The organism is Lentzea albida (assembly GCF_900111005.1).
GTDB classification, from domain to species: domain Bacteria; phylum Actinomycetota; class Actinomycetes; order Mycobacteriales; family Pseudonocardiaceae; genus Lentzea; species Lentzea albida.
This window is the reverse complement of sequence record NZ_FOFV01000011.1, coordinates 54,943-110,412: the sequence shown is the minus strand read 5'-3', so window position 1 is coordinate 110,412 and position 55,470 is coordinate 54,943. Positions and strand designations below refer to the sequence as shown.

The following is a 55,470-nucleotide window of genomic DNA, read 5'->3' as shown; positions in this document are numbered from 1 at the left end:
CGGCGGCGACAGCAGCGGCCACGCGGTCGGCGGCCTGCCGCCGCGCGGCCGTCTCCGCCGCCTCCAGGCCCCGGCCCGTTCCCCACAGCGCGCCGCCGGTGAGCACGACCACCGACGACAGCGCGACGACGAGGAACGCCGCGAGCAGGCGCGTGCTCAACGGGCCGAAGCGGTCACGGATCACGGCTCAGACCCAGCCGGTAGCCGACGCCGATCACCGTTCGCACCACGTCCGGCCCACCGGGGCCGAGCTTGTGGCGCAGGTTCTTCACGTGGGAGTCGATCGTGCGCTCGTACCCCTCGAACTCGTAACCGCGCACGCGGTTGATCAGCTCGTAGCGCGAGTACACCCGGCCGGGAACCGACGCGACCGCGGCGAGGATCCCCCACTCCGTGGGAGTCAGCTCCAGCAGCTCACCGTCCCAGCGCGCTTCGCGTCTCTCCTCGTCGAGCAGGAGGCGCCCCTGTCCGAAGGACACCGGTCCGGGCGGTGCGGCGGAGTTCACGCGGTGCAGCACCGCCTGCACCCGCAGCACGAGTTCGGTGGGGCTGAACGGTTTGGTCACGTAGTCGTCGGCGCCGAGCCCCAGACCGCGGATGCGGTCCTCCACCTCGCCTCGCGCGGTCAGCACGACCACCGGCGTGCGCCGCGACTCCCGTGCCGCGCGCAGCACCTCGATCCCGTCGACGTCGGGCAGGCCGAGGTCCAGCACCACCAGCGCGGCCGTGCCGTCGGCCACCACCGAGAGCGCGTGCGCGCCGGAACCCGTCGTCAGCACGGTGAACCCCGCGCGTTCGAGGTACCGGCGCAGCAGCTCGCGGATCTCCTTCTCGTCCTCCACGACGAGCACGGTCTCTGCCACAGGTCCTGTCTACGCGGACGGATCTCACCGTTCGAGGGACGAAGTACCTGCCGGGCAAGGGCTCCACGTCATCTCCACACGATCTGCGCACCGTCTTCGCGGGCGAGGCCGACGATGGGACCGTCACGAGGAAAGGAGGAGCCATGAAGACCCGGACCCGGATCGCCGCGATCACGGCGGCCGGAATCGTCGCGGCGGGTGCGTTCGCCGGGACGGTCGCACTGGCGACCGCCTCACCGCCGATGAGCGGCCCCGGCCCCGGCCACGGCCCGGTCACCACGCCGCGCGGCGGGCCGCGCGACGGAGGGTGCCTCGCCGTTCCCGGCATCACCGACCCGAGCGGCACGCTCACCGAGGTGCAGCGCACCGCGCTCGCGGCCAACGCCGAGGAGGAGAAGCTGGCCCACGACCTGTACACCGAGTTCGCCCGCCGCTACGACACGCCGGTCTTCGACCACATCGCCGCTTCGGAGACCACGCACCTCGAAGCGGTCCGGACGCTGCTGAGCCGCTACGGGATCACCGATCCCACCGCGAACCAGGCACCCGGAAAGTTCGCGACACCGGCTGTGCAGGCGACCTACGACCGGTTGCTGGCGCAGGGAGCCGCGAACCAGGACGCCGCGCTCGAGGCCGGACGCGCCGTGGAGACGGCGGACATCGCACTGCTGCGCGAGTCGCTCGGCGGACTCACCGCACCCGATGTCCAGCGCGTCTACGGCAGCCTGCTGACCGCGTCGCAACGCCACCTCGCGGCGTTCGACCGCTGGCTGAGCCGGTGAGACGAGGGTGGCGGCCCCTACTCGGGGCCGCCACCTCTGTCCGCCTTCTGCCGCCCGCGTCCGACCAGCCACGCACCGCCCGCGCCCCCCAGGAGCAGGACCGGGACCACCCAGACCGCCACTGGGAGCTCCTGCGCGAGGACGAAGCCACCCATCACGAGCACGAACCAGCCGAACCCCTTGCGCAGCGCGGTGTCCGGGATCAGCCCGGTCAGGCGCCCGCCGGCCAGGCTGCCCACCACCGCCGCGGCGGCGACCAGCAGGGTGAGCGTCCAGTCGACGTGGACGGTCGCGAGGTAGCCCGCGAGCCCCGCGAAGGACTTCATCGCGATCACCACGAGCGACGTGCCCACGGCGACCGCCATGGGCAGACCGCCCAGCAACGCCAGCGCGGGGACCACGAGAAACCCGCCCCCGGCACCGATCAGGCCGGTGACCGCGCCGACCACGAGCCCTTCGGCGACGACCCGCGGCACGGGGAGCTCCCCGTGCGGCTTCACCGGGGCGCCCTCCCGCCGGCCGCGGATCATCGCCACCGCCGTCGCGATCATCATCACGGCGAAGCCCACCAGCAGCCACGTGCCGGGCACCAGTTCCGCGAGGCGGCCACCGCCGTAGGCGCCGGCCATGCCCGCCGCTCCGAACACCAGTCCCGTCCGCCACCGCACCCGACCGGCCCGTGCGTGCGACACGGCACCGAACGCGCTGGTGACACCGACGACGAACAACGACATCGCGATGGCCTGCTTGGGTTCCTGACCTGCCAGGTAGACCAGCACCGGCACGGTCAGGATCGACCCGCCACCGCCGAGCACCCCCAGCGCGAGGCCGACGAGCACCGCGGCGAGCAGCGTGAGCACCATCATCCCGCTCACCTGCTCCGATCACCCAGCGCCGCCACCACGGACGCGAACGTCGTGCGCGGGCCCTGGTTGTAGGGCAGCCGCGAGAGCGCCGTGCCCGGCACACAGGTGTCGGTGAGGGCCGCCGTGGCCAGCCCGGCGCCGACCAGGCCCGCGAGCCAGGTCACCGGCGGCACCAGGAGACCGACCAGGACCGAGAGGAGCACCACCGCCCCCGCCACCAGCCGGACCTGGCGTTCCAGGTCCCAGCGCGGTGTCCCGTGCCGCACCGGTCCGCCCGCCGCCTGCCACGCGGTGATGCCGCCGTCGAGCAGGCGCAGGTTGGGCAGTCCCGCGGCCGCCAGCGCCCGTTCGGCCTCCACGGCCCGCCGCCCCGTCCGGCAGATCAGCACGACCTGCTCGTCCAGGTGCGCGCGCAGCTCGTCGCGGTGCTCGCGCAGCAGGTCCAGCGGCACGTTGTAGGAACCGGGGACGTGCGCGGCCTCGAACTCGCCGGGCGTGCGCACGTCGATGAGCCGCGGGCCGGCTCCGGACTCCAGCTGCCGGCGGAGCCCGGCCGCGTCCAGGGTCACCGGTGAGCTCATGCCCGCTCCCCCGCGACGGTCGCGCCGGCGTTGCCGAAGTCGTCGTCTACGTGCACCACCGGACGTCCCGCCGCGGCCAGCACGCTCGCCGCGATGGACGCCCGGTACCCGGACCGGCAGTGCACCCACACGGTTCCGGCGGGCAGTTCCGCCACCCTCCGCGGCAACTCGGGCAACGGCACGTGGACGGCGCCTTCGAGGTGTCCCTGCCGCCACTCGCCGGCCAGCCGCACGTCCAGGACTACGTCGGCGGGCGGCAGGCCGTGCGGCGGGTCGCCGGCTCGCGCGGCGGCCAGGTCGGCGAACGTGGCCACGGCCAGCTCCCCGAGACCGCTCTCGTCCCGCGCCCACTGCTCTGGTGTGCCGGTCGCGGCGGCAGCGGGACGGTCGATGCCGATCCGCGCCAGCTCCCGCTGCGCCTGCGCCACCTCCTCGGCGGACTCGCCGAGCAGCGTGATCGGAGCACCCCACGGCACCATCCAGCCGAGCCAGGTGGACATCGGCCCGTCCAGCCCGAAGCTCAGCGTGCCGATCAGGTGCTGGTGCGCGAAGGCCTTGCGCGAACGCAGGTCCACGACCCACTCCCGCGCCTCGATGCGGCCGCGCAGCTCGGCGGCGTCCGCGATCCGCACCGGCGTCAGGTCGATCAGGTCGGCGCCTTCGGCGTTCCGCACGCCCATGTGCGCGTAGTAGGCGGGATAGGCGTCGAGTCCGGCGAGCACCTGGCCGACGAAGTCGTCCGCCTCCAGGCACAGCGCGGGGTTGCTCGCCCTCTCCCTGCCGATCGTCGACGACGGCGCGTCGGCCTGCGTGGCGGAGCAGAAGCTGCCGAACCCGTGCGTGGGCCAGATCTCCGCCCCGTCCGGCAACAGGTCCGCGAGGCGGCGCACCGACGAGTGCTGGTGGTGCGCAAGGGTGTCCGCGTGCTGCTTGCCCAGCAGGTCGGTGCGACCCGTGGTGCCGAACAGCAACGAACCGCCGGTGAACACACCTTGTGGTCCTTGTGGTCCTTCTGGCCCGTACAGGACGTACGAGACGTGGTGGAACGTGTGCCCCGGTGTGGCCAGCACGGTCAGCCGCATCCGTTCGGACAGCACGATCTCGTCGCCGTCCACCACGGGCAACCGGTCGAACGCCACGTCGTCGGCACCGGCCACGACGTACACCGCCCCCGTCAGCCTCGCCAGCGCCAGACCTCCGGACACGTAGTCGTTGTGCAGGTGCGTCTCGACGACGTGGGTGATCCTGACCCCGCGCCGGCCCGCCAGCTCCACGATCCGGTCGACGTCGCGCTGCGGGTCCACCACGACCGCCACGCGTCCGTCGTGCGCCAGGTAGCTGCGGTCTCCCAGTGACGAGGTCGCCACGACCTCGACTTCCAACGACATGGTCATTTCCCTCTTCCGCACAAGGCTTTCGGCTGGTCGCTCACACTTCGCGTAGATACCCCCGGGGGTACCTGTGACACCACCGTACGCGGCATGGCGACACGCCTGCAACTACCCCCGGGGGTATCCGAACGGGGCCACTGTGCCCCGGCCGGGCGATCCGTTCGGCACTGGAGTGCCGCGAGAAGCCGGTGCTGCCATGGAAGCGGGAGGTGGAACCGGTGCAGAACTACGTCTTCTTCATCGCCCTGTGGCTCGTGTGCGCCGTGGCGACCATCGGCGGAGCACTGCTCGCTCTCCGCTGGGAGGTCGGGCTCCACGTGGGCAGGATCGCGGTGGGTGTGCTGTTCGTCGTCGGCGGCGCACTGCTCCACGTGATCAACCTGGCGCGCGGGGACGACTACGCGGGCTTCGCCGATCCCGCCCACTTCGACTGGGTGACGCGGGCGTGGCGGGCCGTCGTGCCGCCGAACCACGTCCTGCTGATCGGCCTGCTCATCGCTTTCGAGGCCGCGGCGGGGATCCTCGTGGTGGCCGGCGGGCGGTGGACCCGCCTCGGCTACCTGGCCGTGGTCGCGTTCCACGTCCCGCTGTGGCTCTTCGGGTGGTACGAGACCGTCTACGTGCTGATCATGCTGCCGCCGCTCGTGTTCCTGCTGCGGCAGGAGGTCCGGCGCGGTCACGCCGGTCACCGCGCGGACGGCGCGCACCCACTCCGGTCAGGTGCACATCGGCCGCAACGGTGACAAGGTCGTTCCCCAGCTCGGCGGGATGCCGAGCGGCTGAAGGGAACCGTTGCAGGAAAAGCACATCCCGAACAGCGGGTCCGCTGATACGCCCCCACCGGGGACTTGCACGACCGGCCTCCGGCACGGTTGCAGCCCTCGGCTCACGGAAGAGGTGCGTTGTGAACACCGTTCGAACCATTCTCCGCGGCAGCGCCGCGGCCGTCCTGGCCTTCGGATCGAGCGGCGGGGTTCTCCCCACTCCCGCCGGCGCGGTCACGACGACGTCCACGCCCGTGGTCGTGCTCGAATCCCTCGGAGGTTCCACATATCCGAACGCGCTCAACGAGCACGATCTCGTCGCCGGCATCGCCTACCTCGGGGACGGCTCGGCACGCGCTGTGCGGTGGGACCGCACGGGAAGGATCACCAGGCTCGACAGACTTTCCGGTGAGACGAGCAGCGCGGCGGTGGATCTGAACGACGCCGGAACCGCCGTGGGCACGTCAGCCGGCGAGAACGGGCACACGCGGGCCGTCCGCTGGGCGCGGGACGGGACGGTCACGGATCTGGGCACACTTCCAGGCGAGGTGGATTCCACCGCGCGTGTGATCAACAACCGTGGGACCGTCATCGGAGAAGCCGGGAACGGCCTGTCGCCGGGCCCAGGGGTGCTGTGGGACGCGACCGGTGCGATCACTGAGATCTCGCCGCACGCGACGCTCAGCGGCCTCAACAACCTCGACGTGGTCGTGGGAAACGAAGGTGCCGTCGCGAGGAAGTGGGACCGGCACGGCAACCGGCTGCCCTTGGACAGGCTGCCGGACGAGGCGTGGAGCGTCGCCCGAGGCATCAACGACCGGGGAACGGCGTTCGGGTACGCGGGCACGGCGGACGGCCGCCAGCACACCGTGCGCTGGGATTCCGAGGGCAGGGTCACGGTCCTGCGTGCTCTACGCGACAGCACCAGGTCCACACCGGTCGAGATCGACCCGCACGACGAGATCGCCGGCTTCGCGGTGGTCTCCGGTCCGGAGGGCTTCTCGCACGCGGTGAGGTGGGACGAGAACGGACGGGCGAGAGACCTGGGCACGTTGGGTGGCCGGCAGAGCATGTCGAACGACATCAACGACGAAGGCACGGTGGTCGGCCGGGCGGACGTGAGTCCGCGGAGCTTCGAGTCACACGCCGTGCGGTGGAGCCGCACCGGCCGGGCTTCCGACCTCGGCACGCTGCCCGGAGCCACCTCGAGCACAGCCACGCAGATCAACAACAGAGGCACGATCACGGGCTGGGCCGCGATGGCCGATCACAGCCGTGCCGTCCTGTGGCCCGCCGTCCGTCCGCGCTCGGAAACGACCCCGTGAGCGTGGAAGTCCGCGCGTGGCCGGTAAAGGGCGACCTGCACACCCCTGCATTCCCCCGGTCACCGCTCGGCTGTCACCGCGTCTCCCCGGTCCGCTCGGGGTCACCGGCTCCGTCCAGCGCCCGCCCGGTGAACCCGACGCGGGCTTCGCGGTGGCTGCGTTCGATCATGTGCGGGTAGTGCAGGTCGAACGCCGGCCGGTGCGACCGGATCCGGGGCAGCTCCGTGAAGTTGTGCCGCGGCGGCGGACACGACGTGGCCCACTCGAGCGAGCCGCCGAACCCCCACGGGTCGTCGACGGTCACGACCTCGCCGAACCGATAGCTCCTGACCACGTTCCAGATGAACGGCAACGTCGAGGCGCCCAGCACGTACGCGCCGACCGTGGACAGGGTGTTCAGGCCGGTGAAGCCGTCCGTGGCGAGGTAGTCGGCGTAACGGCGGGGCATGCCCTGGTTCCCGAGCCAGTGCTGCACCAGGAAGGTGAGGTGGAAGCCGACGAACGTCGTCCAGAAGTGCACCGCCGCCAGGCGTTCGTCCAGCATCCTGCCGGTGATCTTCGGGAACCAGAAGTAGATCCCGGCGAACGTGGCGAACACGATCGTGCCGTAGAGGACGTAGTGGAAGTGGGCCACCACGAAGTAGGTGTCGGACACGTGGAAGTCCAGTGGCGGTGCGGCGAGCAGGACACCGCTCAGCCCGCCGAAGAGGAACGTCACCAGGAAGCCGATCGAGAACAGCATCGGCGACTCGAAGGTCAGCCGGCCCTTCCACATCGTGCCGATCCAGTTGAAGAACTTGATGCCCGTCGGAATGGCCACCAGGAACGTCAGCAGCGCGAAGAACGGCAGCAGCACCGCGCCCGTGGCGTACATGTGGTGCGCCCACACCGCGAGGGACAGCGCGGCGATCGACAGCGTCGCCCACACCAGGCCCTTGTAGCCGAAGATCGGCTTGCGCGAGAACACCGGGACGATCTCCGAGATCACCCCGAAGAACGGCAGCGCCAGGATGTACACCTCGGGATGGCCGAAGAACCAGAACATGTGCTGCCACAACACGACTCCGCCGTTGGCCGGGTCGAAGACGTGCGCCCCGAGCAGCCGGTCGGCGAGCAGGCCGAACCCCGCCGCGGTGAGGATCGGGAACACGATCAGCACCAGAATGCTGGTGACCAGGACGTTCCAGGTGAAGATCGGCATCCGCCACATCGTCATCCCGGGGCCGCGCAGGCACACCACCGTCGTCACCATGTTGACCGCGCCGAGGATGGTGCCGAGCCCGCCCACCGCGACCCCGACGATCCAGAGGTTGGCGCCGACCCCCGGCGAGTGGGCCGCGCCGGACAGCGGGACGTAGGCGAACCAGCCGAAGTCGGCGGCGCCGCCCGGCGTCACGAAGCCGCCCAGCATGATCAGGCCGCCGAACAGGAAGAGCCAGAACGACAACGCGTTCAACCGCGGGAACGCGACGTCCGGCGAGCCGATCTGGAGCGGCAGCACGAAGTTGGCGAAGCCGAAGACGCTCGGCGTCGCGTAGAGCAGCAGCATCACCGTGCCGTGCATGGTGAACAGCTGGTTGTACTGCTCCGCGGAGAGGAACTGCAGTCCCGGCCGGGCCAGCTCGCCGCGAATGAGCATCGCCATGGCCCCGCCCACCATGAAGAAGGCGAAGGTGGTGACGAGGTACATGACGCCGATCTGCTTGTGGTCGGTGGTGCGGAGCAGGCCGAGCAGTGTCGCCCCCTTGCCCTTGCGGTGGGCGGATCCGGGGTGGATCTCGATCGGGGCCGGGACCAGTGCCGTCACAGATCTCTCCAGTGTCGTTCGCGGACGCGCCCCTCCAGGCTCGTCCGCGTGGCGGCGGGCCTGGAGGGCCCGAAGTCATCCCGCGCGGGGACCTTCGCCGCTGCCGCACCGGCCGCGGCGCAGCCCTGGTCGCCCGGCGGCACGACGTCCTCCAGGAGCAACGGTGCTCGACCAGCGGCCGGCCGGTCCGGCCCTGCGTGCGCGTGGACGCCCCTCCGGCGGCTCGCTCGCCGACGTCCGGCCTCGGACGGGTCCGGCCCTCTTCCAGGCGATCCCGGTGGCCTGGTCCAGCGTCCAGCAGCCGGGCCCGTGCGGGAACGGGTGCACGGACTCCTCCTACCGGCCCTGGCAGATCGGGACCTTGTGCTCTGACTTCGCTGCTCCGACGGCAGCAAGGTGTGTGAGTTCACACGGCCCCAAAGGAGGTTCGCGGTGCACCACACCCGCGAGAGACGCACGCCCATCGCGATCGCCCAGTACTTCGACAACGTCGTCGACTACCTCGCCCGCGAGGGCATCGACGTGACCCAGGTGGTCCTGGACCTCGAACCGGCGCGTCCGATGCGCGGCCAGGTGGTGACCGGGCGCGGGCCGGTGCTGCGCTGGCGCGAGGACCTCGGCTGGAGCAACGGGATCAGGACGACCAGCCCCGGTGCGCAGCCCGATGACGTCGCGGGGCTGCTCGACCGGATGTGACCGGTGCTGCCCGGCGACCTGGCCCGTGAGGCCCGGCTCTCCCCCGACGCCCCTGGTCCGTGAAGCTCTTGCTCGCCCTGCCCGGACCGCGGTTGGCCACGCCCACGCCGACCCGAACGGACCGCCCTGCCCGGTCCGAGGTCGACCGCCCTGACCGGCCCGAGCCACCCGGCAAGCCCGCGGTGCGCCGCGGTCCGCCCAAGGCGAACCACCCACGCCGACCCGGCCGTCCCGCCATCATGCAGGCCGTCGTCCCCGGCCCTAGCGTTCTGTGCGCAGGGCTCGTTGGGTGTCGAAAGGTGATCTCATGCGTTTCACGGCGGTGGCGGCGGCCCTCGCACTCGGTCTGTGTCTGGTCCCCGTCCCGGCGACCGCCGGCACGCCCGACGCCGAGGTGCGGCCGGTCCGCTCGCTCGACCTCGAGCGCTACCAGGGTCGCTGGGTGCAGGTGGCGGCGATCCCCCAGCCGTTCCAGGCGCAGTGCGTCCGCAACGACGGCGCGGTGTACACCCTGTTGCCGGAAGGCCAGGTCAAGGTCGTGAACTCGTGCACGCGCGAGGGTGGCGTGACGACGTCGTTGGAGGGCAGGGCCCGCCTGACCGACCCCGCCTCCACCTCGAAGCTGCAGGTGTCGTTCGTCCGGACGGCCGACGGCTGGAGCTTCGACAGGCCGGGCACCTACTGGGTGATCGGGCTCGACCGCGACTACCGCTGGGCGGTGGTCGGCGCGCCGGACCGCCGGACCGGCTTCGTGCTGGCGCGCACGCCCACTCCGTCCCGCCAGGACGTGCTCGGCATGACCAGGGCACTGCTCCGCAACGGGTACGACCTCTGCGCATTCAGGATCACCGCACAGGACGGCGGCGCTCCCGAGCCCGCTCCCGTGTGCCCCGGGCAGCGATGAGGACGGCCTGCGCCGGCGAGCTCATGACCGCCGTCGCACGGGGTGACCAGGACGCGTTCGGCCGGCTGTACGACCTCCTCGCGGGCTCGGTCTTCGGTCTCGTCACGGACGCTTTGAGGGCGGAGACCGGTCACGCCGATCCCGCCGCGGCCGAAGACGCCGCCCTCGACGCGTGGACGCACATCTGGCGCAACGCGCCAGCGCTGCTGCACCGGTCGTCCCGGCCGCTGAGCTCGGCGGAGGCGGTCACGTGGATCCTCCACGAGGTGCGCACGAGGTGCTCTGCCCCGGTGGCGGCCTGAAGCCCTCTGGGGGTATCACCGCACAGCGGTGCCCGCCGAACCCTCCAGGACGCGTGCGGCGTCGGGGAGGGCGCCGATGGCCGCCTCGGAGCCGGTCGCCAGGACGAACCGGCGGCACGCTTCGACCTTCGGTCCCATGGAACCCGCGGGGAACTCCAGCTGGTCGATCTCGCCGACGTCGAGGTGGTCCAGCGGCTCGGCACTCGGCAGCCCGAAGTCGGACATGACCGCGGACACGTCGGTCAGCAGGAGCAGTCGGTCGGCCTTGAGCGCGATCGCGAGTTCGGCGGCCGTGAGATCCTTGTCCACCACAGCTTCCACACCCTCCAGCTTCCCGTCGTCGACGACCGGTGCGCCTCCCCCGCCGGCGCAGACGACGACCGTTCCCGACCCGACCAGGTGCTCGATCGACTCCTGCTCGACCAGGCGGACCGGTTCCGGTGACGGCACGACCCGGCGCCAGTGCGGCCCGTCGGCGGCCATGGTCCAGCCGTTCCGCTCGGCCAGGCGTTCGGCGTGCTCGCGTTCGTAGACCGGGCCGATGAACTTCGTCGGCGACGCGAACGCGGGGTCCGCCGCGTCGACGACGGTCTGGGTCAGCACCGCGAGGACCGGCTTGCGCACACCCGCGTTGCGCAGGGACCGGGCCAGCCAGTAGCCGATCATGCCCTGGGTCTCGGCGCCGAGCGTGTCGAGCGGGTACGGACGCGTCAGCGCGGGATCGGCCGAGCTCTCGAGGGCCAGCAGGCCGATCTGCGGTCCGTTGCCGTGGCAGACGACGAGCTCGTGGTCGGCGGCCAGGGGCGCGAGTGCTCGTGCCGCCGCTTCGACGTGGTGCAGCTGGACCGAGGCGTCGGCGCGTTCGCCGCGCCGCAGCAGGGCGTTGCCTCCGAGAGCGACGACGACGCGCATCAGGAGGCCAGTCCGGCGATCAGGACCGCCTTGATCGTGTGGAGGCGGTTCTCGGCCTGGTCGAAGACGACCGAGTTCGGTGACGTGAAGACCTCGTCGGTGACCTCGGCGCCGTCTAGGCCGTACTGCTCGTACACGCGGCGGCCGACCTGGGTGGTGCGGTCGTGGACGGACGGCAGGCAGTGCAGGAACCTGGTGTTCGGGTTGCCGGTGGCCTTCATCAGCTCGGCGGTGACGCGGTACGGAATCAGGAGCGGGACGCGGGTGTCCCAGTCCTCCGGGGAGTCGCCCATGCTGACCCACACGTCGGTGTAGAGGAAGTCGGCGCCGCGGACGGCCTTCTCCGGTTCGTCGGTGACGAGGACGCGGGCACCGGTCCCGATGGCGAGCTCGTGGGCCTTGGCGACGACGTCGGCCGGCGGCCGCAGCGAGGCGGGTGCGGCGATCCGGACGTCCATGCCGAGCAACGCGCCGGTGATGAGCAGCGAGCGGGCGACGTTGTTGTGACCGTCGCCCACGAACGCGAAGGCGATCTCCTCCACCGGCCCGGGGTGGTTCTCGATCATGGTGAGCACGTCGGCGAGCACCTGGGTCGGGTGCCAGGAGTCGGTGAGGCCGTTCCAGACCGGGACGCCCGCGTGGTCGGCGAGTTCCTCGACGGTGTCCTGGGCGAAGCCGCGGAACTCGATGCCGTCGAACATGCGGCCGAGGACCTTCGCGGTGTCCACAACGGACTCGTCGTGTCCCGTGTGCGTGCCGGTGGGGTCGAGGTAGGTGACGTGGGCGCCCTGGTCGTGGGCCGCCACCTCGAAGGCGCAGCGGGTGCGGGTGGAGCTCTTCTCGAAGACCAGGGCGATGTTCTTGCCGATCAGCAACGGGTGCTCGGTCCCGGAGGCCTTCGCCCGCTTCAGGCCGCGGGCCTGCGAGACGAGGTCGAGGAACCGGTCCTTGGTGAGGTCCAGCTCCTTGAGCAGGGTGCCGGGGTGTCGCATCGCGTCGTCCTTTCCGATGCCGTCGCGCTGGACGGGGCAGGTCGTGCACCGGGCTCCACCGCGGCCGCGTTCGTTGCCGGGCACACCGGGCGTCGAGGAAACCGGCGAACTCGCCGAAGGCGTCGCGCGTAAACCGACCACGAGCGCGATCGCGGTGGGGAGACCGGACCTGGACGGCGCGGGCTCACCGCCGCCCGGTCTGGAACGCGTCGCGGAACACGGATTCGAGACCTCAGTGGTCACGAGTTGCTCCTCACTCCGCCGTGGACCCTCCGGCTGTCAGCCTGCGCTCCCGGCACAGGTGGCCCCACCTGCCCAGGGCACCTCGCCGCCGGGCACTTGGTCCCCTCCCGTGCGGGACCCCGGTCCCTGCGCTCCCGCCGTGCCCGCGAGAAGGCTGGACGGGCAAGCGACTCGCGAGGAGGAAGCGATGAAGGCGCTGGTCTACGGCGGTCCTGGCACACGCGAGTGGAAGGACGTCCCGAAGCCCGTGATCGAGGACCCGGCGGACGCGGTCGTGCGGGTCACCGCGGTCACGATCTGCGGCACCGACCTGCACATCCTCAAGGGGGACGTGCCCGAGGTAGAGCCCGGCCGGGTCCTCGGCCACGAGGCCGTCGGCGTGGTCGAGGAGGTCGGCTCGTCGGTCACCGGGCTCAAGCCCGGTGACCGGGTGCTCATCTCGTGCATCACCACCTGTGGGCGGTGCTCCTACTGCCGGACCGGCAGCTACGGGCAATGCCTCGGCGGCGGTGGCTGGATCCTCGGCCACACCGTCGACGGGGTGCAGGCCGAGTACGTGCGCGTGCCGTTCGCCGACACGTCGACGCACCTGCTGCCCCCGGACGTCTCCGACACCGCGGCGGTGGTGCTCGCGGACATCCTGCCCACCGCCTACGAGGTGGGCGTGCTCAACGGGACCGTGAAGCCCGCGGACACGGTCGTGGTCGTCGGAGCCGGTCCGATCGGGCTGGCGGCGATCCAGACCGCCCAGCTCTACAGCCCGGGCCACGTGGTGGCCGTGGACCTCGCGGCGTCACGGCTCGAGGCGGCCAAGCAGTTCGGCGCCGACGTCACCGCCGCCACGGCGGAAGAGGCCGAGCGGGTCGTCGGCGAGCTGACGGGCGGGCTCGGCGCGGACGTGGCGATCGAGGCCGTGGGTGTGCCGGACACGTTCGAGCTGTGCGCGAAGCTGGTGCGGCCCGGCGGGCACGTGGCGAACGTCGGCGTCCACGGCAGGCCGGCGACGCTGCACCTGGAGAACCTGTGGATCCGCAACGTCACCATCACCACCGGGCTCGTCGACACGGTGTCCACGCCGACGTTGCTGAAGATGGTGGAGGCGGGGCGGATCGACGGCGAGCGGTTCATCACGCACCGGTTCGCGCTCGGTGAGATGGCCGAGGCGTACGACGTCTTCGAGAACGCGGGTGACACCGGTGCCCTGAAGGTCGTCCTGCAGGCGTGAGATCGTTCCGCGGGCCTGAGCACGTGAAGAGGCGCCGGGGTCGCCCCGGCGCCTCTTCACGTGCTCACGTGCGCCGCCCCCAGCGGAAGTAGGCGACGGGGCCGGCGAAGTTGACCAGGATCGCGAGCGCCCACCAGGCCTTGCGCCCCCGCACGTACTCCGCGGGCCGCAGCGCCAGGTCGGTCCAGGCCGCTCCCGCGAGCAGCACCTGCACGACGCCCATCGTGACGAACGTCCTGCGCTGGCCGTCGGTCAGGTCCTTCCACCGTCTGGCCACCGTCAGATCCTCTCCGGTGCGGTGATGCGCACGTCGGTCACGCCGGCGACCGCGCGGGCCAGCACTTCGGCCACGTGCCGGTCGGTCGCGTCGTTCAGACTGTCCACGATGGACACCTTGCCCGCGTGCACCTCGACCTGCCACCGGTGGGCGGCGCCCAGGACGCCGAGGCGGTGACGGATCTCGGCCTCGATGATCCAGTCCTCGCGGCTGATGGAACGCAGCATGTCCCGCCGGGTCACGATGCCGGCGAGATGTCCCTCGTGCACGACCGGGATGCTGCGCACGTCGTGCTCCAGCATGAGGTCCGCCACCTCGGCCAGGTCGGTGTTCGGGGTGACCGTGACCGGCGGCTTCGTCATCACCTGCGCCACCACGTCCCCCGGCGCGCGCCGGGGTGCCGGGGGTTCGCCGTGCACCAGCACGCGTGGGTCCTGGGGAAGCCTGTCGCGGAGCAGTTCGGCCTCCCCCACGACACCCACGAACGTGCCTGCGGCGTCCACCACCGGCAGCACCGTGAAGCCGCGGTCGGCCAGCAGGCGAGCGGCGTCGCGGGCGCCCATGTCCGGGCTCGCCACCACGACGTCGCTGGTCATCACGTCTCGGGTCCTCATCGCTCGTCGTCCCCTCAGCCGAAGATCTCGGTCTGGCGGGGGTGCACGGTGTCGTTCCACACCGGCCGCAGCCGGTTCTGGAGGTCCACGACTCCCGGCAGCGAGCGCACGAGGTGGTCGGCGATGTCGATCTCGCTCTGGCGTTCGAGCCGTCCCTGCAGACTCACCACCCCGTCGGTCACCACGACGTCGACGGTGTCCGGGTCGACCCACAGCGTGCGCCCGAAGACCTCGTCACGGATCGTCGTCCTGAGATCGTCGTCGTCGCGCAGGTAGAGCTTGAGCAGGTCGCGCCGGGACAGCACACCGACGAGCGCTCCGTCGTCGTCCATCACGAAGAGCCTGCGGACACCGGCCTCGGCGAGCTCCCTGGCGGCCGCGCTGGCGCCGGCACCCGGCGACACCTTCCTGACGGGGCTGGTCATCACGTCCCGGGCGGTCAGCCCGGACACCTTGTCCCAGCGGTGCTTGGCGTCGCGTCCCGCGAACAGGCCGGGTGCGTCGGCGGTGCCGCCGCGGAACTCCTCCTTCGGCAGCAGATCGGCCTCCGACACGACACCGACGGGATATCCGCCGTCCAGGACGGGTACGGCGCTGATCCCGTTGTCCTCCAGCAGTTGCACGACGTCCTTGAACGTGCTCTCCACGTCCGCGGTGATCACCTCGCGCGTCATCAGCGAGGAGACAGTCGGTTCACGCATGACACACCCTCCGGTGATCTGTTCGTTCCCGTGTGCCCCAGCGTCGTCGTGCGCCCGGCCGCCGGCCACGTGCCAAAGGCGGCGCCCGCCGGGACGGCGGTCCCGCTTCGCAGGGGACCTAGGCCCCTCACCCGCGTCCGCCGGCGCTGAAAGGTTGAAAAGCGCAACTGGACACAGGGAGGTGATCCGGATGGACCGCGGTCAGCCGGACGAGAACACGCTGCGGGCGGCGGTCGCGCTCGCGTGCCGCGCGCCTTCGGTGCACAACTCCCAGCCGTGGCGCTGGGAACTCGGCAAGCACAGCCTGCACCTGTACGCCGACCGGACGCGCGGCCTGCCCGCCGTGGACCCGCTGGGAGCCGACCTCGTCATCAGCTGCGGGGCCGCACTGCACCACCTGCGCGTCGGACTGGCGGCTCTCGGGTGGCGAGCGGTCGTCCACCGGCTGCCCAACCCCGGACAGCCCGACCACCTCGCGGCCGTCGAGTTCCAGGCGGCCGAACCGAGCAAGGCGCACGTCGCTCTCGCGGCGGCGATTCCGCGCAGGCGTACGGACCGGCGGGCGTTCTCGTCCTGGGCCGTGCCGGACGAGATCGTCGCGCAGCTCGTCGCCGCCGCGCTCGCGGAGGGTGTCGAGGCCCAGGAGGTGCGGGGCCGGGCACGCGACGAACTGCTGATGGCCATCGCCAAGGCCGCCACCGCGCAGGAGGCCGATCCCGCGTACCGGGACGAGATCCGCGAGTGGACCGGTGTCTACCCCGGTGCCTCCGCGGGAGTCCCCGCGGCGAACATCCCCTCGGGCCCGCACCAGTACGGGAACCTCCAGATGCGTGAGTTCGCCCCGGGCGAGCTCAGGCAGACCGACCGGCTGCTGCTGAGCGAGGACGCCGGTTCGCTGCTGGTGCTCAGCACCTCGTCCGACGACGCGCTGTCGCGGCTGCGCGCGGGCGAGGCCACCAGCGCGGTCCTCCTCGAGGCCACGTCCGCCGGACTCGCGTGCTGCCCGCTCAGCCAGCCTCTGGAGGTCGTCGAGACGAGGGATCTCGTCCGCGACCAGGTGCTGGGCGGCTCCACCTGTCCCCAGCTCGTCATCCGGGCCGGCTGGGCCGGCTTCAACGCCGACCCGCTGCCCTCCACGCCCCGCCGTCCCCTCGTCGACGTCCTCACCCCGCAGGAGCGGTCATGAGCAGTTACATCCGGGATTTCAGCACGCTCGGCAAGGACGACACCGAGACCGCCGGTGGAAAGGGCGCCAACCTCGGTGAGCTGACCCGCGCGGGCCTTCCCGTCCCACCGGGATTCGTGGTCACGGCCGAGGCGTTCCTGAAGTCGATGGGCCAGGTCCGCGAGGACCTCGCCGGGGAGCTCGCGGTCGCACTCGACCGGGCGAGCTCGCCGGAGCGCCTCGCCGAGGCGGCCGAACGGATGCGGGACCTGGTGCGCAAGGCCGGGATCTCGGACGACGTCCGGCACGAGGTGCTGCAGGCCTACCGCGACCTGGGCCAGGACGAGTCCGTCGCCGTGCGGTCCTCCGCGACCTCGGAGGACACCGCCGGAGCGTCGTTCGCGGGCATGAACAGCACCTTCACCAACACCCGCGGCGCGCACGCCCTGCTCGACCGGCTGCTGGACTGCTGGGTGTCGTTGTTCGGCACCCGGTCGGTCGCGTACCGCGCCGAGCAGGGCATCACCGACGAGCCCGCGATCGCCGTCGTGGTGCAGAAGATGGTGAACTCCGAACGCTCCGGCGTCATGTTCACCGCCGACCCGTCCTCGGGCGACCGGGACAAGCTGCTCGTCGAGGGCTCGTTCGGCCTCGGCGAGGTCGTGGTGAGCGGCTCGGTAGAGCCGGACACGTACGTGTTGCGCCGCAACGGTGACACGGTGTCCCTTGTGGACACCCGTATCGGCCGCAAATCCCACAAGATCGTACGCGGCCCGGACGGGGCCGACCAGCGCGTCGAGCTGAGCTCCGAGGAGTCCAGCGCGCAGGTGCTCACCGAGGAGGAGGCCGTCGCCATCGGCCGGCTCGGCGTGCGCGTGCAGCGGCACTACGGCGAACCGCAGGACACCGAGTGGGCGATCGCCGACGGCAAGACCTGGCTGGTGCAGTCCCGTCCCATCACGACGTTGCCCGAGACCGTCGTCCCGCTGGACGGACCGCTGGTCGCGGGACTGGCCGCGTCGCCCGGCGTCGCGTCGGGACGGGTCAGGGTCCTGAACTCCCCCGACGAGGGCTCCCGGCTGCGTGACGGCGAGGTGCTCGTCGCCGAGATGACCAACCCCGACTGGGTGCCGACCATGCGCCGCGCGTCCGCGGTCGTCACCGACGGCGGCGGCATCACCTGCCACGCCGCGATCGTGGCGCGCGAGCTGCGCGTGCCGTGCGTCGTGGGCACCGGCTCGGCGACGTCGGTGTTGAAGGAGGGGCAGCTGATCACGGTCGACGGCAGCGCCGGTGAGGTCCGCGCCGGGTCGGCGCCGATCACCACGGCACCCCGGATCGTCGCGCCCGCCATGCCGTCCACCGAGGCGCTCGGCACCCGCGTGTACGTCAACCTCGCGCTGCCCGAGCACGCCTCAGAGGTGGCCGCGATGCCGGTCGACGGCGTCGGATTGCTGCGGGCGGAGTTCATGCTCACCGAGGCGCTCGGCGCCGAACACCCGCGCCGCTTCCTCGCCCGCAACGGGGCCGAGGACTTCCTCAACGCGATGACGTCCGCGCTGCTCAAGATCACCCACGCGTTCGCACCGCGCCCGGTCGTCTACCGCACGATGGACTTCCGCACCAACGAGTTCCGCGAGCTCAAGGGCGGGGACGCGTTCGAGAAGCACGAGCACAACCCGATGATCGGCTACCGCGGCTGCTTCCGGTACGTGGACGACCCGATGCTGTTCGGGCTGGAGCTCAGGGCGCTCGCGCGGGTCCGCGAGCAGACGCCGAACCTGCATCTGATGATCCCGTTCGTCCGCACCAAGTGGGAGCTGGAGGCCTGCCTGGAGCACATCGACCGCAGCACCCTCGGCAGGCAGCGCGGCCTGCACCGGTGGGTCATGGCCGAGGTTCCCTCGGTGGCGTACTGGATCCCCGAGTACGCCCGGTCCGGCATCGACGGGGTCTCCATCGGCAGCAACGACCTCACGCAACTGATGCTCGGCGTCGACCGCGACTCCGAGCTGTGCGCCGACCTGTTCGACGAGTCCGACCCGGCCGTGCTCGACATGATCGGCCGCATCGTCGGCGCCGCCCGCGACGCGGGCATCACCTCGTCGCTGTGCGGCCAGGCACCGTCCAACAAGCCGGAGTTCGCCGAGAAGCTCGTGGAGTTCGGCATCACCTCCATCTCGGTGAACCCCGACGCCGTTCCCGCGGCGAGGGCGGCGATCGGTTCCGCCGAACGCCGGCTCCTGCTGCGCACCCTCCACTGAACCGGAGACCACCATGATCACGCTCAGCATCATCAAGGCGGACACGGGAGGCTACGTCGGGCACTCCTCCGTGCACCCCGACATGCTGGCCGCCGCCCAGGACGCCCTGGCCACCGCCGTCAGCGATCGTCTGCTGGTCGACGCCCAGGTCGCGAGTTGCGGTGACGACATCTCGCTCATCATGACCCACGAGCACGGCGCCGACGCCGAGCCGATCCACTCGTTCGCCTGGGACACGTTCCAGCGCACCACGGAGATCGCGAAGCGCCTCGGGCTCTACGGCGCCGGGCAGGACCTGCTGTCCGACGCGTTCAGCGGCAACCTGCGCGGCATGGGACCCGGCTACGCCGAGCTGGAGTTCACCGAACGTCCCAGCGAGCCGGTCATCTGCTTCCTGGCCGACAAGACCGAGCCCGGTGCGTGGAACCTGCCGCTGTACAAGATGTTCGCCGACCCGTTCAACACCGCGGGCCTGGTGATCGACGCGAACATGCACGCCGGCTTCCGGTTCGAGGTCTACGACCTGCACGAGGAGAAGAAGATCTGGTTCGACTGCCCGGCCGACCTCTACGAGATGCTGATGTACATCGGCGCCCCGGCGCGGTACGTCATCCACTCCGTGCGGTCGAAGACGCTGGACGAGCAGGCGGCCGCCACCTCGACGCAGCGGCTGTCCCTGATCGCGGGCAAGTACGTCGGCAAGGACGACCCGGTGATGATCGTCCGGGCCCAGTCCGGCCTGCCCGCCGTCGGTGAGGTGCTGGAGCCCTTCGCATTCCCGCACAGCGTCGCCGGGTGCATGCGCGGCTCCCACCACGCGCCGATCATGCCGGTGGCCATCGGCCAGGCGCATCCCGCCCGGTTCGACGGACCGCCCCGCGTCACCGCCCTGGGCTTCCAGGTGCGCGACGGCAAGCTGATCGGCCCGCGCGACATGTTCGACGACCCGTCGTTCGACCGTGCGCGGAGCACGGCCAACGAAGTCATGGACTACATGCGGCGCCACGGTCCGTTCGAGCCCCACCGCCTGCCGCTGGAAGACCTCGAGTACACCACCATGCGGCTGCTCGAAGAGCGCCTCGCCGCCCGCTGGGAGCCGATGGCTCCCGCGCCGCTGCCCGTTCCAGCCCAGTAGGAGGAGCACATGCCGGTTCGCGTCGCCATCAACGGGTTTGGTCGGATCGGGCGGGACGTGCTGCGCGCCGCCCTCGACCGCAACGACACGGCGATCGAGATCGTCGCCGTCAACGACATCACCACGCCGGAGACCCTGGCGCACCTGCTGGCGTTCGACTCGACCTACGGTCCGTGGCGCAGGCACATCTCCGCAGAGGGGAACACGATCACGGTCGACGACCACAGCATCCTCGTCACCGCCGAGGCGGATCCGAAGGACCTCAACTGGGGCATGCTCGGGGTCGACGTCGTGATCGAGGCCAGCGGGAAGTTCCGCACCCGCGAGACCGCGGGAATCCACCTCGAACGAGGTGCGCGCAAGGTGCTCATCACCGCTCCCGGCAAGGACGTGGACGCCACGATCGTGCTGGGCGTCAACGACGACACCTACGACGCCCGCTCGCACCACGTCATCTCGAACGCGTCCTGCACGACCAACTGCGCCGCCCCGATGGCCGCCGTGCTCGACGAGGCGTTCGGCGTCGTGGAGGGCGTCATGACCACGATCCACAGCTACACCGGTGACCAGGCGCTGCTCGACCGCCCCCACAAGGACCTGCGCCGGGCACGTTCGGCGGCCGTGAACATCATCCCGACGTCCACGGGAGCGGCGCGCGCCATCGGGCAGGTCATCCCCTCGCTGAACGGCAAGCTCGACGGCTTGGCGGTGCGGGTGCCGGTCGAGGACGGCTCGCTCACCGACCTGACGGTGCGGCTCGCCGAACCGGCCACCGCGGGACAGGTGAACCGCGCCTTCTCCGAGGCCGCCGCCAGGCACCTCAAGGGAATCCTGCGCTACACCACCGACCCGGTCGTCTCCCGCGACATCATCGGCGACCCGGCGTCGTGCGTGTTCGACGCGTCGCTCACGAAGGTGCAGGGCAACGTCGTCAAGGTGATGGGGTGGTATGACAACGAATGGGGCTACGCCCACCGCACGGTCGACCTGGCGGACCGCGTCGCCCGCACGTTGCCGTGACACCGTCGTGGGGGTTCGCGCGTGACGGCGGGAACCCCCACGAGCGCGGCCCGGCGGGATGCCCGGAACGACCGCACCCCGGGCCGCCGCCCCGGGAGCCGGCCCCGGCCACCTGGTGCACGTGTGCCCTGCTCCCGCCCCGCAACCGCGGCTCAGCACGCTGGTTCGCGACGACCACGCACCCCAGCTCCACCGGGCGACGTCGGCGTCACCTGTCCCTGCCGGCGCGAGCACAAGGGCCCTGTCCCCGCCGCGGGCGCGGCGCGATGGTGTTGATATGAGCGAAGTTCTCGTCGCATACGCGACCAAGATGGGTGGTACGAAGGGAATCGCGGAGGCGATCGCGGCAAGGATCCGCGCGGCCTCGCACGAGGTGACCGTAATGGACGCCGCCGACGTCAAGTCGGTCGAGCCGTACAAGGCGGTCGTGCTGGGCAGCGCGCTCTACGCGGCGCGGTGGCGTCCGGAGGCGGTGAAGTTCCTGAAGCGCAACGCACCCGCGCTCGCGAGGAAGCCGGTCTGGTTGTTCCACAGCGGACCGCTCGGCGCGGAGGTGGAGCCGCAGAAGGCGCCGCGCAAGGTCCGTGAGCTGGCTGCCCGGATCGGTGCCGAGCAGCCGACGACGTTCGGCGGCAGGGTGACTCCCGAGAACGCGGTCGGCTTCCTCGCCAGGAAAATGGCGCAGGGCCCCATGGCCGGTGACCACCGCGACTGGGATGCGATCGACCTCTGGGCCTACAAGATCGCCGAGCACCTCGTCTCCGCACGCTGAGGCGCGGGGTGCGGCGCGGGGTGCGTCGTGATCCCTTGCTCCGGCGCGGGTTCCGCTGTGATGCCACGTTCCGGCTCGAATCGCGACGTCGATCCCACCGCAACCCCTCGCCCCACTCGGTTCGCGGCACCGATTGCCCTGTGACCCCGGTCTGTGGCTCGGATCCCGACACCGGTCCCGCGATGATCCCACGCTCCGGCGCGGATCGCAGCGCGGGTACCGCCGCGTGGCGCGCCGTGCCGCGGTACACGCGAAACCTTTCCACCGCAAGGGTTCCACGACACCAACGTCGTCCGGGGACTTCACCAGCCGACGGTCGCCCGACCATGCTCCGGGAGCACGGAGCGGCACACCGCCAGGTTCCGCGGCGGACGGTCCTCCGCCCACCGCCATCGGGCTCTTCCGCCGCGGTCCCAAGGACCCTGGGTGCGGCGTTCGAGGAACGCGAAGCTTGGTTCAGGACGAAACACCTGGGAGGTAATGATGTCCGCATTGCACGTTCCCGTCCGGACTCGAGTGGACGTGAGCGCGGCGTCCATCGCGGTGCTGCGCATCGCGACCGGACTGCTGTTCCTGTGGGCCTTCTTCGACAAGGCTTTCGGCCTCGGTTACGCCACGCAGTCGAAGAACGCCTGGTTCTCCGGAGGATCGCCCACCAAGGGCTTCCTCGGCCACGTGGACGTGGGACCGTTCCAGTCGATGTTCCAGGACTGGGCGGGGACCTGGTGGGCCGACACGCTCTTCATGGTCGGTCTTCTCGCCATCGGTCTGGCGCTGGTGCTCGGCATCGGCCTGCGGATCACGGCCGTCGCCGGCACGCTGATGATGCTGCTCATGTGGGCGGCCGAATGGCCCCCTGCCCAGCACAACGCGGCGGGAGAGGCGACCTCGTCCACGAACCCGCTCATCGACTACCACATCGTCTACGCACTCGTGCTCATCGTGGTGGCGGCGACGGCGTCCACCGCCGTGTGGAGCCTCAGCCGCTGGTGGGCCGAGCTGCCCTTCGTCCGGTCGAACACCTGGCTGAAGTGACCGCACCACGGAACGGGGCGCCGCGACCGCGGCGCCCCGTTCCCGTGTCCTGCTCACCGCGCCGCGTGCTCCACCTGCTCGGCGAGGACGGGCCGCACCAGGAGCACGGGGCACGGCGCGTGCCGGAGGACCGCCTGGCTCGTCGAACCGAGCACCATCCCGGTGAGACCTCCGGTCCCGCGGGCACCCACCACGAGCAGGGCGGCTCCGTGGGCGAACTCCACCAGCCGGTGAGCCGCCGACCCGTGCACGACGTGCGTGCTGACCTTCACACCGGGATGCCTGTCCGCGCAGGCCTCCAGCCGCTGGACGACCTTCGCCCCGCGCACGACGTCGAGCTCGGACCACACGATGCCGACGGACTCGGCGATCCCGGGCGTCCCCAGCGGCGGCCTCCAGGCGTGCACGGCCACCAGCTCGGCGCCGCGGGCCCCGGCCTCCTCGAACGCGCGGTCCAGCACGTGCCAGTTCTCCGGAGAGCCGTTGACCCCCACGACGACAGGGCCGTCCGGCACGAGGTCATCACCCCGCACCACGACCATGGGACACCGGGAGTGGCAGGACAGTCCCACCGCGACCGAGCCGAGCAGCAGGCCGGCGAACCCTCCCAGCCCGCGTGAGCCGACCACGACGAGTGCCGCCGTCTCCGACTCCTCCTCGAGCAACCGCAGCGCGGACCCGACCTCGACCCGCACCTCGACGGCGAGACCGGGCGCGACCGCCAGCGCGGCCTCGACGGCGGCCTCCGTCCAGTGCAGCGCCTCCTCGTGGAGTGCTCGCCGCGCCATGCCGGACAGGTCGGGCGCGTCCGGCGGCAACGGCAGTTCGGCGTGCACGACGCGCAGCGACGACTTCCTGCGCGCAGCCTCAGAGGCCGCCCAGCGCACTGCGCGCTGCGCGGCCTCGGAGCCGTCCAGACCCACGACCACCGTGCCGGTGTGTCCGATCGGAGTGATCACGACGTCACCTGCCCGTCCAGTCCGGCGCGATCCGCTCCCACTCGGCGGACCACTTGCGCATCCGGACGCGCTTGTGCGCGAACCTCGCAGCGAAGTACAGCGCCGCCATCGCGCCGGCGACCGCGCTCCACAACAGCAGTCCCAGGAAGACGGCGTCGATGGCGGCGCCTTCGGGCGTCATGGGCGGCTCCGTCGCGGCTCCGCTCTCGTCGATCCAGATCGGCACCACAGCGCCCTTCTCGGCACCGGGGGACGCCTGGACCTCACCACTGCGCGGACTCCCGTCCCGCGACCGCCACGTCGCGAGCACGGGCGCGGCCTCGACGGCGCCACTGCGCTCGGACATCCCGACGGCGGGCGGCGCGTCCTCGATCAGGACCGCGTCCGTCCGGCTCCTGGTCGCCTGGTCGACGGCCACGCGCGCGCTCTGCAGTGCGTAGATCTCCGATCCCGCGGCGCCCGCGACCGGGACGGCCAGCATCGCGATCACGAAGCCCAGCACCAGCACGGCGCTCTCGGCCCGGTCTCCGGCCGTGGCGAGTTCGTTGTGGTAGGGGAAGGCCTGGCGGACGAGTCTGGACATCGGTTTCGCGGTCATGGTCCACCTCCTGGTACCAGGTTTCCGGGTGGTCGCCCGCGTCCCCAGGGACCAACGTCTCGACCACGATGAGCCCGTGGTCTCGGTCGAAGTGGAGTCACCGTGCGGTGTCGACGCCCGGTGTGCCGGAGAAGCCTGGGGAGGACGCCGAATCCGGGAGCACACCATGACCACGCCCGTTCTCGAAGCCGACCACCGGCGCTACGCCGACGTCCGCGACCGCGCACTCGCCGCCGCGCTCGCCGAGGAGGACGCGGCGGAGGAACTCGGCCTCAGCGCGCTGGAACGCGTCTCCTGCCGGCTGCACCGGCGGTGGCTGCACCACTGCGTGCACTCCGCGGACCACGTCATCAAGGTCACCGGGCACCGTTGGTGCCGTGACTGCTTCTCGCCCGCGTCGGTCGGAGTGGACGAGCTGACGGGTGACGTGCTGGTCCGGTGCGAGTCCTGCCGGAGGACCCCGGACACGGCCGCCACGCGTCAGATCGTGCGTGCCTGCCGGGCGAGCCTCGCGGCGTCACGGGGCTTCTTCCCCGGCAACGGGTTCGAGCCGGTCCAGGCCGCGCACCGCCGTGGCGATCGCCGTCGCGCCCGCGCCTGACCCCGGGACCGGTGGTGAACTCCACCGCGAGTCCTTTGTGGAGCCGCGCGGTCCGCCGCCGGTGGCCGGCCACGTTCCTCCTCGCACCGGGTGGCCGCGCGCCGGAGTGTCACGGCGTGGTGCGACCGGATTCGCCGTCGAGTTCCCCCGCGCGGTCGGGAACTTCGCGTTGCAGCACCCGCGCCGGGCGCTCGTAGCCCTTCGACGAGGGCCGTCGCGGAAGCTTGATCTTCGGCGGAGTCACCTCCTGGTAGTCCACCGTGCTCAGCAGGTGCGAGATCATGTTGATGCGGGCGCTGCGCTTGTCGTCGCCCTCGACGGCGTACCAGGGCGACTCGTCGGTGTCGGTGTGGACCATCATCTCGTCCTTGGCGCGCGAGTAGTCCTCCCAGCGGGTCAACGACTCCAGGTCCATCGGCGAGAGCTTCCAGCGCTTCAGCGGGTCGTCGAGCCGTTTGCGGAAGCGCCGTTCCTGTTCTGCGTCGCTGACGGAGAACCAGTACTTGCGCAGCAGGACGCCGTCCTCGATGAGCATCCGTTCGAAGACCGGGCACTGGCGCAGGAACAACCGGTGTTCCTCGGGCGTGCAGTACCCCATGACCCGTTCGACGCCGGCGCGGTTGTACCAGCTGCGGTCGAGCAGCACGATCTCCCCGGCCGCCGGGAGGTGGGGGACGTAGCGCTGGAAGTACCACTGGGTGCGTTCGCGTTCGCTGGGTGCCGGCAACGCGACGATGCGCGCGAACCGGGGGTTGAGGTGCTCGGTGATCCGCTTGATCGCCGAGCCCTTCCCCGCCGCGTCCCGGCCCTCGAAGACGACCACCAGCCGCGCGCCGCTCTCACGCACCCATTCCTGCAGCTTCACCAGCTCGATCTGCAGGCGGTACAGCTCCTCCTCGTACACCTCGCGCTTCAGCCGCGCCATCGACGCCGCCGCCACTTGTCCAGCTCCACCACCACGTACGCCATGACGCTCATCATGAACACCACCAGCCAGGGCTGCCAGCCGAGTGGTGCCGTGTGGAAGAGCTCGTTCATGAACGGCAGGTACGTGAGCAGCAGCTGCAGGCCGATCGTCAGGGCGACCCCCACCAGCAGCCAGCGGTTCGGGCCGGTGCGCGGGCGGATCCGGTCCAGCGAACGGCAGTTGACCAGGTAGGCGATCTGCGCGCCCACGAAGACGTTCACGGCCACCGTGCGCGCGACCTCCAGCGACGCGCCCGAGGACAGCTGCCAGCGGAACACGCCGAACGAGCAGGCGAGCAGGATCGCCGAGACGAACACTATGCGGCCGACCAGGCTCCTCGTCAGCAGCGGCAACGACGGTGCCAGCGGTGGCCGGCTCATCACTCCTGGCTCACGTGGTTCGAACGCCAGGGTCAGTCCCAGCGCGACGGCCGTGGTCATGTTGATCCACAGGATCTGCACCGGCAGGATCGGCAGCGCCGCGCCGAGCAGGATCGCGGTGAGGATCACCAGGCCCTCGGCCATGTTGGTGGGCAGCGTCCAGATGATGAACTTGCGCAGGTTGTCGAAGACCGCGCGCCCCTCCTCCACCGCGGCGCGGATGGAGGAGAAGTTGTCGTCGGTCAGCACCATGTCCGCGGCCTGCTTCGCCACCTCGGTGCCGCCACGGCCCATGGCCACGCCGATGTCCGCCCGCCGCAGCGCGGGCGCGTCGTTGACCCCGTCGCCGGTCATCGCGACGACCTGGCCGTCCGCCTGGAACTGTTCGACCAGGCGCAGCTTCTCCTCCGGCGCGACACGGGCGCGGACGTCCTCGATCCCGAACTCGGCGGCGATCGCCCGAGCGGTGGCGGGGTGGTCACCGGTGATCATCTTCACCTCGATGCCGGCGGCCTGGCAGGCACGCACCGCTTCGACCGCCTCCGGGCGTGCCGGGTCGTGCATCGCCACGAGCCCGAGCAGTTCCACGTTCCCGCGCAGCCCGTCCTCGCTGAGTTCCGCACCGGGTGCCCTGCCGACGGCCAGCACCCGCAACCCGGCGGCGGCGAGCCGGTCCGCCTCTTCGCTGTGCCCGAGGCCCGCCAGTTCCAGCACGCGTTCGGCGGCGCCCTTGACGTAGACCACGTCGTTCACGTGCTTGGTCGCCATGAACATCCGCTCCGAACTGAACGGCAGCGCGTCCACCCTGGCCGGCACCTCGGACGCGTCGAGCCCGGCCTTCCTCGCCGCGACCACCAGCGCCGCCTCGGTCGGGTCCCCGACCGGTGCCCACCCGTTCTCGTCCTCCACGATCCCGGCGTCGTTGCACGCCCAGGCCGCGAGCAGGCAGGACCGGACCGCGGGGGTGACACCGGGCGCGAACTCCCCCTCCGGCCGGTAACCGATCCCGGAGACGTCGTGCCGCACTCCCCCGGCCAGCACGACGTTGACGGTCATGGCGTTCGCGGTGAGCGTCCCCGTCTTGTCGGTGCAGATCACCGTCGTGCTGCCCAGGGTCTCGACCGCGGGCAGCCGCCGGATGATCGCGTTGCGCCGGGCCATCCGCGCCACCCCGATCGCGAGCGTCACCGTCACGGCGGCGGGAAGTCCCTCGGGGATCGCGCCGACCGCGAGCGCCACCGCGGCGGTCACCATCTCGGGAAGGGGTTCGCCGCGCAGCACGCCCACGACCACGCTGAAGGCGGCGAGTCCGATGATCACGAACGTCAGCACCTGGCTGAACCGGGCGAGCTTGCGCGTCAACGGGGTCTGCACGCCCGCGGTCGAGCCGACCAGGCGGTGCACCCGGCCGATCTCGGTCTCCGCCGCGGTGGCGACCACGACCCCGCGCCCACCGCCCGACGTCACCAGCGTCCCGGAGTAGGCCATGTTCGTTCGGTCCGCGAGCGCGGTGTCCGGCGGCAGCACCACCGGGTTCTTGGCGACCGGCACCGACTCGCCGGTCAACGCCGACTCGTCGACGCGCAGTTCCCGCGCCACGACCAGCCGCAGGTCCGCGCCGATTTGGTCCCCCGCGTCGAGCAGCACCACGTCGCCGGGCACCAGCTCGGACGACGGCACTCTCGCCGTGACGCCGTCCCGCACCACGGTCACCTCGGTGCGCACCATGGCCACGAGCGCGTCCAGAGCCCGTTCGGCGCGCGCTTCCTGGACGAAGCCGATGACGGCGTTGACCACGACGACACCGAAGACGACGGACGCGTCGACCACCTCGCCGAGTGCGGCGGTCACGGTCGCGGACACGAGCAGGACGTAGATCAGCGGGTGGTGCAGCTGCAGGAGCAACCGCACCACCCAGCTCCGCCCCCGCCGCGCCGGCAGCTCGTTGGGACCGACGTCCGCGAACCGCCGGCGCCACTGCGCGGAGGACAGACCGGTGTCCTGGTCGGTCTCGGCGAGCACGACGACCTCGGGCACCGGCAGCCCGTGGTGCGCGACCTCCTCCCGCTCAGCCGTCGTGAGCGGCATGACCGGCTCGCAGGTGCGGGTCCCCGTGGCTGAGGGCCTCCAGGACGTCGCGCCGCGTCAGCACCCCCAGGACGTGCCCTTCGTGCAGGACCGGCACGCTGAGGACCTCGTAGAGCGTCATGGCCGTGTAGAGGTCGGCGGCGTCCATCTCCAGTCCGGCGGTCAGCGCCGGCTGCGTCATCACGTCGCAGACCTTGGGCGCGCGTCGTCCCGTCCGGGCCGTCCCGCAGTCCGCCTTGGTCACGACGCCGCAGAAGACGCCGTGGTCCACCACGGGCAGCAGGGTGAGGCCGTAGTCGTCCATGAGCCCCTCGGCATGACGGGCGAAGTCGAACGGCTCCACCGCCACGAGCGGGCGTGAGACGACGTCTCCCGCCTTCATCGCGCCACCTCCGCGTGTTCCCTGTCGGTCACCGGGATCACGACGACCGGGGTCCGGGCGTGCCGGACGACGTGGGTGCTCGTCGAGCCGAGCACGACGTGCCGGATCCGGTGGTCGGTGTGCGACGCTACGACGAGCAGGGCGGCGTCCTGCGACAGGCGCTCGAGCACCTCGGCCGCGTAGCCGCGCACGCTGAGCCGCACGATCTCGGGCAGCTGGGCCCGTCCCTGCGACGCCACGCGCACCGCCTCGTCGATCACGGCGTTCGACTCGGCTTCCGCCTGCTGTGCGGTGACCTCGCGCCAGTCCGCCAGCGGCTCGTAGTTCCAGGCGTTGACGACGTGCAACGGGCATCCGCGCGCGACGGCCTCGTCCATCGCCCAGGTCAGGGCTCGGTTCGACGCTCGTGTCCCGTCGACGCCGACGACGACCGGGCCTGCGTTCGTGCTCATCGGGTTCTCCTCAGTTGCCGAAGGAAGTGATCGGTCGGACGAACGGCCGCGACGCGGACCCTGGCGTCGACCACCAGGCACCCGCCGCCGGTCACCACGAGCGGGTTGATGTCCAGCTCGGTGACCTCCGGCAGCTCCGCGGCGAGTTCCGCCACGCGCAGCAGCACGTCGCGCACCGCTGCCGCGTCGGTCTCCGCCAGCACCGCTCCGGCCGCGCGGTAGCCGCGCATCAGGTCGTCCGCGTCCGCTGTGGACAGAGGCGCCAGCGCGGCCGCCCTGTCGTCGATCAGGTCTGTGTCCACCCCGCCGAGCCCCGTGACCACGAGGGGACCGAACTTCGGGTCCGCGGCGACGCCGACCAGCAGCTCCCGCCCGCCCGTCGCCATCGGCTGGACGAACACGCCCCGCAACCGGTCACCGAACCTCTCCCGGAACGCGCGGAACGCCTCCGCCACCGCCGTGTCACCCTCCACACCGAGGACGACTCCACCGCTCTTGCTCTTGTGCAGCAGTTCGTCCGCCACGGCTTTCATGGCGACAGGCCCGGAGAACGCGCGGTGGGCGGCGACGGCGTGCTCCTCCGTCGTCGCGAGGGTCCCTCCCAGCACCGGCAGCCCGAACGCCTTCAGCAGGCGGACGACCTCGTCCGGGGGCAGCCAGCCATCGGGGTTGCGGGTGACGATTCCCCGCGCGGTGCCCAGGTCGACCCGGTCCTGCCTGGTGACCTCGTGGGACCGGTCGAGCCACTCGCCGCGCTCGACGAGCAGTGCCAGCGCGGCGGCGGCCCGTGCGGGATCGGCGTAGCAGGGGATCCCGCCGTCGAGCCGTTCCGTCTGGCCGGTGCGCACCGCCAGGACCGGTGTGCCCGCGAGGGCGTGCACTCCTGCCGTGGGATCGCCCAGCGCGGTCGGCACGGTCACGGTGATCACCGCGTCGACCGCGGGGTCCGCGCCGATGACGTCGAGGCAGCGCGCGAACTCCTCCACGCCGACGACCGCGGTCGTGTCCACGGGGTTGTGCGCGCTCGCCGCCGGTCCGGCCAGGCGGCTCAGCTCCTTCGAGGTCGCGTCGGACAGCTCGGCGATCTTCAGGCCGTGGCGCACGCACGCGTCGGCGGCCAGCACACCGAGCCCGCCGGCGTTGCTCAGCACGGCGACCGACCTGCCGCCGGGCACGGGCTGCGTGCTCAGCGCCATCACGGCGTCGACCAGTTCCGGCACGCTGTCGACCGCGATCACGCCCGCCTGCTGGAACAACGAGTCCCTGATGACCGACGGGGTCGCGGTCGAGGCGGTGTGCGACGCCGCCGCCCGCTGCCCGGCCTCGCTGCTCGCGGCGCGGATCGCGATCAGCGGCTTGTGCCTCGCGACCTCGCGGGCCAGGCGGGAGAACTTGCGCGGGTTGCCGAAGGACTCCAGGTACAGCGCGACGATCCTGGTCTCGGGGTCGTTCTTCCACCACATCAGCAGGTCGTTGCTGCTGATGTCGAGCTTGTCGCCGGTCGAGACGAGGTTCGACAGCCCGAGACCGAGCCTGCGCAGCTCCTCCTGCAGGGCGATGGCGACACCACCGGACTGGGTGACCAGCCCGATGTGGCCCGGGAGCGTGCTGTGGGCGGCGAACGTCGCGTTCATCCGGACGCCCGGCGCGCTGGTCGACACACCGAGGCAGTTCGGGCCGACGAGCCTCATGCCGTGCACGCGCACCGGTTTCATGAGTTCCTCGGCGTCCACGCCCGACGAGATCACCACCAACGCCCGCACTCCCCGGCGTCCGCACTCTTCGGCGACGCCGGGCACCGCTCGCGCGGGCACGCACACCACAGCCAGTTCCGGGGTTTCGGGCAACTCCGCGACGGAGCCGTAGCAGTCCACCCCGGCCACCGACTTCGCGTGGGGGTTCACCGCGTACAGGTCACCGGTGAAGTCGCCCTCCACGAGATTGCGCAGGACGACGTGCCCCACCGACCCGGGCGAGCGGCTCGCGCCCACCACCGCGATCGACTCCGGTCGCAGCACGTGGCTCAGACTCGCCACGTCCGCTTTGGCCTCGCGTTCCGCGACGGCGTCCAGGTACCGGTCGGACGGGTCGAGGCCGAGCTCGACGTGGACGACGTCGTCCTCCGGCACCACCGTCCACACCAGACCCATGTCGGTGAAGACCCGCAGCATCTTGAAGTTCATCATGAGCACCTCGGCGGTGAAGCGCCGGATGCCCCTGCCGCGAGCCAGGGAGACGAGGTGTTCGAGCAACAAGGTGCCGACTCCGTGCGACTGTTCGGCGTGCGACACGACGAGGGCGACCTCGGCGACCTCGGGATCCTCGCCGACGACGTAGCTCACCGCTCCGAGCAGCCGATCGTCCCGGTACGCACCGATGACCACGTGGTGCGGTTCGTCCGGCGACACCATCCGCCGGACGAAGTCCTCGAGCTGCCGCGGTGACGTGCTGAAGAACCTCAGGTACTGGTCCTCCAGCGGCAACGACCTGTGCAGGTCGAGCAACGCCATCACGTCGCCCGGTCCCAGTTCGCACACCGAGACGACCGAGCCGTCGGTGAGAAGTGCCTGGACAGGCACCAGTTGGCGGTTCATGTCGTTCCTTCCTCAGCGGTGGTCCGCGAGCACGAAGTAGCTCTCTTCTTCCTGCGCGAAGTGCAGGCGCAGCACTGCGTCGAGGCCGTAGAGAGTGGCGCGCAGGTCGTCGACCTGGTCCGCGGTCAGGCCGCCGGGTTCGTCGAGGTGCCGGCCGAGCCTGCGCACCAGGCGTTCGATCTCGACGTGGCCGCGGCTCATCGGCACGGTCGCGTGCGGATCCCGGAACTCCGCGGTCAGCACCGGGTAGAGCTCGTGCTCTTCGGCGCGCTCGTGGGGCAGCAGTCGCTCGACCGCCAGCTCGTGGGCTTTCCGCACGGCCGTCGCGGCCTCCTCCGTCATACCCGCGTGCAGGGAGTCGGCCGCGATCCGGACCGCGTCCCGGGCCTCCTGCAGGGCCACGTGTTCGGCGTCGAACCGGGACAGCAGCCCCGCCGTTCCCGCGCGCACCCTGCCGTGCCGCAACGGAAGCAGCGCGCGCAGCGAGTAGAGGATCACCGCGACGTCGATCGCCTCCTGGACCAGCGCACCGCCGATGGGCGGCAGCAGTCCGAGCGCGGCGAAGCCCATCGCCACGAGCGCCAGCCCCATGCCTGCCGTCGCGCTCTGCACCGCGATCCGCCTGGCGTTCCCGGCGATCTCGACGGCGTCCGCGAGCCGGTCGATGCGGTCGTCGAGGACGACCGCGTCCGCCGCCTGGGCCGCCGCCGCGCTGCCGCGGCCGCCCAGCGCGACCCCGACGTCGGCGGCGGCGAGCGCCGGCGCGTCGTTGATGCCGTCGCCGGCCATCAGCGTGACCCCGCCGGAGCGTTCCTCGCGGACCCGCGCGACCTTGTCCTCGGGCGTGCACCTCGCCACCACGTCGTCGAGCCCGAGGATCGCGGCGACGTCCTGCGCGACCGCCGGACGGTCGCCCGTCAGCATGACCAGGCGCCGCAGGCCGGCCGCGCGCAACCGCTGCACCGTCCGGCCCGCCTCCCGGCGCAGCGGGTCGCGGAGCAGCAGCGCGCCGACGTACTCGTCGTCGGCGCGGACCCACACCGGCGTCGCCGCGTCCAGCCGTGCCTTCGCCGCGGCGGCGAGCTCCCACGCCTGCTCGGGTTCCTCGTCACGGGCACCGACGAAGACCGCCGCGGTCCCGACGCGTCCGCCCACGCCGTGGCCGGGGCGCTCGTGCACGTCCTGCGCCGGATCCACGTGCAGGCCCGCCGTTCTCGCCGCCTCCACCACCGCCGAGGCCAGCGCGTGGGTGGAGAACTGCTCGACCGAGGCCGCGAGGCCCAGCACTCCCGACGGGAACCACCGCGGCGCGGGCACGACGTCCACGACCACCGGACGTCCGACCGTCACGGTGCCCGTCTTGTCGAGCACCGCGGTCCGCACGTTCCCCAGCGCCTCCAGCGCCTGGCCGTCGCGGACCACGACGCCCGCGCGGGACGCCCGCGACATCCCGGCGGTGATCGCCACCGGCACGGCGAGCAGCAGCGGGCACGGGGTCGCGGTCACCAGCACCGCCACCGCGCGCGTCAGGTCACCGGTCAGCACCGCGGCGAGCCCCGCCACCAGCACGGCGACCGGCAGGAAGACCGCGGCGACGCGGTCGGCGACGCGGACCACGGGTGCGCTCCGGGCCGCCGCCTCCTCGGCCAGCCGCACCACGCCGGCGTAGGTGCTCTCCGCCGCGGACGCGGACGCCCGCACGTCAGCCACCGATCCGGTGGCCACCACACCGCTGCGGACGCGTTCGCCGCGCAGCCGGGTGACCGGTTCCGGTTCACCGGTCAGCGCGGACTCGTCGAACGTCGCGTCACCGAGCAGGACGCCGTCCACGGGAACGACCTCGCCAGGGCGCACCACGACCTCGTCACCGGGGCGGACCGCGTCGACCCCGATCGTGCGGAGATCGCCGTTCGCCCGGACCCAGGTCCGGCTCGGCGCCCGTTCCAGCAACGCGCTCAGGTCCCGCCGGGCGCGCCGCCGGGCGTAGTCGTCGAGCGCGTGCCCCGTTCCGACCATGACCGCGACGACGGCACCCGCGAGGTGCTCGCCGACCGCGAGCGTGCCGAGGAGCGCGAACACGGCCAGCACGTCCGCCCCGAACCGCTTGGCGCGCAGGTCCTCGACGACCCACCACACCGCGGGAACGACGGCTGTCGCGGTCGCCACGGCCCACCAGGTACGCGCGCTCTGCGGGTCCTGGAACCACACCACTCCTCCCGCGAGAGTGGTGAGCACCACCGCAGTCAAGGACAGGTGGCCCGTGCGGACTTTCACAGCAGCGGTCCGGGGGTCAGCGGGAGCGCGGGCTCGGGGATGTGGCGCTCCTGCTCGGGTTCGCCGGTCCTGGGCTCCCGGAGCACGACCACCGGGCAGGCGGCGTGGTGCACGCAGTACTTGCTGACCGAACCGAGGATCACCTCGGCGAGCACGCCGTGGCCGCGGTTACCGACCACGAGCAGGTCGGCGTCCCGGGAAGCGTCGACCAGCGCGGTCCGGGGGTCGGCTTCGACGAGGACCTCGCGGATCTCGACGTCGTCGAAGCCCCTCACCGCCTCGTCCAGCCCCGCCCGCGCCTTCTTCTCCATCTCCTGCGGGGACATCGCCATGATCACCTCGGCCGGCACGGGACCGATCAGGATCCCGTAGTCCGGGTGCCAGGCGTGCACCGCGTCGACGCGGCACCCGCGCCGCCGTGCTTCGTCCACGGCCCATTCCAACGCCGCCCGCGAGGCGGCGGATCCGTCCACGCCGACCACCACGGGCCGGGTCTCCACGTCGCTCATGTCCCTGAGCCTTCCGGCCGCCGTGATCACCGGAGAGTGGCCGGAGTCCCCAGGGCGGCAGGACTTTCGTCCTACCAGGCCAAGCCCAGCGCCACCGCGGCCACGACCGGGACGAGCCACCCACCGAGGCGCAGCGCGAATCCCGGCCCGCCGGTCACCGTCGCCAGGACGAGCTTCACCACGGTGTTCGTCGCCAGCGCGGCACCACACGCCAGCACCGCCGTGTGGACGGGAATCGACTGCGGCGCCAGGGAAGCGGCGGCGATCGCGGCCGCGTGGGCGTCCGCGAGACCACCGAGCGCGCTCGCGGCCACGACTCCCCCGCCGCCGAACCACTCGGCCGCCGACCGGGTGATCACCAGGAACGACACCAGAACCGCGGCGAGCGTCATCGCCGCCCTGACCGACATCGGCCTGTTCACCGCGGTCTCGTCGTCGGTGTCGGCGGGGCCGGTGTGCCAGACGAGCCACGCCACCTCCAGCAGCAGCACCACCGCGCCCGCCCCGGCGGCGGGCAGCAGCCGGAGGGCGACCGAAGGGCCCGCCACCGCGGTGACCGCGACGACCTGCGCGAGGGTGGCCAGGTTCACCGCCACAGCGCCGGGGAACGCCGCCGCACCGACCGCCCGGTACCGGCGCCCCATCACCGCCGTCGTCGCGGACCCCGACACGAAACCGCCGGCGAACCCGCTGACGAGCAGGCCCCAGCGCTGCCCGAAGGCACGTGCCGCGACGTACCCGGCCCAGCCGATCACGGTCACCGCGATGACCAGCCACCACACGCGGGTCGGGTTGAGCACCCCGAACGGTCCCAGCGGGCGGTCCGGCAGCAGCGGCAGCACCACGAACGCCACCACGAAGAGGATCATCGCGTCGCGGACGTCCTGATCGCTCACCACCTTGCGCGCGAAGCGGTGCAGCGGTCGCTTCGCGGCGAGCAGGGCGGCCGCCACGACGCCGACCGGCACCGCGAGCTCGGGCCGGTCCCAGGCGAGCGCGCCCAGCAGGAACGCCGTGATGGCGGCGATCTCCGTCGTGGCACCGGCCTCGTCGGTGCGCAGGTACCAGGCGATCACCAGCGCCGCGACGGCCACCAGCCCGACCCCGAGCGCGATCGGGGAGACCGCCGCGCTGATCGCACCGGCCAGTGCGATCAGCGGGAAGGTCCTCGAGCCCGCGGGCCGCACCGAGTCACGGGCGTTGTCGTGCTCGCGCTCCACGCCCAGCAGCAGGCCGATCGCGAGCGCCGTCGCGAGGTGCCCCAGCGCGGTCGCGGTGTCCACGGGCCTCAGTCCGCGTGCAGGTGCACGTCCCCGGCCGCGAGGACGTGCGCGTCCGGCCCGGGGAACACGAGGGTCTCGTGCCCGTCGTCGAGCCACCGCACCAGGTACGGCGGTGTACCGTCCTCGTGCCGCACCTCCAGGATCAGCCCGCGACGGCCTCCGTGGTCGATCACCGGCCCCTCGACGACCAGCCAGTCACCCGCTTCGGCTTTCATGACCCCGTCCTCTCGTCGCACGTCGTTCGAGGGTTCGCCTTCGGCACGGCACGTCAGCAGTGCGGATGGGCTCGCCGCGGTCGTGACGTTGGTCCCTGCCGACGGGACCGGGCCGCGACCACCCTCGGGGAGAGCGATGGGAGCGGAAGATGAGAACACCTGTGATCGTTGTGGGCGTGGACGGATCCACGCAGGCGGAGGCCGCCCTGCGGTGGGCGATCGACGAGTCGGCGCGCCGCGGCGCGCGAGTGGAGGCTTTGCTGGCCTACCACCAGGAACCCGTGTTCGTGCCGGCCACGTCGATGGCGCTGCACCCGTACGGGGAGAGGCCGCGCCGGCATCCCGCGCAGGAGCTGCACGCCACCGTGGAGCTCGCGCGGGCGGCTGTGCGCGACGCGCCGGACGTCGCCGAGACCGTGGTGGTCGGAGAGGCCGCTGACCACCTCGTCGAGGCTTCTCGCCACGCCGACCTCCTCGTCGTGGGCACGCGTGGCCACGGGCCGCTCGCGGGAGCCGTGCTCGGCAGCGTGGCGGCGAAGTGCCTGCGCCGGTCGCACTGCCCGGTGGTGGTCATCCCGCCACCGGTCGTCGACAGGACGCGCTGAGACGAGGGCTGCTCACCACTTCGGTGAGCAGCCCTCTCCCCTGTCGGTGAACAGACCTTCCCTTACCTGACACCAGAAGGCCGCCCGTACTTCCGGTGAACAACCCCTTCCCGAAGCCAGGACACCACTGACACGACTCCCGTCATCACCCCTCTCCGCTGTCCGGCGCCGGACGCCGCCGGGGCGGTCTCCCCACCACGGGAGACCGCCCCGGTCCTCTCATCCGGCCTGGCGCACGATCGCCAGCGGGCACGGGGCGTTGTAGACGAGCGCCTGGCTCGTCGACCCGAGCAGCATGCCCGCGAACCCGCCGTGCCCGTGGCTGCCCACGACCACGAGCTGCGCCTCGGCGCCGTACCTCATGAGAGCTCTCACCGGGCGGTCGCGCAGGACCACGCGGTGCACCTCGACGTCCGGGTACTTCTCCTGCCACCCGGCCAGTCGCTGTGCCAGCAGCCGCCGTTCCTCCCCTTCGACCTGTCCCCAGTCCACGGTGAACCGCGTGGCGCTGTAAGCGCTCTCCACCATGAAGTCCTGCCAGCACAGGACCGCGGTCAGCCCGCAGCCGCGCGTGGACGCCTCCTCGAACGCGAAGGCGAGTGCCGCCTCGCTCGTCGGGGAGCCGTCGACGCCGACCACCACGGGGCCGTCCGGCACGGCGGTACCGCGGACGACGACCAGCGGGCACTCGCCGTGGGAGGCGAGGGCCAGCGCCGTCGAACCGACCAGCAGGCCGGTGACGTTGCCGAGTCCCGTGGACCCGAGCACCATCAGCTTCGCGGCCCGCGACTCCTCGATCAGCAGGTGTGTCCCGTTGTCGGCGACCACCTCCGTGACGACCTCGACACCGGGTGCCGCGGCACGGGCGGCCGCGGTCGCCTCGGTCAGCCACTCGTGAGCCTGGTCCTGGATGGCCCGCCGGATCTCGTTGGCGGTCATGATGATCTCGGGATATCCCCGGACGGGCAGTGAGTACCCGTGCACCAGCCGGAGCCGGGTGTGGTGGCGGGCGCACTCCTCGGCGGCCCACCGCACCGCTGCCAGCGCCGACGACGAACCGTCGACACCGACCACGACGGGGGCGTCAGGTCCCTTCATCGCTCTCCCTCCGTCAGAACTCGGACGCGCAGCACGCCGGCGACGGAGCCGGCGAGCGCGGTCAGCACGCGTTCGGTCTCCTCGTCGGCGTTCTCCGCGCCGACCACGGCCTCGCCGTCCTGGACGACGACCGTCCACTTGCGACCTCCGCCGTACAGGTCGAGCACGCGTTGCGCCTCGGCGGCGACGGTGGTGTCGGTGCGGGCGAGGACCCGCACGAGGTCCCGGCGGGTGACGACGCCGACGACCTCCGAGCCGTCGACGATCGGTACGCACCGGATGTGGTCGTCGACGAACATCCGGGCGATCACGGTGCCCTGCGCGTCGGCGTCGACGGCGACGGCGGGAGTGGTCATCACCTCCCCGACGGTCTTGCCGCCCTCCTCGTCGACGTACCCGTTGCGCAGCAGGTCCGCCTCGGTGACGATGCCGATGATCCGCTTGTCCTCGTCCACCACCGGCAACGCGGTGAAACCGTGGGACACGAGCAACGCCGCGGCGCCGCGCACGGGCACCTGCGGAGTCACCGTGACGGCCGGACTGGTCATGATGTCGCGAGCACGCATGGCGCGCCTCCTCTCTTCCTCCGACGCTAGGAACGGGGCGCGCCCGCGGACGCGGTCGTTGGTCCCGCTCCGTCCGGGTCCTTCGTGCCGACGAGCAGCAACGCCTGCGGGTAACCGGCCAGCTCGTGGTGTTCGATGAGCCCCGCACGCCACTGCTGGCGGTGCATCAGGTGCACCACCGGGCGGACGCGCACCCCGGCCGACCTCGCCGCGAGCAGCGCGGCCTGCAGGGCCGCGCCACCGCGCACGTGGTCGGGACGGCCGTCGCCGACCGTCACCACGACCAGCGTCCCGTCGTCCACCGGGTGGAGCTCGGTGCCCGCCCAGTGGTTGGCGGACACGAGAACCCCGGCCACGCCGTCGGCCGTGCCGTCGGGCAGCAGCACCGCCCGGTGCTGGGCGAGCTCCTGCTCGTCCGGCGGCTGCCGCCGATCTGCGCGGACGATCGCGATCAGGTCGGGGTTGGCGTGGTCCGCGGGGAACACCACCTTGGCGTGCCAGCCCGCGACCCGGACGGCGAGCACGATGTGCTCCAGGGCCGCGCCGCAGGTCAGCAGCCGGTCCATGCCCAGGGGGTCGTGCGACGACCGGTGCGCGACCTCGTAGAGGTAGACCGACCGGTTGTGCAGCTCCAGCACCCAGGGTTTGCCCGCGCTGTGCACGGGCGCTCTCCTGGCTGCCTCCACGATCTCCGCGGCTTCCGCGGCACTCCAGCGCATACCTCGACGATCCGGCCGTCGGCGGCCCGCCGGACAGGGCGGAGGGGCTCGCCCGGTACGGGTAGTTCGACTCTGCGAACACCCACGAGCGCCGTTCCACGCTGGAGCCCCCGGACGAGGAGGCTCCATGAGCACCGCCAAGAAGTGGTCGGTCGAGATCCGCATCGACGAGCACGAGTCGCGGACGCGGGCGGAGGCGCGCCTGCACACCGCGGACAGGACCCACCTGGTGGGGTTCGGCCAGGCCCGGCTGAACCCCGCCGACCGCGACGTCCCGGAGATCGGGGACGAGCTCGCCGTGTCACGGGCGCTCGCCGATCTGGCCCACCAGTTGCTCGACGCGGCCGCCGGCGACATCGAAGGCGTCACCCACGCTGCCGCCCGGCTGACGGAGTGAGGAGCACGTGATGTACTACGGCACCCCGATGGGCTGGGGAGGATTCGTCGTGATGATGCTGGGCATGGTCCTCTTCTGGAGCGTGCTGCTCACGGTCGTCGTGCTCCTGGTCCGCCGCCGCGACGACCACGGCGGTTCCGCTCTGCGCATCCTCGAGGACAGGCTCGCCAGGGGCGAGATCGACGCCGAGGAGTTCGAGCGGGTCCGCAAGACGTTGCGCTCCCGTTGATCAGAGTCTTTGGTCCCTGTGCCTGGTCACCGCGGTGGAGGATCGTTCGATTCGACGTCGTCGAGCGAGAGGTGGTAGCGGTGGTCGCGCGAGTCTTCCTGGTGGACGATCACGAGGTGGTCCGCGTCGGGATCAGGGAACTGCTCAGCGCCTCGGAGGACCTGGAGGTCGTCGGCGAGGCGGCCTCGGTCACCGAGGCGCTCACGAGGGTGCCCGCGGTGGCGCCCGACGTCGCCGTCCTCGACGTCAGGCTGCCCGACGGCAACGGCATCGAGCTGTGCCGGGAGCTGATGTCCCGCCTGCCCGACCTCAAGTGCCTGATGCTGACGTCGTTCACCGATGACGAGGCGTTGTTCGACGCGATCATGGCGGGCGCGTCCGGCTTCGTCCTCAAGCGGATCGTCGGCACCGACCTCACGCACGCGGTGAAGACGGTGGCGGCCGGGCACTCCCTGCTGGACGCGCGGTCGACGTCGGCGCTGCTGAACCGGATCCGGCGCGAACGCGAGAACGGCGACCCGGTGCGCATGCTCACCGAGCAGGAGCGCACGGTGCTCGACCTGATCGGCGAGGGCCTCACCAACAAGCAGATCGCGGACAAGATGTTCCTCGCCGAGAAGACGGTGAAGAACTACGTCTCGCACCTGCTCGCCAAGCTCGGGCTGGAACGCCGCACCCAGGCCGCCGTGCTCGCCTCGAAGCTCGTCAAACCGGCGCCACTCGAAGAGGGCTGAGCGCGGGCCCGTTCACTCCAGCGGGACCTGCCAGGTCACCCTCGCACCGCCGCCGGGTTCGTTCGCCGCGGTGCAGGAACCGCCGTATCCGGCAGCCCGCTGCTCGAGGTTGAGCAGGCCGCTGCGCGCCACCGAGGGCGGCAGGCCGACGCCGTTGTCGACCATGCTGATGACCAGCGCGTCGCCCGCCTCGACGGTGAGGGTCAGCTCGGTCGCCCGCGAATGCCGCAGGGCGTTGCTCACCAGTTCCCTGACCACGGCTTCCGCGTGCTCACCGATGTGGTCGGGCACCAGGTTGTCGATGGTGCCGCTCATCCGCACGGCGGGGGTGACCGCCGCGCCCTCCGTCAGCTCGGCGACGATGTCGAGCAACCGGCGCCGCAACCCCGCGTCGTCGTCGGCCGCCTGCAGGTCGAAGATCGACGTGCGGATCTCCAGCACCGTCTGGTCGAGCTGGTTCACCGCCTTCTGCACGCGGCGCTTGGCCTCCGGGTGGTTCACCCAGGCGAGCGCCCCCTGCAGGCTCATCCCCGTCGCGAACAGCCGCTGGATCACGTGGTCGTGCAGGTCGCGGGCGATGCGGTCGCGGTCCTCCAGCACGTCCACCAACCGCCTGGCCCTCTGGTTCTCCGCGAACTCCAGCGCCACCACGGCCTGGTCGGCCAGCGAGGCCAGCAGGGGCACGAGGTCCGCCCCGAACGGCACCACGCCCTTCTCCCGCACGGTCACCAGCAGTCCCGTCACCGCGGTGCCCGCGCGCAGCGGCAGCACGACGCAGGCGCCGAGTTCGGTGCCGTTCTGGCCGAACAAGCCCTCCAGGTCCTCGACCAGCATCGGCGCTCCCGACTCCAGCACCTCGTGCAGAACGGTGCCCGCGGGGTCGATCGTTCCCTCGACCAGGGGTATTCCCGCCTGAGCCGCCGGGTGGATCGACTGGCCCACCCCGTCGGTGAGCAGGACCGCCACGCTCGTGGCCGACGCCAGCTCGAGCGACCTGTGCACGATCAGCTGGAGCGCGTCCTCGGCGGAGGCGCCGCCCAGCAGCTGGGAATTGATCTCCGCGGTGGCCTCCAGCCACCGCTCGCGCAGACGGGACCGCTCGAACAGCCGGGCGTTCTCGATCGCCACGCCGGCGGCGGCCGCCAGTGCCTCCAGCACCACCTCGTCGTCCGGCGTGAAGTCGGCGCCGTCGGTCTTCTCGGTCATGTAGAGGTTGCCGAAGATCTCGTCGCGGACCCGCACCGGGACACCGAGGAAGCTGTGCATCGGCGGGTGGTTCGGCGGGAAGCCGACCGAGGACGGGTGCTCGCTCAGGTCGTGCAGGCGGATGACGCGCGGATCCTTGATCAGCAGGCCGAGCAGTCCCTTGCCCTCCGGCAGGTGACCCATGTGCGCCCGCGTTCCGGGGTCGATGCCGACGTAGACGAACTGCGAGAGGTTGTCCCGGTGTCCCAGGACACCCAGCGCACCGTACCGGGCCCCCACGAGCTCCACCGCGGCCTGGACGATGCGCTGCAGGGTCGAGTCGAGCTCGAGGCCTGCGCCGACCGCCAGAACGGCGTCGAGCAGACCCTGCATCTTGTCCCGGGTGGACCCGATCTCGGCCAGGCGCTCGCGCATCTCGTCGAGCAGGTCGTCCAGTCTCAGCCCGCCCAGGAGACTGCGCGACCGGCTCTCAGCTGAACCCGTCATGAAACGACCTTGGCACGTCGATCTCATCCCGCCAAGCAGTCCCGGTCAGATCGGGACCTTCGGCGCTGGGGGCGCGTGCCACACGCAGGTGAAAGTGGGGGATCACACTCTGCAAGCTGGTCGACGAGGTGGCGGGATGGTCGAGATGATCGCGGCGTTGGGGCTCACACCGGAGCAGGTGGAGGGCGTGCTCAGGTCCGCGTCGCTCGCCCCGTCCGTCCACAACAGCCAGCCGTGGCGGTTCCTGGTGCGGCCCGACCGCATCGAGCTCCACCCCGACAGGGACTACCGGCTCTCGGCCATCGATCCCGACGGCCACGAACTGCGGCTCGCCTGCGGCGCCGCGCTGTTCAACCTGCGCGTCGCACTGCAGGCCTGCGGGGTCCGCCCACTGGTCACGGTCCTGCCCGGCAAGGACGCGCCCGACGCGCTCGCCACCGTCCGCCGGGGCGGTGTGTTCACGCCCGACGACGAAACGCGGACCCTGCTCAGGGCCATTCCGGCACGCCGCACCAACAGGCGGCCCTTCTTCGAGTCCGGTGTGGACGCACGGCACCGGTACGCGCTGGTGCGGGCCGCCGAACTGGAGCGGTCCTGGTTGCACGTCGTCGGTTCCCCCGACGACGTCGCCCGGCTGAAGAAACTCGTGCGCAAGGCCCACCAGATCCAGCAGGAGGACCCCGGCCTCATGGCCGAGCTCGCGGCCGTCACCGGTCACCGCCCCGGCGCCACCGACGGCATCCCGCCCGCCTCCGCCGGCTTCAGCCCGGAGGCGCAGGACGAGTGGGCGTTCCGGGACTTCCACCCCGGGCAGAACCACGAACGCCCACGGGGCAAGGACTACGAGTCCAACCCCCTCGTCGCCGTCGTGTGCTCCCACTACACCGGCGCGCTGGGCGAACTCCAGGCTGGTCAGGCGATGGAACGGGTGCTGCTCACGGCGACGACGCTCGGCCTGTCAGCGTCGTTCATGTCCCAGCCGATCGAGGTCGCGCCGGTGCGCGACGAACTGCGGCGGGAACTGGGCGGCACGCTCGTGCCCCAGACCGTGCTGCGGATCGGGTTCGGCAGCCCGGTCCCCGCCACGCCGCGCCGGCCGGTGGCCGAACTGCTGCTGGAGCCCACGAACACGGCGAACTGAGCGGGTCAGACCACAACCCGCTCACCGTCCCTCGGCACCACGGCGGTCCACCCGTGCTCGATCGCCAGCCGGTTCGCCAAGGTGGCGGCACTCTCCGGCTCGCCGTGCACGACGTAGGTCGTCGCCGGCGCCGGACCGCTCGTCGCCCACGCCAGCAGTTCGTCCGCGTCGGCGTGGGCGCTGAACGCGTCGAGCACCTGCACCTCGGCCTTCACCGGCACGTACCGGCCGTGGATCTTGATCTCGCGGGCGCCGTCGACGAGCGAGCGCGCCCGCGTGCCGACCGCCGCGTAGCCGACGACCAGGACGGTGTGCCGGGGGTTCGGGAGCATGTGCTTCAGGTGGTGCAGCACGCGGCCACCCGTGGCCATGCCGGAGGCGGAGATGATGATCGACGGTTCCTTCGGGTCGTTGGCCCGCATCGACTGCGCGGCCGTGTGCAGCTCCGCCAGCCTGCCGGGGTCGAAGGCGTCCTCGCCGTCGCCCAGTTCCGGCCGGATCTCGGGCCAGCACTTCGCGACCGCCTGCCGGTAGACGCGCAACGACGCCAGTGCCATCGGACTGTCCACGAACACCGGCAGATCCGGGATCTCCCCCGCCCGCACCAGCCTCGCCAGCTCGACCAGGACCACCTCGGTGCGGTCCACCGCGAAGGAGGGGACGAGCAGGCTGCCACCCCGTGCGGCCGTGCGGCGGATCGTCTCCGCGAACAGCGCGGTCGCCGCGGCGTCGTCGTGCGGCCGGTCGCCGTAGGTCGACTCGATCAGCAACGCGTCGCAGGCGGGGCGCGGCTGAGGTGGCAGAAGCACGCGATGCGCGGGCCTGCCGAGGTCACCGCTCACGACCACACTGCGGTCGCCCGTCGTGAGGTGCGCCCACGCCGACCCGAGGATGTGGCCCGCACGGCCGAACTCCAGGTCCACTCCGCTCACGACGGACCGCGTGGAGCCGAAGTCGATCGGGCGGAACAGCTTGGTCGCGCGTTCGGCGTCGGCGGCGTCGTAGAGGGGCAGGGCGGGCTGGTGCTTGGACCAGCCCGACTCGGTGGCCTGCCGCGCCTCCTCCACCATCAGGTGGGCGCTGTCGGCCAGCACGATGCCGGCGAGGTCCGCGGTGCCCTCGGTCGTGAACACCGGTCCGTGCCACCCGTTGCGCACCAGCACCGGCAGGTAGCCGCAGTGGTCGAGGTGGGCGTGGGTGAGCACGACGGCGTCGAGCCGGTCCAGGTCCAGCGGTGGTCGCTGCCAGTTCCGCCGGCGCAACGGCGCCAGGCCCTGGAACAGACCGCAGTCCACCAGGACCTGGGATCCGCCGGTGTCGAACAGGAACTTGCTGCCGGTGACCGTGCCGGTGCCGCCGAGGAACGTCAGCGTGCTCATCGTCGTGCCCTTCTGTGATGGGGAACCACACGGTGCTGCCTCACCGCTCAAACCCACAGCGGCTCCGGGCCCCGCGCGGCGAGGACCTTCGTCCTGCGCGGTGTGCCCCCTTCGCACTGGGAACGGGAGCGGTGCCGGACCACCGTGGAGAGATGGAACCTGTTGTCGTGATCGCAGACGGCTCTCCCCGGATCGACGACATCGTGCGCTGGGCCACCGCCCACGCCGCGCTCGTCGAGGCGGAAGTGGAGGTGCACGGTCCCGGGGACGACTTCCAGGCCCAGCTCGTCGTGCTGGGCCACCGGGGGCGGTCCGGCTCGGCACTGGGACTGGGCGGTCACGTCCTGCCCGTCGTGTGCGGTGTGGACTGCGACGCCGTGGTGGTGCGCGGTACGCAGGCCGCCCGGCGCGGACTGCACGGCCGCGTCACCGCGCTCGTCAGCGGTGGCCCCGACGACGCCGCCGTCCTCGCCCGCGCCGCGGACTTCGCGAGCGTCCACCACGCCGCGCTCCGAGTGCTGCACGCCGCGCCGCCGCCGCTGCTGCGCGACGACCTCGACGAGGACCACAGCTGGGTCCTGGAGCGGTCCACCGCCCTGCTCGCCGGACGTCCCCACACCGCCGTGCTGGTGCGCCGCCACCCGCACGAGGCGATCAGCCGCTGCTCCGACTCGGACCTGATCGTCGTGGGCCCCGGCGAGACCCGCACCTGCGGCGCCGTGACCAGGGCCGCCCTGCACCACGCGCCCTGCCCGGTGCTCGTGGTGCACCGATCCGTCCAGGAGGAACACCGTGTCGTCCCCACCCTCCCCGCTCCTCGCCGACCGGTTCGCGCCCAGGTCTGACTTCGGCCGCCTGGACCACCTGGTGGTCGAGGCCGACCCCGCGTCGACGTACAAGGCGCTGCACTCGCTCGACCTGACCGACCTGCACGGCTTCCTCGTGAACGCCGCCATGGGGCTGCGCGCGCTGCCCGAGAGGTGGCGGGAGGACCGGCCGCCCCGGCACCGCACGCGGCTGACGCTCCAGGACCTCGACGCGGGCACGGACTGGGTCGTGCTCGGGGAGGACCCGGGACACGAGATCGCGTTCGGTGCCGTCGGCCAGTTCTGGCGCCCGGTCGTCAAGTGGGCGCACGTCGAGGCTCGCGACTTCGCGGACTTCGCCGAACCCGGCTACGCCAAGGTCGTCTGCTCCCTCTCCACCTCCGCCTACGGCCAGCGCCGCACGCTGGTGACCGCGGAGGTGCGGGTGGTGCTGACCGATCCGCGCGCCTGGCTGAGCTTCCGCCGCTACTGGCGGATCAGCACGCCTTTCGTGGGCGTGATCAGCCGTGCGGTCCTGCGCACCGTCCGGCGTTCCGCGGAAGCGGGAGGTGTGCGATGAACGTCATCAGCACACAGCGCCTCTGCAAGTCCTACGGGAGAACGGAAGCGCTGCGGGACCTCGACCTCGAGGTGCGGCCCGGCGAGGTGTACGGGCTGCTCGGACCGAACGGCGCGGGCAAGACGACCACGTTGCGCCTGCTGGTCGACGTGATCAGGCCGACGCGGGGCGGCATCGCCCTCTTCGGTTCGCCCATGTCCCCGCGGTTGCGCGGCCGCATCGGGTACCTGCCGGGCGATCTCGTGCTGTACGACCGCCTGACCGGTGCGGAGTACCTGGGTTTCTGCGGGGCGCTGCGGGACAGGCCCGACCCCGGCGAGGCGACGCGGCTGGCCAAGCGCCTCGACCTCGACCTCGGCCGCCGGACGGACGAGCTCTCCAAGGGCAACCGGCAGAAGCTCGGCATCGTGCAGGCGTTCGCGCACCGTCCCGACCTGGCGATCCTCGACGAGCCCACCAGCGGGCTGGACCCGTTGGCACAGCGGGAGTTCCACACCTACCTGCGCGAGTACGTCGACGACGGCGGCACGGTGCTGTTCTCCTCGCACGTGCTGTCCGAGGTCGAGCACGTGGCGGACCGGGTCGGCATCCTGCTCGACGGCAGGCTGGTCGTGGAGGACGCCGTGGCGTCGTTGAAGGCGAACGCGGTGCGGGAGCTCACCTTCGCCTTCGCCGAGGAGGTGGCGGCCGCGACCTTCAGCGGTGTTCCGGGGGTGCGGGAGGCGGTCCAGGTGAGCGGCACCGAGGTCCGCTGCCGGGTGAGCGGCGCCGTCGGCGAACTGGTGCGCACCGCGGCCCGGTTCCCGCTGGTGAACGTCACGAGCCACGAACCCGACCTCGAGGACATCTTCGTCCACTACACCGAGGGGCTCTCCGATGTCCGCTGAACTGGTGACGAAGTCGTTGCGCGACAACCGGGGCAGCACGGTCGGCTGGGGCATCGCCCTGGTGGCGAGCGTGCTGTTGCAGCTCGCCGTCTACCCCGCGGTGCGCGACGCGGCCGGCGACTTCGAGAAGCTGCTCGACTCGTACCCCGAGGCGTTCAAGGCCCTGTTCAACGTCGAGCAGTCGCTCGCCAGCGGTGTCGGTTACCTGCAGGGCGAGGTGTTCGGTTTCCTGGCGCCCCTGGTCCTGCTGGGCGTCGCGATCGGCCAGGCCGCCAGGGCGACCGCCGGCGAGGAGAAGGCCCACACGATGGACCTGTTGCTGGCGAACCCGATCTCCCGCACCCGCCTGGTGCTGGACAAGGGGGTCGCGGTGCTGGGCTCGCTCACGGCCGTCACCGTCGCGTTCGGTGTCGTGCTGCTGGTGGGCGACTCGGTGGCGGGGCTGGGGGTCCCCTGGCCGCACCTGGTCTTCGCGGTGCTGGCGAGTGCCGTGGTGGCGCTGCCGTTCGGCGCATTGGCACTGCTGCTCGGCGCGCTCACCGGCAGGCCGGGCCTGGCCGTGGCCGTGCCCGTCGGCCTGGGGCTGCTGACGTACCTGCTCGACGCCCTGTCCCCGCTGGCCGGGGGACTGCGGTCCTGGCGGGTGCTGTCCCCCTTCCACCACGCCGCGGTGAACGACGCGCTGACCGGCGATCCGAACTGGCTGGGCCTCGCCGGCCTGGTCGTGCTCACCGCCTGCCTCGTGGCGGGCGCGGCGGCCGCGTTCGAGCGCCGTGACATCAGGAGCTGACGCCGTCCCGAACCGCGGCCGGGTGGGCGTTCCGCGGAACGCCCACCCGGCCGCGGTTCGCGTTCAGCAGTGTGTCCGGGCACGTGTCAGGAAGTCCACTCCGGCCGCCAGCGTGGTGAGCCGGCGCTGGTCGTCCTCGGTCACCGCCAGGCCGCTGCGCCTGGCCAGTTCCGCCGTGTAGGCCTGGAAGTCGATCGAGTCGAGGTCGAGCTCCTCGCGCAGGTCCGCGTCCGGATCCACCTCGTCCAGCACCACGTCGGGCGCGACGGTCACCAGAGCGGCCCGGATCATCTCGCGAGCTTCGTCGGGTGTCATGACTCCTCCTGTGCGGTCAGCAGTCTCTCCACGATCTCCAGGAAGCGGGCGCCGGTGCGCCCGTCGGTCGCCCGGTGGTCCGCCGACAGCGTCACGGTGACCACCGGGCGGACGCCGAGCAGGCCGCCGACCGCCCACGGGCGCTCCACCACCTTGCCGACGCCGACGAGGGCGACCTGGGGCGGGTGGATCACGCCGAACACGGACTCGACGCCTCTGTCCCCGAGGTTCGTGACCGTGATCGTGGCGCCGGTCAGCTCGCTGCCCCGCAACCGCCCGCTCCGCGCGCGGGTGACCAGGTCGCGCACGCGGTCCATCACGTCGACCGGCCCGAGGTCCGCCGCGTTCGCGATCACCGGGACGATCAGGCCGCCACCGCGCAACGACACCGCCATCCCGAGGTGCACGCCGTCCCCCGCCTCGAACCGGTCGACGGTCCAGAAACCGTTGAGCTGCGGGACCTTCGCCGCGGCCCGCGCACACGCGCCGAGGACCAGGGCGATGGGCAGCACGTGGCGTTCGATCGGCAGGTCGCGGTTCAACGCGGTCAGGCGCGCCATCGCGGCGGACATGTCGACGGTGGTGCTCAGGTAGTAGTGCGGGATCTCCCGCTTGGAGCGGGCCATCAGCTTCGCCGTGACCCTGCGTGCGATCGCGGCCCTGTCGACGGCGGGTGCGACGGTCTTCCCGGTCACCACCGGGGCCGGCCTCGCGGCACGGACGTCAGCCGCCCGCACGACGCCGCCGGAGCCGGACCCGGACAGCGAGGACAGGTCGACACCGAGCTCCCCGGCGAGCCGCCGGGCGTAGGGCGTCACCTTCCTCCGGGCCGACGGGTGCTCGACCCGCACGGCCGGTGCCGGCGCCTTTCGCGGCCCGGCGGCGCGGTGCACGTCGGACCGCGTGATGGCACCGCTCCTGCCCGTACCGCGGACGGCCTCCAGGTCCACACCGAGTTCCGCCGCCAGCTTGCGCACGAGGGGCCCCACCACCACGGGGCGGGGTTTCGGCACCGGTGCGGGAGGTACGTGGCTCTCGCCGGGTGCCGGGGGTGCGGCGGACTTGCGCTCTTGCGCGGGTGTCGGTGCGGGCGGTGTTCCCGTGGCGGGGACAGCGGGCGCACCGGGCCGCTCCACCGCGGCCGGCGGCGCGGGTGGCGGCCCCGCGGCAGGCACAGCAGGTGCGCCGAACGGCTCCGCATGCGCCGCCGGCGGAGTGGACGGCACCCCAGCGGCCACGGCAGGTGCGCCGAACGGCCCCGCATGCGCCGCCGGCGGAGTGGACGGGACCCCAGCGGCCACAGCAGGTGCGCCGAACGGCTCCGCATGCGCCGCCGGTGGAGTGGACGGCACCCCAGCGGCCACGGCAGGTGCGCCGAGCCGCTCCTCCGGCGCGGCCGGCGGAGTGGGCGGCAGTCCCCCGGCGCGTCGACCGCGCGCCTCCTCCACCACAGCCCCGGGTGCGGACGGCGCCTCCGCGGCGGGCACCACCGGTTCCTGTGGTGCGGGCCCCGGTCGCGCGCCGTCCGCCGTCCCGATCGTCGCGAGCGGGGTGCCGACGGGCACCGTCCTGCCGGGCGGCACCAGGATCTCCTCGATCACGCCGCTGTCGAAGCACTCGACGTCGATCGCGGCCTTGGAGGTGTCCACCACCGCGACGACATCGCCTCGTGCGACGGTGTCCCCCGGTTTCACCAGCCACTCGAGCACGGTGCCCTCGTCCATGTCCGCGCCCAGCGACGGCATCCGGAACTGGCTCGGCCCGGCCTCAGCCACCGCGCACCACCTCCCGTGCCGCGGCGGCGATCGACGCCGTCTGAGGCAGCGCCGCCTCCTCCAGGTGTCTCGCGTACGGGATCGGCACCTCCGCGCTGCACACCCTGCGGACCGGTGCGTCGAGGTCGTACAGCGCCTCCTCGCCGATGCGCGCGGCGATCTCGGCGGACAGGCCGCCGCTGCGCCACCCCTCGTCCACGACCACCGCGCGGTGGGTCTTCCGCACGCACTCGAGGACCGTGTCGGAATCCAGGGGGCGCAGGGTGCGGAGGTCGACCACCTCCGCCTCGATGCCCCCGGCCGCGAGGTCGTCCGCAGCGGCCAGGGTCTTGGTCAGGCTGCCCCCGTACGTGATGAGGGTGACGTCCCGGCCCGGCCGGCGGACCGCGGCGCGGGTGATGTCCACCGGCCCCGCGTCGTCGGCCAGTTCGCCCGCGAGGTTGTAGAGGCCGTTGTGCTCGAAGATCAGCACCGGGTCGGGGTCGCACAACGCCGGCCACACCATGCCCCGCGCGTCCTCCAGCGTCGCGGGCGCCAGCACCCGCAGACCGGGGATGTGCGCGTACCACCCCTCCAGGCTGTGCGAGTGCTGCGCCGCCAGCTGCCGGCCGGCCCCGGTGGTCATCCTGATCACCACCGGAACCGCGAACTGGCCTCCGGACATGTGCAGCAGCGTCGCGGCGTTGTTCAGGATCTGGTCGAGCGCGAGCAGGCTGAAGTTCACGGTCATGATCTCGACGATCGGGCGCATGCCGTTGAGCGCCGCTCCGATCCCGGCGCCGACGAAGGCCGACTCGGACAGCGGGGTGTCGCGGACGCGCTCCGGCCCGAACTCCTCCAGCAACCCGAGGCTCACCGCATAGCAGCCGCCGTAGCTGCCGACGTCCTCGCCCATCAGGAACACGCGGTCGTCACGGCGCATCGCGTCGCGGATGGCCTCGCGCAACGCCTCCCGGTAGGTGGTCTTCACGGCGTCACCTCCGAGGTGACGAACCGGGTCAGGTCGGCGACCGGTTCGACGTCGGCGGCCTCCGCGGTCGCGACGGCGAGGTCGATCTCGGCCGCCACCTCCGCCTCCAGCGCCGCGAGGTCGTCGTCGGTGAACTCGGGCCGCATCGCGTTCCTGAGCCGGTCGATCGGGTCGAGGTCACGCCAGTGCGCGACCTCCTCCTTGTCCCGGTAGCGTTCGGGGTCGTACATGGAGTGGGCGCGAAACCGGTAGGTCCGCAGTTCGAGCAGGCACGGTCCCCCGCCCGCCCGGATCTCCTCCGCCGCACGGCGGGCGGACTCCTTCACCGCCAGCACGTCCATCCCGTCCACCGACCAGGCCGCGAGCCCGTACGAGCCGGCGCGCAACGCCAGATCGGCGGCAGCGTGTTCCTTGGCGAACGCCGTGCCCATCGCGTACTGGTTGTTCTCGCAGCAGAACAGCACGGGCAGCCTCCACAACGCGGAGAGGTTCAGCACCTCGTGGAACTCGCCCTCCGCGGCCGCGCCCTCGCCGAAGAAGCACGCCACGACACGGGGTTCGCCGCGCATCAGATGTCCCAGCGCGAGTCCCGCGGCGATCGGCAGACCGCCACCCACGATCGCGTTGCCACCGAAGAGCCGGTGGCTCGCGTCGAACAGGTGCATCGAGCCGCCCCGGCCGCGGCTGCACCCGGTCACCTTGCCGAACATCTCGGCCATCACCGCGTCCATCGGCACGCCGCGGGCGAGCGCGTGCCCGTGGTCGCGGTAGGTCGACACCACCGAGTCCTGCGGATCCAGTTCGGACAGCACACCGGTGGCCACCGCCTCCTCACCCACGTACAGGTGCAGGAACCCGCGGATCTGCGCGGAGCTGTACAGCTCGGCGCACCGCTCCTCGAAGCGCCGGATGCGCACCATCTGCCGCAACAGCTCCAGCTCCTCCTTCACCGCCCCACCTCCAGCGTGGACGTGTCCCCTTCAGGAAGTCCCAGTTCCCTGGACTTCAGCAGCCTGCGCATCACCTTGCCGCTGCGCGTGTGCGGCAGGTGCTGGTCGAACGCGATCTCCTTGGGCGCCACGGCTCCCAGCCTCCGGCGCCCGAACGCGACCAGCTCGGCGCGCAGCTCCTCGGTCGGGTCGTGGCCCTCCCGCAGCGTCACGAACGCCTTCACGACCTCGCCGACGACCGGGTCGGGCTTGCCGATCACTCCCGCCTCGGCGACCGCGGGATGCTCCATGAGAGCGCTCTCCACCTCGAACGGCCCGACCAGGTGCCCGGCGGACTTGATCACGTCGTCCGCCCTGCCGACGAACCAGTAGTAGCCGTCGGGATCGCGCCGGGCCAGGTCGCCGGTGAGGTACCAGCCGTCCACGAAGGACTCGGCGTAGCGCTTGTCGTCGTGGAGGTAGCCGCGGAACATCGACGGCCAGCCCGGCCGCAGCGCGAGCTCGCCGACCGCTTCCGGATCGCCGACCTCGGTCACGCCGTCGCCGTCGCCCGTCACTATCCCGGCCTCGACACCGGGTATCGGCCGCCCCATCGAACCGGGCCGGACGTCCTCCGCCGCGTAGTTGCTGATCATGATCGCGCCGGTCTCGGTCTGCCACCAGTTGTCGTGCACCGGCAGTCCGAGCGCTTCCTGGCCCCACACCACGACTTCGGGGTTCAGCGGCTCGCCCACGCTCGCGACGAACCGCAGTGCCGACAGGTCGTAGCGCTTGGCCAGCTCCGCGCCGGAGCGCATCAGCATGCGCAGCGCGGTCGGCGCGGTGTACCAGACCGTCACGCGTTCGTCCTGCAGCACCTCGTACCAGCCGTGCGAGTCGAAGTCCGAGGCGTCCACGATGACCGTCACGCCGTGCGTGAGTGGAGCGATGATGCCGTACGACGTGCCCGTCACCCAGCCCGGATCGGCGGTGCACCAGTACACGTCGCCGGCGTGCAGGTCGAGCGCGTACGCCGCGGTGACGTGGTGTGCCAGCACGGCGCCATGCACGTGCACCGCACCTTTCGGCTTTCCGGTGGTGCCGCTGGTGAAGTGCAGCAGCGCCATGTCGTCCGGGGACGTCGGCGGGATCGTGAACTCGTCACCGGCCCGAGCCATCGCCTCGGCGAACGAGCGGGTTCCGGCCGGCGGGTCGTCACCGATGACCAGCACGTGTTCCAGCGCCGGCAGGGAGTCCCGCAGCTGGGCGACTCTCTTGCGGTACAACTGCGGAGTGGTGACGAGCACCCGCACGTCGCCCAGCCGCAAGCGTTCCCGCACGGGTTCCGGGCCGAACGCGGAGAACAGCGGTGCGTACACGCTCGTGTTCTTCAGAGCCCCGATCGCCGTGACGTACAGCTCGGGCACACGACCGAGCAGCGTCGCGACCCGGTCGCCCTTGCCTGCTCCGAGTTCCCGGAGCACGTTCGCGAACCTGTTGGTGGCACGGCGCAGCTCGTCGTAGGTCAGCTCGGTGGTGTGCCCGCCGCGACCGCGGCAGCGCAGCGCGCCCCTGTCGCGCGACGCACCGGCGGCGTGCCGGTCCACGGCCTCGTACGCGATGTTGAGACCGCCGCCCGGCAACCCGGTGAGCTGCGAGCGCGCCTCGTCCCAGCTGAAGCCGGCGTACACGCGCTCGTAGTCCACCAGGTTCGGCTCGACCGGTCCGGTGCGACGTTTCCTGATCGGCTCCCAACCCATGCCTCCAGGCTGTGCCGACCGGGGCCTGAACAGCAGGGACGAAGGTCCCCGATGTGACCGCCGTTGGCACGCTGCCGTTCCGGGGCGCGCGGACGACCGTCCTCCTAGAGAGGCCTTCGTCCCGGATCGATCCGTTCCGTACCCGGCGCGGGGTTCAGGTCGTGGCGGACCGATCGGTCCGCGTGAGACCGACCTTCCTGGCGAGGAAGGCCTTCGCGGCGGCGTCGGCCAGCAGCACGACCGGGACGGCTGCCAGTGCCAGGCCCCAGCCCAGTGCCGAGGGGGCGTGTCCTCCGAGCAGTTCCGGAAGTGGCGGCAGGAACAGGAAGACCGCCAGCACGGCCAGCTCGAACGCCACCGCCCACAGCAGCAACCTGTTGCCGCGCAACCCGACGCGGAAGCCCGACCGACTGGCGCTGCGGCACGCGTAGGCGTTCGCGAGCTGACCGAGGACGATCGCGGTGAACGCGGTGCCGGACGCCGTGGCGAGCAACGCCGCACTCGCCGTACCACCGGGACTCCACCCACCCGCGACCAGCACCGCGAGGAACGCCAGCATCGACATCACCGCCTCGGCGGGACCGAGCACCAGGAACACCCGGCGCAGCAGTCCTCCGTCGATGAGCGACCCGGTGTGCAGCCGTCCGCGCATGGTGCGCTTCGTGGGCGGTTCGGCTCCCAGTGCGAGTGCGGGCAGGAGGTCGGTGCCGATGTCCAGCGCGAGCACCTGCAGCACGCTGATGGCCAGTGGGATCGACCCGCCGGACAGCGCCCACACCACGAACGGCGTCAGCTCGGCGACGTTGTCGGTGAGGTGGTAGGTCAGGAAGCGGCGGATGTTGGCGAACGTGGCACGGCCCAGTTCGACCGCGGCGACGATCGTGCCGAAGTGGTCGTCCAGCAGCACCAGGTCGGCGGCCTCCCGGGCCACGTCGGTGCCGGAGGCGCCCATCGCGACGCCGATGTCGGCGGCGCGCAGGGCCGGACCGTCGTTGACCCCGTCACCGGTCATGGCGACGACGTGTCCCCTGCGCTGCAGGGCCGTCGCGATCCGCAGCTTGTCCTCCGGGGTGACGCGGGCGACCACGACGCCGTCGCGGTCCAGCAGCGACCCCAGCTCATCCTGCCCGGCGGGCAGGTCCGCGCCTTCCAGGACGAGGGCGTCGGGACCGAGCAGGCCCACCTGCCGCGCGATGGCCCGCGCCGTGGCGGGGTGGTCCCCGGTGATCATGGCGATGCGGATGCCGGCGGACCTGCACGAGGCGATGGCCTCGGCCACGTCGTCGCGCGGCGGGTCCTGCAGGCCCACCAGACCGAGCAGTTCCAGGTCACGTTCCGCGTGCTGCCAGGACTCCCCGTCACCCGCTCTGCCCTCCCGCCGCGCCACCGCCAGCACCCGCAGCCCGCGTTCGGCCAGGCCGGCCAGTGCCTCCTGCGCGCCCGGCGTCGCGCCGCACAGGGGCAGGACCGAGTCCGGGGCACCGGTCACGTGCACACCGTCGAGGTCCACGACGGACGAACGGCGGCGCCTCGGGTCGAACGGGAACCGCACGGCTTCCGCCGAGGGGCCGTCCACGCCCAGGCGTGCGGCGAGGACGTGCAGCGCGACCTCCATCGGATCACCGACGGGGAGCCACCGGTCGTCGTGGTGGCGCGCGTGGGCGGTGGGAGAACACCGCTTGGCGCTCGAAGCCAGTGCGCGCACCTGGTCGACCGCCTCGGCGGGGCCGTCCACGCTGCCGGTCGGTTCGTACCCGTTGCCGTGCACGGTCACCGCACCCCGGGGTGTCCACACCCGGACGACCGCCATCTCGTTGCGGGTCAGGGTGCCGGTCTTGTCGGTGCAGATGAACGTGGTCGCGCCCAGCGTCTCGACCGCGTCGAGCCTGCGCACCAGCGCGTTCCTGGCCGCCATGCCCTGCGCCGCACGGGCCAGCGACAACGTGACGGTCGGCAACAGCCCTTCCGGCACGAGCGCCACCGTGACCCCGATCGCGAACAGGAACCCTTCGGCGACGGGCAGCCCGAGCAGGACCGCGACGCCGAAGAACGCGGTGCCCACGGCGACCGCGATCACCGCGACCACCACCACGACCCTGTGCAGCTGAGCCGCCAGCGGACTGCGCGGTGGCTTCGCCTCCTGGGTCAGCGCCGCGATGC

At 71.9% G+C, this 55,470-nt stretch carries 56 protein-coding genes (2 of these 56 cut by a window edge); 23 read left to right on the top strand and 33 right to left on the bottom strand.

Features of this window, described 5'->3' with window-relative positions:
- On the bottom strand, positions 1-184 hold the beginning of the coding sequence (locus tag BMY74_RS25905; protein WP_089920521.1) for a HAMP domain-containing sensor histidine kinase. 1,148 nt of this gene lie to the left of the window's left edge; the window shows 184 of its 1,332 coding nt (coding positions 1-184); it begins with the start codon at positions 182-184; its stop codon lies off the left edge, out of view.
- On the bottom strand, positions 174-863 hold the full coding sequence (locus tag BMY74_RS25900) for a response regulator transcription factor (RefSeq protein WP_089920519.1): 690 nt from the start codon (positions 861-863) through the stop codon (positions 174-176). The genes BMY74_RS25905 and BMY74_RS25900 overlap by 11 nt, the downstream gene beginning before the upstream one ends.
- 143 nt (positions 864-1,006) lie before the next feature.
- Between BMY74_RS25900 and BMY74_RS25895 the strand changes: the two genes are divergently transcribed.
- Positions 1,007-1,645, top strand: a complete 639-nt coding sequence (locus BMY74_RS25895) for a ferritin-like domain-containing protein (RefSeq protein WP_089920517.1) — start codon at positions 1,007-1,009, stop codon at positions 1,643-1,645.
- 17 nt (positions 1,646-1,662) lie between these two features.
- Here the strand turns inward: BMY74_RS25895 and BMY74_RS25890 are convergent, their stop codons facing one another.
- Genes BMY74_RS25890 through BMY74_RS25880 form a run of 3 tightly spaced genes read right to left on the bottom strand, consistent with a single transcriptional unit; the run spans position 1,663 to position 4,480 of the window.
- Positions 1,663-2,511 (bottom strand): sulfite exporter TauE/SafE family protein, encoded by an 849-nt coding sequence (locus BMY74_RS25890; RefSeq protein ID WP_089920515.1) that lies wholly within the window; start codon positions 2,509-2,511, stop codon positions 1,663-1,665.
- 5 nt (positions 2,512-2,516) lie between these two features.
- A complete protein-coding gene (locus tag BMY74_RS25885) occupies positions 2,517-3,092 on the bottom strand; it encodes a rhodanese-like domain-containing protein (RefSeq protein WP_089920513.1) in 576 nt (191 codons plus the stop codon).
- The gene (locus tag BMY74_RS25880; RefSeq protein WP_089920895.1) at positions 3,089-4,480 is read right to left on the bottom strand and encodes an MBL fold metallo-hydrolase; all 1,392 of its coding nucleotides are present in this window, start codon (positions 4,478-4,480) and stop codon (positions 3,089-3,091) included. Before BMY74_RS25880 ends, BMY74_RS25885 begins: the two co-directional genes overlap by 4 nt.
- 221 nt (positions 4,481-4,701) lie before the next feature.
- Between BMY74_RS25880 and BMY74_RS44320 the strand changes: the two genes are divergently transcribed.
- Together BMY74_RS44320 and BMY74_RS25875 are read left to right on the top strand one after the other, a co-directional pair.
- Positions 4,702-5,226, top strand: a complete 525-nt coding sequence (locus BMY74_RS44320) for a DoxX family membrane protein (protein ID WP_177229919.1) — start codon at positions 4,702-4,704, stop codon at positions 5,224-5,226.
- Positions 5,227-5,387: 161 nt separating this feature from the next.
- Entirely contained in the window at positions 5,388-6,572 is a 1,185-nt protein-coding gene (locus BMY74_RS25875) for a hypothetical protein (RefSeq protein WP_177229918.1), read from the top strand.
- 73 nt (positions 6,573-6,645) lie between these two features.
- Here the strand turns inward: BMY74_RS25875 and ctaD are convergent, their stop codons facing one another.
- Positions 6,646-8,379, bottom strand: coding sequence for an aa3-type cytochrome oxidase subunit I (gene ctaD, locus BMY74_RS25870; protein ID WP_089920511.1), 1,734 nt, complete (start codon positions 8,377-8,379; stop codon positions 6,646-6,648).
- A gap of 432 nt (positions 8,380-8,811) precedes the next feature.
- On the opposite strand from ctaD, the gene BMY74_RS25865 reads away from it, so the two are divergent.
- The 3 genes from BMY74_RS25865 (at position 8,812) to BMY74_RS25855 (ending at position 10,281) form a co-directional block, all read left to right on the top strand.
- Positions 8,812-9,075, top strand: coding sequence for a hypothetical protein (locus tag BMY74_RS25865; protein ID WP_089920509.1), 264 nt, complete (start codon positions 8,812-8,814; stop codon positions 9,073-9,075).
- Positions 9,076-9,382: 307 nt separating this feature from the next.
- Positions 9,383-9,979, top strand: a complete 597-nt coding sequence (locus BMY74_RS25860; protein WP_089920506.1) for a lipocalin family protein — start codon at positions 9,383-9,385, stop codon at positions 9,977-9,979.
- Positions 9,976-10,281 carry a hypothetical protein gene (locus BMY74_RS25855; RefSeq protein ID WP_089920504.1) on the top strand — a complete coding sequence of 102 codons (306 nt, stop codon included), beginning with the start codon at positions 9,976-9,978 and terminating at the stop codon, positions 10,279-10,281. Before BMY74_RS25860 ends, BMY74_RS25855 begins: the two co-directional genes overlap by 4 nt.
- 15 nt (positions 10,282-10,296) lie before the next feature.
- On the opposite strand, the gene BMY74_RS25850 is transcribed toward BMY74_RS25855, so the two are convergent.
- Both BMY74_RS25850 and argF read right to left on the bottom strand, forming a co-directional pair.
- Positions 10,297-11,193 (bottom strand): carbamate kinase, encoded by an 897-nt coding sequence (locus tag BMY74_RS25850; protein ID WP_089920501.1) that lies wholly within the window; start codon positions 11,191-11,193, stop codon positions 10,297-10,299.
- Positions 11,193-12,428, bottom strand: a complete 1,236-nt coding sequence (argF, locus tag BMY74_RS25845; RefSeq protein WP_245786360.1) for an ornithine carbamoyltransferase — start codon at positions 12,426-12,428, stop codon at positions 11,193-11,195. Before argF ends, BMY74_RS25850 begins: the two co-directional genes overlap by 1 nt.
- 187 nt (positions 12,429-12,615) lie before the next feature.
- On the opposite strand from argF, the gene BMY74_RS25840 reads away from it, so the two are divergent.
- Complete coding sequence (locus BMY74_RS25840; RefSeq protein WP_089920499.1) at positions 12,616-13,653, top strand: zinc-dependent alcohol dehydrogenase family protein; 1,038 nt, start codon at positions 12,616-12,618, stop codon at positions 13,651-13,653.
- 64 nt (positions 13,654-13,717) lie between these two features.
- Here BMY74_RS25840 and BMY74_RS25835 read toward each other — a convergent pair whose 3' ends face one another.
- From BMY74_RS25835 to BMY74_RS25825, 3 genes are read right to left on the bottom strand one after another with little or no spacing between them, the layout of a single operon-like run.
- Complete coding sequence (locus BMY74_RS25835; protein WP_245786359.1) at positions 13,718-13,930, bottom strand: PLDc N-terminal domain-containing protein; 213 nt, start codon at positions 13,928-13,930, stop codon at positions 13,718-13,720.
- Between the two features lie 2 nt (positions 13,931-13,932).
- Entirely contained in the window at positions 13,933-14,544 is a 612-nt protein-coding gene (locus tag BMY74_RS25830; RefSeq protein WP_089920497.1) for a CBS domain-containing protein, read from the bottom strand.
- A 14-nt stretch (positions 14,545-14,558) separates the two neighbouring features.
- Positions 14,559-15,245 (bottom strand): CBS domain-containing protein, encoded by a 687-nt coding sequence (locus tag BMY74_RS25825; RefSeq protein ID WP_089920495.1) that lies wholly within the window; start codon positions 15,243-15,245, stop codon positions 14,559-14,561.
- A 190-nt stretch (positions 15,246-15,435) separates the two neighbouring features.
- Between BMY74_RS25825 and BMY74_RS25820 the strand changes: the two genes are divergently transcribed.
- The 6 genes from BMY74_RS25820 to BMY74_RS25795 all read left to right on the top strand — a co-directional run bounded on the left by BMY74_RS25820 (position 15,436) and on the right by BMY74_RS25795 (position 22,636).
- Positions 15,436-16,431: an Acg family FMN-binding oxidoreductase gene (locus BMY74_RS25820; RefSeq protein WP_089920493.1), complete on the top strand. Its 996-nt coding sequence runs from the start codon at positions 15,436-15,438 to the stop codon at positions 16,429-16,431.
- The gene (ppsA, locus tag BMY74_RS25815; protein WP_089920491.1) at positions 16,428-18,674 is read left to right on the top strand and encodes a phosphoenolpyruvate synthase; all 2,247 of its coding nucleotides are present in this window, start codon (positions 16,428-16,430) and stop codon (positions 18,672-18,674) included. Before BMY74_RS25820 ends, ppsA begins: the two co-directional genes overlap by 4 nt.
- Positions 18,675-18,687: 13 nt before the next feature.
- Positions 18,688-19,809, top strand: coding sequence for a fructose-1,6-bisphosphate aldolase/phosphatase (gene fbp, locus BMY74_RS25810; protein ID WP_089920489.1), 1,122 nt, complete (start codon positions 18,688-18,690; stop codon positions 19,807-19,809).
- Between the two features lie 9 nt (positions 19,810-19,818).
- Positions 19,819-20,829 (top strand): type I glyceraldehyde-3-phosphate dehydrogenase, encoded by a 1,011-nt coding sequence (gap, locus tag BMY74_RS25805; RefSeq protein ID WP_089920487.1) that lies wholly within the window; start codon positions 19,819-19,821, stop codon positions 20,827-20,829.
- Positions 20,830-21,106: 277 nt separating this feature from the next.
- The gene (locus BMY74_RS25800; protein ID WP_089920485.1) at positions 21,107-21,601 is read left to right on the top strand and encodes a flavodoxin domain-containing protein; all 495 of its coding nucleotides are present in this window, start codon (positions 21,107-21,109) and stop codon (positions 21,599-21,601) included.
- Between the two features lie 483 nt (positions 21,602-22,084).
- The gene (locus tag BMY74_RS25795) at positions 22,085-22,636 is read left to right on the top strand and encodes a DoxX family membrane protein (protein WP_089920890.1); all 552 of its coding nucleotides are present in this window, start codon (positions 22,085-22,087) and stop codon (positions 22,634-22,636) included.
- Positions 22,637-22,689: 53 nt separating this feature from the next.
- Here BMY74_RS25795 and BMY74_RS25790 read toward each other — a convergent pair whose 3' ends face one another.
- A complete protein-coding gene (locus BMY74_RS25790) occupies positions 22,690-23,595 on the bottom strand; it encodes a universal stress protein (protein WP_218159742.1) in 906 nt (301 codons plus the stop codon).
- A gap of 4 nt (positions 23,596-23,599) precedes the next feature.
- Complete coding sequence (locus tag BMY74_RS25785) at positions 23,600-24,193, bottom strand: Rv1733c family protein (RefSeq protein WP_089920483.1); 594 nt, start codon at positions 24,191-24,193, stop codon at positions 23,600-23,602.
- Positions 24,194-24,359: 166 nt separating this feature from the next.
- On the opposite strand from BMY74_RS25785, the gene BMY74_RS25780 reads away from it, so the two are divergent.
- Positions 24,360-24,794 (top strand): hypothetical protein, encoded by a 435-nt coding sequence (locus BMY74_RS25780; protein ID WP_177229917.1) that lies wholly within the window; start codon positions 24,360-24,362, stop codon positions 24,792-24,794.
- A 109-nt stretch (positions 24,795-24,903) separates the two neighbouring features.
- Here the strand turns inward: BMY74_RS25780 and ppk2 are convergent, their stop codons facing one another.
- The 9 genes from ppk2 to BMY74_RS25735 all read right to left on the bottom strand — a co-directional run bounded on the left by ppk2 (position 24,904) and on the right by BMY74_RS25735 (position 35,938).
- On the bottom strand, positions 24,904-25,719 hold the full coding sequence (gene ppk2, locus BMY74_RS25775; protein WP_089920888.1) for a polyphosphate kinase 2: 816 nt from the start codon (positions 25,717-25,719) through the stop codon (positions 24,904-24,906).
- On the bottom strand, positions 25,707-28,229 hold the full coding sequence (locus BMY74_RS25770) for an HAD-IC family P-type ATPase (protein ID WP_089920481.1): 2,523 nt from the start codon (positions 28,227-28,229) through the stop codon (positions 25,707-25,709). Before BMY74_RS25770 ends, ppk2 begins: the two co-directional genes overlap by 13 nt.
- Positions 28,210-28,611: a CBS domain-containing protein gene (locus BMY74_RS25765; RefSeq protein ID WP_089920479.1), complete on the bottom strand. Its 402-nt coding sequence runs from the start codon at positions 28,609-28,611 to the stop codon at positions 28,210-28,212. The genes BMY74_RS25770 and BMY74_RS25765 overlap by 20 nt, the downstream gene beginning before the upstream one ends.
- On the bottom strand, positions 28,608-29,063 hold the full coding sequence (locus tag BMY74_RS25760) for a universal stress protein (protein ID WP_089920477.1): 456 nt from the start codon (positions 29,061-29,063) through the stop codon (positions 28,608-28,610). Before BMY74_RS25760 ends, BMY74_RS25765 begins: the two co-directional genes overlap by 4 nt.
- A complete protein-coding gene (locus tag BMY74_RS25755; protein WP_089920475.1) occupies positions 29,060-31,657 on the bottom strand; it encodes a bifunctional acetate--CoA ligase family protein/GNAT family N-acetyltransferase in 2,598 nt (865 codons plus the stop codon). The genes BMY74_RS25760 and BMY74_RS25755 overlap by 4 nt, the downstream gene beginning before the upstream one ends.
- 12 nt (positions 31,658-31,669) lie before the next feature.
- Positions 31,670-33,892, bottom strand: coding sequence for a heavy metal translocating P-type ATPase (locus BMY74_RS25750; RefSeq protein ID WP_342718015.1), 2,223 nt, complete (start codon positions 33,890-33,892; stop codon positions 31,670-31,672).
- A gap of 35 nt (positions 33,893-33,927) precedes the next feature.
- Positions 33,928-34,440, bottom strand: coding sequence for a universal stress protein (locus BMY74_RS25745; protein ID WP_089920887.1), 513 nt, complete (start codon positions 34,438-34,440; stop codon positions 33,928-33,930).
- A 71-nt stretch (positions 34,441-34,511) separates the two neighbouring features.
- On the bottom strand, positions 34,512-35,723 hold the full coding sequence (locus BMY74_RS25740; protein ID WP_089920471.1) for an MgtC/SapB family protein: 1,212 nt from the start codon (positions 35,721-35,723) through the stop codon (positions 34,512-34,514).
- A 5-nt stretch (positions 35,724-35,728) separates the two neighbouring features.
- On the bottom strand, positions 35,729-35,938 hold the full coding sequence (locus tag BMY74_RS25735) for a DUF1918 domain-containing protein (protein ID WP_089920469.1): 210 nt from the start codon (positions 35,936-35,938) through the stop codon (positions 35,729-35,731).
- A gap of 149 nt (positions 35,939-36,087) precedes the next feature.
- Here BMY74_RS25735 and BMY74_RS25730 point away from each other — a divergent pair, with 149 nt between their 5' ends.
- Complete coding sequence (locus tag BMY74_RS25730) at positions 36,088-36,543, top strand: universal stress protein (RefSeq protein WP_089920467.1); 456 nt, start codon at positions 36,088-36,090, stop codon at positions 36,541-36,543.
- Positions 36,544-36,762: 219 nt separating this feature from the next.
- Here BMY74_RS25730 and BMY74_RS25725 read toward each other — a convergent pair whose 3' ends face one another.
- From BMY74_RS25725 to BMY74_RS25715, 3 genes are read right to left on the bottom strand one after another with little or no spacing between them, the layout of a single operon-like run.
- Positions 36,763-37,641: a universal stress protein gene (locus BMY74_RS25725; RefSeq protein WP_089920465.1), complete on the bottom strand. Its 879-nt coding sequence runs from the start codon at positions 37,639-37,641 to the stop codon at positions 36,763-36,765.
- A complete protein-coding gene (locus BMY74_RS25720) occupies positions 37,638-38,207 on the bottom strand; it encodes a CBS domain-containing protein (RefSeq protein WP_089920463.1) in 570 nt (189 codons plus the stop codon). Before BMY74_RS25720 ends, BMY74_RS25725 begins: the two co-directional genes overlap by 4 nt.
- A gap of 26 nt (positions 38,208-38,233) precedes the next feature.
- On the bottom strand, positions 38,234-38,926 hold the full coding sequence (locus BMY74_RS25715) for a hypothetical protein (protein WP_143091702.1): 693 nt from the start codon (positions 38,924-38,926) through the stop codon (positions 38,234-38,236).
- 127 nt (positions 38,927-39,053) lie between these two features.
- Between BMY74_RS25715 and BMY74_RS25710 the strand changes: the two genes are divergently transcribed.
- The 3 genes from BMY74_RS25710 to BMY74_RS25700 all read left to right on the top strand — a co-directional run bounded on the left by BMY74_RS25710 (position 39,054) and on the right by BMY74_RS25700 (position 40,286).
- On the top strand, positions 39,054-39,323 hold the full coding sequence (locus BMY74_RS25710; protein ID WP_089920459.1) for a DUF1876 domain-containing protein: 270 nt from the start codon (positions 39,054-39,056) through the stop codon (positions 39,321-39,323).
- Positions 39,324-39,333: 10 nt separating this feature from the next.
- A complete protein-coding gene (locus BMY74_RS25705; RefSeq protein WP_245786358.1) occupies positions 39,334-39,552 on the top strand; it encodes an SHOCT domain-containing protein in 219 nt (72 codons plus the stop codon).
- An 80-nt stretch (positions 39,553-39,632) separates the two neighbouring features.
- Positions 39,633-40,286 (top strand): response regulator transcription factor, encoded by a 654-nt coding sequence (locus BMY74_RS25700; RefSeq protein WP_089920457.1) that lies wholly within the window; start codon positions 39,633-39,635, stop codon positions 40,284-40,286.
- Positions 40,287-40,298: 12 nt separating this feature from the next.
- Here BMY74_RS25700 and BMY74_RS25695 read toward each other — a convergent pair whose 3' ends face one another.
- Positions 40,299-41,978, bottom strand: coding sequence for a sensor histidine kinase (locus BMY74_RS25695; RefSeq protein ID WP_089920455.1), 1,680 nt, complete (start codon positions 41,976-41,978; stop codon positions 40,299-40,301).
- A 136-nt stretch (positions 41,979-42,114) separates the two neighbouring features.
- On the opposite strand from BMY74_RS25695, the gene BMY74_RS25690 reads away from it, so the two are divergent.
- Complete coding sequence (locus tag BMY74_RS25690; RefSeq protein WP_089920453.1) at positions 42,115-43,119, top strand: Acg family FMN-binding oxidoreductase; 1,005 nt, start codon at positions 42,115-42,117, stop codon at positions 43,117-43,119.
- Positions 43,120-43,124: 5 nt separating this feature from the next.
- Here the strand turns inward: BMY74_RS25690 and BMY74_RS25685 are convergent, their stop codons facing one another.
- On the bottom strand, positions 43,125-44,498 hold the full coding sequence (locus tag BMY74_RS25685; protein WP_089920451.1) for an MBL fold metallo-hydrolase RNA specificity domain-containing protein: 1,374 nt from the start codon (positions 44,496-44,498) through the stop codon (positions 43,125-43,127).
- 152 nt (positions 44,499-44,650) lie between these two features.
- Here BMY74_RS25685 and BMY74_RS25680 point away from each other — a divergent pair, with 152 nt between their 5' ends.
- The 4 genes from BMY74_RS25680 to BMY74_RS25665 are packed head-to-tail and all read left to right on the top strand — an operon-like array spanning position 44,651 to position 47,561.
- Complete coding sequence (locus tag BMY74_RS25680) at positions 44,651-45,343, top strand: universal stress protein (RefSeq protein WP_177229916.1); 693 nt, start codon at positions 44,651-44,653, stop codon at positions 45,341-45,343.
- On the top strand, positions 45,291-45,884 hold the full coding sequence (locus BMY74_RS25675) for a hypothetical protein (protein ID WP_089920446.1): 594 nt from the start codon (positions 45,291-45,293) through the stop codon (positions 45,882-45,884). The genes BMY74_RS25680 and BMY74_RS25675 overlap by 53 nt, the downstream gene beginning before the upstream one ends.
- Positions 45,881-46,771 (top strand): ABC transporter ATP-binding protein, encoded by an 891-nt coding sequence (locus BMY74_RS25670; RefSeq protein WP_089920444.1) that lies wholly within the window; start codon positions 45,881-45,883, stop codon positions 46,769-46,771. The genes BMY74_RS25675 and BMY74_RS25670 overlap by 4 nt, the downstream gene beginning before the upstream one ends.
- Positions 46,761-47,561, top strand: coding sequence for an ABC transporter permease subunit (locus BMY74_RS25665; RefSeq protein ID WP_089920442.1), 801 nt, complete (start codon positions 46,761-46,763; stop codon positions 47,559-47,561). The genes BMY74_RS25670 and BMY74_RS25665 overlap by 11 nt, the downstream gene beginning before the upstream one ends.
- A gap of 63 nt (positions 47,562-47,624) precedes the next feature.
- Here the strand turns inward: BMY74_RS25665 and BMY74_RS25660 are convergent, their stop codons facing one another.
- The 6 genes from BMY74_RS25660 to BMY74_RS25635 form a co-directional block, all read right to left on the bottom strand.
- The gene (locus tag BMY74_RS25660; protein WP_089920440.1) at positions 47,625-47,876 is read right to left on the bottom strand and encodes an acyl carrier protein; all 252 of its coding nucleotides are present in this window, start codon (positions 47,874-47,876) and stop codon (positions 47,625-47,627) included.
- On the bottom strand, positions 47,873-49,651 hold the full coding sequence (locus BMY74_RS25655) for a 2-oxo acid dehydrogenase subunit E2 (RefSeq protein WP_245786357.1): 1,779 nt from the start codon (positions 49,649-49,651) through the stop codon (positions 47,873-47,875). Before BMY74_RS25655 ends, BMY74_RS25660 begins: the two co-directional genes overlap by 4 nt.
- Positions 49,644-50,621 (bottom strand): alpha-ketoacid dehydrogenase subunit beta, encoded by a 978-nt coding sequence (locus BMY74_RS25650; protein WP_089920438.1) that lies wholly within the window; start codon positions 50,619-50,621, stop codon positions 49,644-49,646. Before BMY74_RS25650 ends, BMY74_RS25655 begins: the two co-directional genes overlap by 8 nt.
- Positions 50,618-51,571, bottom strand: coding sequence for a pyruvate dehydrogenase (acetyl-transferring) E1 component subunit alpha (pdhA, locus tag BMY74_RS25645; RefSeq protein WP_245786356.1), 954 nt, complete (start codon positions 51,569-51,571; stop codon positions 50,618-50,620). Before pdhA ends, BMY74_RS25650 begins: the two co-directional genes overlap by 4 nt.
- Complete coding sequence (gene acsA / locus BMY74_RS25640; protein ID WP_089920436.1) at positions 51,568-53,310, bottom strand: acetate--CoA ligase; 1,743 nt, start codon at positions 53,308-53,310, stop codon at positions 51,568-51,570. Before acsA ends, pdhA begins: the two co-directional genes overlap by 4 nt.
- A gap of 154 nt (positions 53,311-53,464) precedes the next feature.
- Positions 53,465-55,470, bottom strand: the 3' portion of a protein-coding gene (locus BMY74_RS25635) for a cation-translocating P-type ATPase (protein ID WP_089920434.1). The gene runs 571 nt beyond the window's last position; the window shows 2,006 of its 2,577 coding nt (coding positions 572-2,577); the start codon falls outside the window, past its right edge; the stop codon is at positions 53,465-53,467.

Excerpts from the sequence above, each read along its gene's own strand:
- BMY74_RS25860 (WP_089920506.1), top strand. The coding sequence starts at position 9,383 with ATGCGTTTCACGGCGGTGGCGGCGGCCCTCGCACTCGGTCTGTGTCTG.
- BMY74_RS25895 (WP_089920517.1), top strand. The coding sequence starts at position 1,007 with ATGAAGACCCGGACCCGGATCGCCGCGATCACGGCGGCCGGAATCGTC.
- gap (WP_089920487.1), top strand. The coding sequence starts at position 19,819 with ATGCCGGTTCGCGTCGCCATCAACGGGTTTGGTCGGATCGGGCGGGAC.
- BMY74_RS25735 (WP_089920469.1), bottom strand. The coding sequence starts at position 35,938 with ATGAAAGCCGAAGCGGGTGACTGGCTGGTCGTCGAGGGGCCGGTGATC.
- BMY74_RS25660 (WP_089920440.1), bottom strand. The coding sequence starts at position 47,876 with ATGACACCCGACGAAGCTCGCGAGATGATCCGGGCCGCTCTGGTGACC.
- BMY74_RS25745 (WP_089920887.1), bottom strand. The coding sequence starts at position 34,440 with ATGAGCGACGTGGAGACCCGGCCCGTGGTGGTCGGCGTGGACGGATCC.
- BMY74_RS25705 (WP_245786358.1), top strand. The coding sequence starts at position 39,334 with ATGTACTACGGCACCCCGATGGGCTGGGGAGGATTCGTCGTGATGATG.
- BMY74_RS25770 (WP_089920481.1), bottom strand. The coding sequence starts at position 28,229 with ATGCCGCTCACGACGGCTGAGCGGGAGGAGGTCGCGCACCACGGGCTG.
- BMY74_RS25825 (WP_089920495.1), bottom strand. The coding sequence starts at position 15,245 with ATGCGTGAACCGACTGTCTCCTCGCTGATGACGCGCGAGGTGATCACC.
- BMY74_RS25715 (WP_143091702.1), bottom strand. The coding sequence starts at position 38,926 with ATGCGCTGGAGTGCCGCGGAAGCCGCGGAGATCGTGGAGGCAGCCAGG.
- BMY74_RS25685 (WP_089920451.1), bottom strand. The coding sequence starts at position 44,498 with ATGAGCACGCTGACGTTCCTCGGCGGCACCGGCACGGTCACCGGCAGC.
- BMY74_RS25820 (WP_089920493.1), top strand. The coding sequence starts at position 15,436 with ATGGACCGCGGTCAGCCGGACGAGAACACGCTGCGGGCGGCGGTCGCG.
- BMY74_RS25850 (WP_089920501.1), bottom strand. The coding sequence starts at position 11,193 with ATGCGCGTCGTCGTCGCTCTCGGAGGCAACGCCCTGCTGCGGCGCGGC.
- BMY74_RS25720 (WP_089920463.1), bottom strand. The coding sequence starts at position 38,207 with ATGCGTGCTCGCGACATCATGACCAGTCCGGCCGTCACGGTGACTCCG.
- acsA (WP_089920436.1), bottom strand. The coding sequence starts at position 53,310 with ATGGGTTGGGAGCCGATCAGGAAACGTCGCACCGGACCGGTCGAGCCG.
- fbp (WP_089920489.1), top strand. The coding sequence starts at position 18,688 with ATGATCACGCTCAGCATCATCAAGGCGGACACGGGAGGCTACGTCGGG.
- BMY74_RS25760 (WP_089920477.1), bottom strand. The coding sequence starts at position 29,063 with ATGAGCACGAACGCAGGCCCGGTCGTCGTCGGCGTCGACGGGACACGA.
- BMY74_RS25880 (WP_089920895.1), bottom strand. The coding sequence starts at position 4,480 with ATGTCGTTGGAAGTCGAGGTCGTGGCGACCTCGTCACTGGGAGACCGC.
- BMY74_RS25765 (WP_089920479.1), bottom strand. The coding sequence starts at position 28,611 with ATGAAGGCGGGAGACGTCGTCTCACGCCCGCTCGTGGCGGTGGAGCCG.
- BMY74_RS25855 (WP_089920504.1), top strand. The coding sequence starts at position 9,976 with ATGAGGACGGCCTGCGCCGGCGAGCTCATGACCGCCGTCGCACGGGGT.
- BMY74_RS25725 (WP_089920465.1), bottom strand. The coding sequence starts at position 37,641 with ATGAAGGGACCTGACGCCCCCGTCGTGGTCGGTGTCGACGGTTCGTCG.
- BMY74_RS25780 (WP_177229917.1), top strand. The coding sequence starts at position 24,360 with ATGACCACGCCCGTTCTCGAAGCCGACCACCGGCGCTACGCCGACGTC.
- BMY74_RS25680 (WP_177229916.1), top strand. The coding sequence starts at position 44,651 with ATGGAACCTGTTGTCGTGATCGCAGACGGCTCTCCCCGGATCGACGAC.
- BMY74_RS25670 (WP_089920444.1), top strand. The coding sequence starts at position 45,881 with ATGAACGTCATCAGCACACAGCGCCTCTGCAAGTCCTACGGGAGAACG.
- BMY74_RS25690 (WP_089920453.1), top strand. The coding sequence starts at position 42,115 with ATGGTCGAGATGATCGCGGCGTTGGGGCTCACACCGGAGCAGGTGGAG.
- ppsA (WP_089920491.1), top strand. The coding sequence starts at position 16,428 with ATGAGCAGTTACATCCGGGATTTCAGCACGCTCGGCAAGGACGACACC.
- BMY74_RS25830 (WP_089920497.1), bottom strand. The coding sequence starts at position 14,544 with ATGAGGACCCGAGACGTGATGACCAGCGACGTCGTGGTGGCGAGCCCG.
- BMY74_RS25890 (WP_089920515.1), bottom strand. The coding sequence starts at position 2,511 with ATGATGGTGCTCACGCTGCTCGCCGCGGTGCTCGTCGGCCTCGCGCTG.
- BMY74_RS25800 (WP_089920485.1), top strand. The coding sequence starts at position 21,107 with ATGAGCGAAGTTCTCGTCGCATACGCGACCAAGATGGGTGGTACGAAG.
- BMY74_RS25840 (WP_089920499.1), top strand. The coding sequence starts at position 12,616 with ATGAAGGCGCTGGTCTACGGCGGTCCTGGCACACGCGAGTGGAAGGAC.
- BMY74_RS25710 (WP_089920459.1), top strand. The coding sequence starts at position 39,054 with ATGAGCACCGCCAAGAAGTGGTCGGTCGAGATCCGCATCGACGAGCAC.
- BMY74_RS25785 (WP_089920483.1), bottom strand. The coding sequence starts at position 24,193 with ATGACCGCGAAACCGATGTCCAGACTCGTCCGCCAGGCCTTCCCCTAC.
- BMY74_RS25730 (WP_089920467.1), top strand. The coding sequence starts at position 36,088 with ATGAGAACACCTGTGATCGTTGTGGGCGTGGACGGATCCACGCAGGCG.
- ppk2 (WP_089920888.1), bottom strand. The coding sequence starts at position 25,719 with ATGGCGCGGCTGAAGCGCGAGGTGTACGAGGAGGAGCTGTACCGCCTG.
- BMY74_RS25665 (WP_089920442.1), top strand. The coding sequence starts at position 46,761 with ATGTCCGCTGAACTGGTGACGAAGTCGTTGCGCGACAACCGGGGCAGC.
- BMY74_RS25885 (WP_089920513.1), bottom strand. The coding sequence starts at position 3,092 with ATGAGCTCACCGGTGACCCTGGACGCGGCCGGGCTCCGCCGGCAGCTG.
- BMY74_RS25795 (WP_089920890.1), top strand. The coding sequence starts at position 22,085 with ATGTCCGCATTGCACGTTCCCGTCCGGACTCGAGTGGACGTGAGCGCG.
- BMY74_RS25755 (WP_089920475.1), bottom strand. The coding sequence starts at position 31,657 with ATGAACCGCCAACTGGTGCCTGTCCAGGCACTTCTCACCGACGGCTCG.
- BMY74_RS25695 (WP_089920455.1), bottom strand. The coding sequence starts at position 41,978 with ATGACGGGTTCAGCTGAGAGCCGGTCGCGCAGTCTCCTGGGCGGGCTG.